The following is a 57,671-nucleotide window of genomic DNA, read 5'->3' as shown; positions in this document are numbered from 1 at the left end:
CAGAATTAAGGTTGACCCCGGTGCAAAATTCACTGGTTTAGCTTTGCTATCAAATTCTAATATAATTTGGTGTGCTGAACTTGAACATAGAGGCTTTCAAATATCTGAATCATTAATTAAACGTAGACAAGTTAGACGTTTTCGTAGAAACCGTAAAACCAGATATCGTCAACCTCGGTTTCTCAATAGAACTAGACCGAATGGTTGGTTGGCACCTAGCTTAATTAGTAGAGTTCAAAACATTAAATCTTGGGTTGATAAGTTAATCAAACTTGTTCCAGTTTCAGCAATATCAATGGAATTAGTTAAGTTTGATACCCAGAAGATAGTTAATCCAGAAATACAAGGAACTGAATATCAAAAAGGTGAGTTATTTAGTTATGAGGTTAGAGAATATCTACTTGAAAAGTTTAATCGCACTTGTGTTTATTGTGGGACTAAAGAAGCTGTATTTAATTTAGACCATTTCCACCCTAAGTCTCGTGGAGGTAGTGACAAAGTATCTAATTTAGTTCTTAGTTGTGTTCAATGCAATCAAAATAAAAGAGCTAGATTACCGACTGAATTCCTGTCAGACAGACCTAAATTACTAGCATTAATAAATAAGCAAAGAAAGTTACCTTTAGCTGATGCTGCTGCTGTTAATGCTACTAGGTGGAAACTGAAATTAGTCTTAGAATCTACTGGATTAGAAATAGAGACTGGCTCTGGTGGTTTAACTAAATACAACAGGAAACGTAATGGTATTAGTAAATCTCATTGGACTGATGCTGCTTGTGTTGGTACTTCTACCCCAGATAGTTTAAATATTAGTAACTATCAGCCATTAATAATCAAAGCTATGGGTAGAGGTAATAGACAAATGGTTAAGCCAGATAAATATGGTTTTCCTAAAACAAAGCCTAAACTAAGACAGAAATCATTCTATGGTTTTCAAACTGGAGATATTGTCAAAGCTGTTGTTACTAAAGGTAAAAAGATTGGCACTTATGTTGGTCGAGTTGCTGTTAGAAAGACTGGCAATTTTAATATCAAAACTCAAACTGAAACCGTGCAAGAAATTAGTTATAAGTATTGTAAAATCATCCATAAATCAGATGGATACATTTATAGTTTTGGTGAATTAGTTAAACAGGAAAGTACTAACTTTGTCAAGAAGGTAGTTAAAGTTTTAGATACTCCAATTCAACTTAATTTGTTTGATACTTCTGAGTTAACTACTGTTGGTGTTAGCGTTGCAAAGCAAAGTACAAGCAAAAGTCAAAAGGAAAAAGAAAAAGTTTAATGGTACTGATAGAGAACAAATTTAATTGTTCTAATTTATTGGAGGAAAGTAATTTATTTGCTGGTTGCTTTCCCCTAGCACTAAATCATAGATTATAGTGTAGGTCTCCAGCAACTATTTTAGATGAAAATCCGGACTATTTTGACATTGGGAGCGATCGCTCTCGTTTTAACAGCTGTTAGTATTGGGGTTGGACGCCTATCATATTCATGGCTTCCACCTCAAGCAGCAGCAGAATCAATATTAATTGATGACTTATTTAGTTTTCTTGTCACCCTCGGTACATTTATCTTTCTGGGGGTAACTGGAACTCTAATGTATTCAGTTCTTTTCCAACGCGCTGCCAAATATGACTACAGCGACGGACCCCACATTGAAGGCAACATCACCCTAGAAGTTGTCTGGACAGCAATACCAATTTTTCTAGTATTTTGGATTGCTGCTTATAGCTACAATGTTTATAAAGAAATGGGAATTCAGGGACCGATGGAATTAGTACATCTGCATACACCATTAGAAATGGAATCAGCCATTGCAGACCCACTAAAACCCGTAACTGAACCTGTAGAAGAAATTGAAGTTATTGCCAAACAATGGTCTTGGGTATTTAGATACCCAGAAAATGGTGTTACTAGCACCGAACTACATCTACCAGCAGATCGGCGAGTACGGGTAGCATTAAATTCAGAGGATGTAATTCATGGATTTTATATTCCAGCATTCCGACTGAAGCAAGACATTATTCCCAACCATTCAATAAATTTTGAATTTACTCCCATTCGCGTCGGCAAATATAGTCTAACTGACTCCCAATATAGCGGTACTTATTTTGCCACAATGCAAGCAGATGTAGTAGTGGAATCTGCTAAAGATTATCAAAGTTGGTTAGCCACAGCAGCAAATACTGAACTTTCGACCGCAGCAAATCAGGCAACCACTGAATATATTGAAAAATCAACAGCACCAGTGGAAGCAGGTTGGCCTACTGTTAAACCCGCTGCACCTCCTGTTGTTAACTATCATAGTTAAGAAGTCAAAAGTTAAAAGTCAAAAGTCAAAAATTAGACTCGAGCGGCTAAAAACTTTTATAAGACAATAGTTTCAGGCAATTATTTAACATTTACAGGAGCGAGACTATTTGCAGAGATCGAGGAAAAAAATTATTCCATGAAAGAAATAACCATCGACAGCATCAGTAGTAAGGTAGGTTGGGTTGACGTTTACGGAAACCCAAAATCATATAGATGTTATGTTGTCTGACAGCTACCTTTAACCCAACTTATACTTAAGCAAGCAAACCTAAAATTATGTACTTGTTTTGTTGGGTTGCGCGACCCTTAACCAAACCTACTGGACCGACACACCTTAAATTGTGCATTAGGGAGTAGGGGAGTGGGGGAGTGGGGAGTAGGGAGTAGAAGAGATAAAGACAACTAGAAATAAAAATCTATTGCACAGTTTTAGCTGTGTCAGTCTACTACTAGCGCGTCAAGCTGAAAATGATGTATTAAATTTTTTAGTATAATTCTTGCTATGACTAAAGTTTGGAGAATTTTCCTAAAACACTATTTCAAGCTTGACGCGCCACTACAGAAATTTAAATCTAGATACTCAAGGAAAAAAATATTCTATGAAAGAAATAACAATCGACGGCATCGGTGATGTCACGGAAAACCAGAACACGAACAACCGCCTAACTGGCGACGATATTTCAGCTTTAGTACCGACCACAAAGTTATCGGTATCCAATATCTAGTCACCTCTTTCCTCTTTTTTCTAGTAGGTGGAATATTCGCCATGGTAATTCGCGGCGAACTGATGACACCAGAATCAGACCTCGTAGACCGCACCATTTATAACGGAATGTTCACCATGCATGGCACGATCATGCTGTTTCTGTGGACATTTCCATCTTTAGTTGGTCTGGCAAACTATCTCGTACCCATAATGATCGGGGCGCGAGACATGGCATTTCCCCGTCTGAATGCAGCAGCATTTTGGATGGTGCCAGTAGTTGGTGTCCTGATGATAGCCAGTTTCTTTGTTCCCGGTGGTCCTGCACAGTCAGGTTGGTGGTCATATCCTCCCGTGAGTATACAAAATCCCACGGGTAATTTAATCAACGGTCAGGTACTATGGATTCTTGCCGTAGCTATTTCCGGTGTTTCCTCCATTATGGGTGCGGTTAATTTTGTCACAACTATTGTGAGAATGCGGGCGCCTGGTATGACATTTTTCCGGATGCCAGCTTTTGTTTGGACAGTATTTGCTGCTCAGATTATTCAATTGTTCGGACTGCCAGCACTGACAGCAGGTGCAGTGATGTTACTATTTGATATCACAATGGGAACTGGATTTTTTAATCCTGCTAATGGAGGTAACCCGGTTCTCTTCCAGCACTTTTTCTGGTTTTACTCCCACCCCGCAGTTTATGTGATTATTCTGCCTGTTTTTGGTATTTTTTCCGAAATCTTTCCAGTTTACAGTCGCAAACCACTATTCGGTTACAAAGTGGTAGTCATTTCATCAATGCTCATTGCTGCGGTAAGTGGTCTGGTTTGGGTACACCATATGTATGCGAGTGGTACTCCTCCCTGGATGCGACTGATTTTTATGCTTTCAACTATGTGTGTTTCTGTACCTACTGGAATTAAAGTATTTGCTTGGGTAGCAACTATTTGGGGAGGAAAAATTCGACTGAATACTCCGATGTTGTTTGCTTTGGGTGGGTTGGTAATGTTTGTGTTTGCTGGTATTACTGGCATTATGCTCTCTGCTGTTCCGGTAGATATTCACGTTAATAATACTTATTTTGTCGTGGGTCACTTCCACTATGTTCTCTACGGTACGGTAACAATGGGAATGTATGCTGCCATTTACCATTGGTTCCCTAAAATGACTGGGAAAATGTATTATGAAGGTTTGGGTCAGTTGCATTTTTGGCTTTCATTCATCGGCACTAACCTCAACTTTTTACCTATGCACCCATTGGGTTTACAGGGAATGTTGCGTCGAGTTTCATCCTACGCTCCTGAGTATGAATTCTGGAATATTGTCGCCAGTCTTGGGGCGTTTTTATTAGGAATGTCTACTTTGCCGTTTATTTTAAATATGGTGAGTTCCTGGATACAAGGTAAGGAAGCACCTGCTAACCCTTGGCGAGCGATCGGTTTAGAATGGATGATTTCTTCTCCACCAGATGTTGAGAACTTTGAAGAAATTCCGATAGTTATTGCTGAACCTTATGGTTATGGTAAGTCGGAACCTTTGACTTCTAATGACCCCAACGGACATCATGCAGTTATCAGTTAACAGTTAACAGTTATCAGTTATTGCAGTAGTCGTAGGTTGGGTTAAGCGAAAGCGCAACCCAACAAAAATATCTGTCTGTAATATAGCAGTAGTCAGGGCGGTTAGGAGATTCTCGCTCCTCTCAAATTTAGTCCAGTAGGTTGGGTTAAGCGACAGCGCAACCCAACAAAACTCGACCCAACCGACACTACACCTAATATCATGTCCGTTTGAATACTTATTATTAAGATAGTAGGGGAGCGGGGAGTAGGGGAGTAGGGGAGTAGGGGAGCGGGGAGTAGGGGAGTAGGGGAGTAGGGAACCCACCCTAACCCCTCCCAGGAGGGGAAAATAGAAAGATTTACTGTTTAAGCAAGAGGGTAAGTTTTTTCATCACTAATTATCCGGACATGATATAACTGTTGGGTTTATCCTACGGATAAGCTCCGCTAACGTTCCTCAACCCAACCTACGGCAACTACGACAGAGAATAATGAGGATAAAACCAGTAAATTAAAAGGAGAATTAAAACATGGATAGTTCGATCGCATCAGAACAACTACAGGAACCTTTGCATTCAGAAGTTGCCGAACATACCCACGACGAAGAAGGTAATAGTATGTTCGGGTTTATCGTTTTCCTACTTTCGGAAAGCGTAATTTTCTTGAGTTTCTTTGTCGGATATATTGTCTACAAAACAAGTGCCACTGACTGGTTGCCACCTGGTATTTCTGGTTTGGAAGTTAGAGAACCTGCTATTAATACAGTAGTTTTGGTTTCGAGTAGTTTCGTTATCTATTTTGCCGAAAAAGCTTTAGAAAAGGATAACTTGACTTGGTTTCGCATATTTCTGTTTGCCACAATGGCAATGGGAACTTACTTTGTAGTGGGTCAAGGTATTGAATGGAATAGTCTAGAATTTGGTTTCACAACGGGAGTATTCGGTGGAACTTTCTATCTATTGACAGGTTTTCACGGTCTGCACGTTATGACGGGTATTTTGTTACAGGGTATTATGTTGGGTCGCTCTTTCATTCCTGGTAACTATGATAACGGTCACTTTGGCATCAATGCTACTTCTTTATTTTGGCATTTCGTTGACGTGATTTGGATTATTTTGTTTATCCTGATTTATATTTGGCAGTGAAATAATTATAGCAGGGAACAGGGAACAGGGAACAGGGAACAGTGGTAATTTCTGTCTCAGGTTCATCGTCAATGTAAGTTAAACACCAACTCGTTCCTTGCTGTAGCAGTCAGGAGTCAACCCACCCCTAACCCCTCCCAACCCACCCCTAACCCCTCCCAACCCACCCCTAACCCCTCCGAGGAGGGGAGGGGAACTCAGGAGTCAGAATAAATTTTTTGTGTAGCGGTCTATCCAAAGAATTTCAAATATTCAGAGTGTGAGCATCTCATTCACTCACATAACTTTAATTAGGAGTTAGGAGTCAGAATAAATTTTTTGTGTAGCGCTCTATCCAAAGAATTAGATATCTCCTCCAAAAGAGGTAATAGGGAACAGGGAACCCACCCCTAACCTCTCCCAGGAGGGGAATAATTGATAATTTATGGATAAGACTTGATTTTATTTTTTATTTTTGGAGATGTCTATTTCAAATATTCAAATAACTTTCAAGAAAACAGAATCTTGACAACAAGAAACTCTATCTTATCCACCACTAAGTAGCGTTATAAAATCTTACTTTTGACTTTTGACTTTTGATTTCTTCAATACATCTCAAAAAAATTATTAAAGGAAGAATAAAATGATTATTGATGACCAACATTATGATGTAATTATTGTCGGTACAGGTGCAGGAGGAGGAACATTAGCCTCTAAACTTGCTAGTACCGGAAAAAAAATACTCATCTTAGAAAGGGGTGATTTTATGCCCCTAGAAATTCAAAATAGGGCTCATGTTGATATCTTCAAAAAAGAACTTTATCGTGCCCCCGAAAATTGGTATGACAACGCAGGCGAACCCTTTTCTCCTCAGACAAATTATGCCGTAGGTGGCAATACCAAAATCTATGGCGCTGCTCTAATTAGGATGCGAGAAAAAGACTTTGAAACAGTAAAACATCAAGAAGGAATTTCTCCAGAATGGTGTCTCAAATACAAAGACTTTGAACCATATTATACTGAAGCAGAAAAACTTTATAAAGTTCACGGTCAAGTTAGCAAAGACCCAACGGAACCTACCCACAGTGCAGAATATCCTTATCCCGCAGTTGACCACGACCCAGAAATTAAAAAAGTTGTAGAAGCGATCGCCGGACAAGGTTTACATCCAGAAACTTTACCATTAACTCTCACCCGTGAAGAGGAAGACCCCACTGGAGACTCGGAAGTATTCGGTATTGCACCACTGCTCGACTCTCCTAACATTACTATTAAAGCTAATGCAAAAGTAGTCTGTTTACTCACCAACTCATCCGGTAACACAGTTAAAGCAGTAGAAGTAGAAATTGGCAAACAATCATTTCTATTTTTTGGGGATATTGTCGTACTTTCTTGTGGAGCGGTAAATTCAGCAGCATTACTATTACGTTCTGCTAATGAAAAGCATCCCGATGGTTTAGCAAACAGTTCCGGACAAGTGGGACGCAACCTGATGAAACATCTGATGACTGCCGTAGTGCAACCTAGTCCTAAACCAAACTCTGGGAATTTTCTCAGAAGTGTGAGTGTGAATGATTTTTATTGGGGAGATGAGAATTTTTCCTATCCCATGGGTCACATAGAAAATACAGGTGGTTTGCTGCAAGATATTACTTTTGCTGAGTCTCCACCAATTTTATCTGTGTTAGCAAAAGCGATGCCTGGGTTTGGGTTGAAGCAGTTAGCATTGCGTTCCATTGGTTGGTGGGTGCATTCGGAAATAGTACCAGACCCGAAGAACCGAGTTGAAGTCAAAGGGGATAAGTTGTTTTTCCATTACACTCCCAATAACTGGGAAGCACACGATCGCCTAGTACATCGTTGGATGGATGTATTGAAGTTGGTAGACAAAGAGGTTGGAAATTCTGTCTTGAAGCGTGGCAGTATTTATCCCCGTGGGGAAGTTCCCATTGAAGTTGTAGCAAACCAATGTGGTACTTGTCGGTTTGGGGAAGACCCAAAAACATCGGTTTTGGATATTAACTGTCGTACCCACGATGTGGATAATTTATATGTTGTGGATAGTAGTTTTTTCCCATCAAGTTCGGCAGTGACTCCTGCATTGACTATTATTGCTAATGCTCTGCGGGTAGGGGAACATTTAAAAGAGAGATTACAGTAATAATATAGTGCTACGCACAAGTCAAAAGTCAAAATTAATCTCTGAGTTAGTCAGGACTTACGCAAATTGACTTTTAAACCATCATCTGTAGGGGCGAATGGTATTCGCCCTCTCTATATGTAGAGTCTCTGCGTAAGTCCTGAGAAATACTGAAATTATTTTTACTTTTCTCCAATATTTCCTCTTTTTCTCCCATATTTCCTCCTGACTCCTGACTTCCCCTCCCCTCCACCGGAGTGGGTTGACTCCTGACTCCTCACAACATTTATTTATAAGTATTCAACCAAACATAATATTATCCATCATTATTCATCTGTTCAAATAACTGTTGAACTGACAAAATAGGCAGACTTGCACCAACAAAATCATCAGCATTGCGAGTAATAATAGCATCAACATTCTTAGCATAAGCACAAGCTAATTGCACTGCATCTTCAAAGTCTCTCAAATTAGAAGCAAAAGCAGTTTCTAAAATATTACGATCAACGTTGCAAATTTTCATTAATGCTAATGTCATAGAAACAGCTTCTCTTGCTCGTTCAAGACTTTTAGTTTGTTTTCTGACAATGTAGAAAATGTTAGTTAAAGTTGTTGCTGTGACATATCCTTCTATTTGATGAGATTGAATAGCTGTTAATAAAGTCCTCGCATCCTGAACAAATGCTTCCCGTTCTAGCAAAGAGTCTAAAATAATATTTGTGTCTATTAAAACTCTCATTTTAGGTATTTCTCCACTAAACGTTCTTCAAGCATAGCTTCAACTTCCTCATCATTTGGAGGTGGACTGTCTGTTTTTGCTATCCCAATCATCCTGTCTACAAAATCAGGAGGTAAATCTGGCCGAGGGCGAAGTTCCTCATTCAAAGAATCTGTAATGGCCTTGAGTAATAAAAGTTGATCGCTCACTGATAAATTCAGAGCTTTTTTTCTTAATTCTTCTAGTTCTGACATAATTTTTATTCCTTCAAATTGCTTTTATCTAAATATTATATTATGTATTTTACTCAAGATTTTAAATATTTCTCCACTAAACGTTCTTCAAGCATTGCTTCAACTTCCGCATCATTTATCTTTCAAAACTTTTAAATTGAATTAGCAAGGCTAACTATTGTCCAATAGATAAATCAAACATTAATCAACGTGAAAATCAGCGTTTGCTTTCGTGGAACAGATGTGAGAAGGCTACTTCAAAAATCAATGCTCACTTTTAAATTGAATCAGCAAGGCTAACTATTGTCCAATAGATAAATCAAACATTAATCAACGTGAAAATCAGCGATCGCTCTGGCGCAACAGATGTGAGAAGGCTACTTCAAAAATCAATGCTCACTTTTAAATTGAATCAGCAAGGCTAACTATTGTCCAATAAATAAATCAAACATTAATCAACGTGAAAATCAGCGTTTGCTTTCGTGGAACAGATGTGAGAAGGCTACTTCAAAAATCAATCCTCAAACCTTTATCTTTCAAAACTTTTAAATTGAATTAGCAAGGCTAACTATTGTCCAATAGATAAATCAAACATTAATCAACGTGAAAATTAGCGATCGCTCTGGCGCAACAGATGTGAGAAGGCTACTTCAAAAATCAATCCTCAAACCTTTATCTTTCAAAACTTTTAAATTGAATCAGCAAGGCTAACTATTGTCCAATAGATAAATCAAACATTAATCAACGTGAAAATCAGCGATCGCTCTGGCGCAACAGATGTGAGAAGGCTACTTCAAAAATCAATCCTCAAACCTTTATCTTTCAAAACTTTTAAATTGAATCAGCAAGGCTAACTATTGTCCAATAGATAAATCAAACATTAATCAACGTGAAAATCAGCGATCGCTCTGGCGCAACAGATGTGAGAAGGCTACTTCAAAAATCAATCCTCAAACCTTTATCTTTCAAAACTTTTAAATTGAATCAGCAAGGCTAACTATTGTCCAATAGATAAATCAAACATTAATCAACGTGAAAATCAGCGATCGCTCTGGCACAACAGATGTGAGAAGGCTACTTCAAAAATCAATGCTCAAACCTTTATCTATAAATATTTTTAGATTGAATTAGCAATTCCTAACTATTGTCCAATAGCTAAATCAAACATCAATAAGCGTGAAAATCAGTTTAGTAGTTCAGTAGTAGACTGACACATCTAAAATGGTGCACCGGGTAGGGGCGGGTTCCGCGTTAAGTTAATGGTTTTACCCAGGACCTGGTGAACCCGCCCCCGCACCAATAATATCAAATCCGGTAGCATCCGTGTAATCAGAGGGTGGGGAGTGTGGGGAGGGTGGGGAGATGGGGAGGTAGGGAGATGGAGAGATGGGGTTAGGGGGAAATCAAGAAATATTTGGTAATTGTTGAAGATAGAACATTTTTTTATACCGAATTAAACGGATTTGATATAATCTAATGCTTAAGGTCTTCTTAGGAAAATTGTTCATGGTGGAAACTCCCTAATACGAGACTTTCGGGCAATGCAACAGATACATCTTGGTGTTGGGTTTCCTTTCGTAAACCCAACCTACAAGCTACTCTTCTTCCTGACTTGCTGCTTCCAACTGAGCAACCGCTGCGACAAATTCTGGGTTTTGTTGTAGCTCTTCTGGAACTCCTATTGCTTCATGTAAACCGATAGCATTTGACCATTTAGTATACTGGTCCCATGTGATATTACTGAGGTTGACACCACTGAGGTTGGCATCACTGAGGTTGACACCACTGAGGTCGGCATCAAATAGGTCAGCTTCACCGAGGTCAGCAACAAAGAGGTTAATCTCACTGAGGTTGGCACCGCTGAGATCAGCACTTCTGAGGTCAGTATCACTGAAATCAGCACCACTGAGATTGGCACCACTGAGGTCAGCAACAAAGAGGTCGGCACCACTAAGGTTGGCACTTCTGAGGTTGACACCACTGAGGTCGGCACCACTAAGGTTGGCACTTCTGAGGTCAGCACCACTGAGGTAGGTATTTCTGAGTTCGGCACCACTGAGGTTGGCATTTCTGAGGTTGACATGAATCAGGTCGGCATCACTGATGTTGGTACCACTGAGGTCTGCATTTCTGAGGTCGGCACGAATGAGGTTAGTAGCACTGAGGTCTGCATCACTGATGTTGGTACCACTGAGGTCTGCATTTCTGAGGTTGGCACCACTGAGGTCGGCACCACTAAGAAAACTACCTACTATTTCCCCAAAAGCACCATTCCCAAGACATTGACTATAATCAATAATTCGCAGTAATCTTCTTAGATCAAAATCCTCACTATCAGGTTGACCACAAGGATAAAAATGCAACTGCTCCCGCAACTCCTCCTGAGACTTCCCATAACGATGCAGCTCAAACAACAAAATCATCACATTCAACCCCGTATAAATATCCACCCGACGCTGCCCAGACTCAATACCCCACTGCTGCAACTGCCTCCCCTTCTTCTGAGGTAAAGTTTCCTCCGTCGCTTCAATAAACTTCCCATCACTCCAGTCTAGATAAAACCCATGTAACCGCTCAAACAACACCACCAACTCAACCTCACTCTTCACCAACAACGCCATCAAATATTCCACAACTTCCACAGTCAGACTGCCATAACCAAACAGATCGTAAACCCGCCATTCCAGATCTTCATCAGATACCACATAAGTCTTACGTCGCTTCCCAGTTTTCGTTTTCTCCGCCAAATCTTCCAGACTTTCCACCATCCGTTTTGCACAGAGAAACTCACCAAAACTCTTGTGGAAAAACTCCACCGAATTTTCCGCCTTTGCTGCCGACTTCAAATAAAACGCAGCCAAAGCATTTTTCAATCCATCCTCTCGTTTATCTTGCCTAGCTTTTTCAATTAACGCCTGTAACTCCTTATATCCCTGTTTCACCAATCGGTCTTCAATCATTTTTATTGCAGCATATTCTCCACCAGACTGCACCACACACAACCCCGCTTCTGCCAACAAAATTTCTAAATCTTCTGGGTCTAACTTCGTAATTTCCGGATTAATATTTTTACCCTCTTCTACTCGCTGCTTCTCCAACACCCATTCCAATGCTTGCTCATAGACCGAGACTTTTGCCCCACCAACATCAGCATTAGCAAACATCTCTACTTTTAACTGCTTATCCCGGTGCATTGCAGCAAGCAAATACAATAAAAGTGGTTCCCGTGCCAACTCCTTAACCTGCTCCGGACATTCTTGACTCTGTAAAAATTCCCGAAACTTTTCTGTTTCCTCTTCCGCAACAATAGTCTGCCACTTCTCAAACCACCGTTGCTGAACCTCGTTATCCATCGGCAAAATACTCACCCGCTCCAAATTAGGAGGCATCAACCTTTCAATTCCATAAAGTGCCAAAGGTCTACCCGTAATCAAAACCCGATGACTGCGCTCCTTATTTTCTGCCGCCCGTTTCTGAAACTGTGCCACCTGGTCTAAAAATACTTTCAGCTCATTACTAGCACCTCGTTCCAACAACAATTCATCAAACCCATCCAGCAAAAACAGAAACCGAGTATTGTGGTTTGTCAACCAACCAATATCGCTAGTAACAAAATCCCAACCCACAGCATCAGCTAAAGTTTCATCAATATTTGCTGCAAAATTTCTGACATCCCGTAACCGAATTAAAATCGGCGTATATATAGGATGTAATTCCTGACGTACCCAGTCGGCAAACATTCGGCAAAATACACTTTTTCCTCTTCCCGGTCCTGCTTGAATAAATAACACCTGTTTGTCTTTTTTTTCATCCAGCAAAATTGTTTTTGCCCACTCCTCAATATTCTGGGGTGTTGCTCTTTCTTTAATTTCCCCATTAGAGTTAACAGGTTTAACTTTTAGTGGCACATAAATCTGCCGAAAAGTGAATTTTTCATCAAATACTTCTTCGTCTGGTTTAGTAGCAATATTCTTCTCTAAATATTTATCGATACTGCCATAAACTTCCAAATCTTGCTGCCAACCACCCCCATAAATTCCCGCTAATTTCTTAGCATTGTCTTTCACCTCCACCACTGCTTCTTTCATATAACGGTGGGTATTGCGAGAAATTCTTTCAGTAACTATTTTGGCTTGATTTTGAGTTAAACCAGATTCTTTCAAGCGTTTGACCAAAATTTCATTAAAATTTTTCCTCAAAGGTGAATCATAGAAACAAATTAAAGTATTCCTAGCATCTTGTTCATTAAAATCTATTTCTTTATCCACTTTTTTTATTTGTTTTTGTACCTCCTTCGATGCCTCAGTTTCTGTCAGCTTTTCTGATATTTCAGGATGGTCTATTAAAAATCTTCTTAAACTTTCTAAATAAGCCACCTGAGCCACCAATTGTACTTCATCTTCTAAACTTGGCTCTTGACGAGTTTTTTCAATAATAAAAGTAATAATTCCAGTTGCAATAGGCAAAAAAGGTAAACCCGCCCCAGCAACTTTTACCAGGGGAGAATTTAACACATCCAAAAGTGAATCAATATTTTCAATAAAAGGTTTTAATTCTTTAGCATCCTTATTTTCTTGTAGAGCTTTTGCTATTTCCAAAACAGCCTTACCAGACTCAACTCCACCTTTAACAGTTTCAGATAAATTCAATTCTATTTCTGTGTTGAGAACTCGCCAAATATTCCGCCAGAGTTTACTTGCCATAGTTAATATTTCTTCCTTTAATTGTTGCCCAATATATTTGTATATCTACAGTTAAATTTCTGTAAATTCCCGATATCATTTCAGTTATCAGTTATCAGTACATAAAAGTCCAGTAATAGACTGCTTTAGAGGATGTTTGAAAAGTTGTTTAATACTGAATTTTGCCCCCTAACCCCCCAATTCTGGGGGGAACAAGAATCCATTAGCTGGTAAAAGTTCCCCTTTATTAATCCCCCTCCCGTCCCCCGCAGGATCGGGGGAAGCCAGAGGATGCTGTGCTTTTTGTTGAAAGGGGGATTTAGGCGGCTTTGATGTAGCAAATGAGACTTCTCAGACAACCTCTTATCTTAAATGTTGCACATAGATGTAGGTTTGGTTGAGGGACGATCTTCGCAGCTTATCCCCTGGATCAACCCAACCACAATCTTCCCCTCCTGGGAGTGGTTAGGGGTGGGTTCCCTACTCCCCTATTCCCCACAAGGGTTTCAAGACTTATGGTTCAAGAATGCGCGAATTTAGAATGCGCGAATTACCTCTCCTTGAAAACAAGAGGATTGACGAACAGGAAAATTTTTATTTATTATCCCCTTAAAAGGGGAGGCTTTAAACCACAATATTTCGGTAAAGTACAGCTTTCACTCGGAGAGTAGGGGGGAATTCCTTCTGCCTTTCTTCTTTCAAAGTATAAGTATTCAACCAAACATGATATATAGCAGTCGAAGCAAAGGTTAGGACAGATCGAGAAGCTCTAAAACTCAGACAACATAATACTTTTCCTTCTTCTTTCTTCCTTCTTCCTTCTTCCTTCTGCTATAACATAATTATCTTTGTCCCATCAGGAGTTAGATTATGTCCAAAATTAGAGAAGAAATGCCCGTATTAGTGCGCCATGAAGGAGATTGGAAAGGAACATATACAATATTAGATAATGAGGGAAATATTATCGATCGCCATAGTTCTCATTTAACTTGTCAATTTCCAGATAATGGAGAATATCCCTATTTTCAAACTAATCGTTATGAGTGGGAAGATGGTAAAAAAGAAGAGTATAAATTTCCTGGAATATATCGAGATAAAAAGATTTGGTTTGATACAGAAAGGTTGGATGGTTATGCTTGGGAAGTAGATGATTCAACAATTATTTTGTGGATTACATATAAAGGAATGCCAGATTTCTATATCTATGAAATGATTAATATTAGTCCCGATAATAATCATCGCGCTAGAACTTGGCATTGGTTTAATAATCATCAAATAGTTAAGCGGACAATAATTAAAGAAGAAAGAGTCATAAATTAGGAGTCAGGAGTCAGGAGTCAGGAGTCAGGAGGGAAGATGAGGAGATGGGGAGATGGGGAGTGTGGGGAGTGTGGGGAGTGTTGTCAGAAATTAAAAAATATATATCTTCACACGTTAGCGAACAGGACAATCAAATAGTTTAAATAATACACCAAAAATGCAAGCAGTTCGCAAGCATTGACGAAAATGGAGCAGCGTCGTTTTATGGGAAAAATTATTGTAGTTCCTTAAGAGTCATAAAATTAAAAATCTAACTAGGAGTTTTACCGATGAATTCTATTGACGTGACTAGACAAACCAATACAAAAACTAGAATGACTAATCTATATGAAACAGATTTTGTTCAATGGACAGAAGAACAAGCAAAAGTTTTGAGCAAACGTAATCAAAAAGCACTTGATTGGGAGAATTTAAAGGAGGAGATAGATAATTTAGGAAAAGAGCAAATTAATGCAGTTCATAGCTTTTTAAAACAAATCATAATTTACAGGTTAAAGCTAGACTACACTAATGATATCCTATCGCGCAGAAATTGGATTGATGAAGTTGATGATTTCCAAGATGAAATTGAGAGAAGACTTACTAATACCCTATTAAATAAAATCAATATTCAACCTGAATATGAGCGAGCAAAACGTAAAGTTTTAAAAGTATATGATATTAGTTTACCCGAACTTTCTCCTTATACTTTTGCAGATTTGATGAAAAGATTGCCAGAAAATTGATTATTGCGGTTCACATCACAACGATAAATTATTCTGCTTTTAAAGTTTCACTAAACCGATGAATATTCCAAAATAAAGATAATTCTAACCCCCCATCAACATAAATATGTTGACCAGTAATAAATTGACTTTCTGGAGAACAAAGAAAGGCCACTAAAGGAGCAATATCTTCCGGTTCTCCCCATCTTCCCATAGGAGTTACTTGGGGAGGGATTTTATCAATATAAGGTACTTTATCGAGATAGCCATCCCATGCTTGAGTTTTGATATAACCAGGAGTAATAATATTAACAGTAATTCTCCGTGGAGCAACAGCGATCGCATAATGTTTGGCTAAAGTTTCCATTGCTGCTTTAGCTGGTGCGGCCATTCCATAAACTTTTCCTGGGTTATGAACACCTGTTGCAGAAATGACAACGACTCTACCTTGACCATCAACCATATAAGTTAGAGCTTTTTCAATACAGCGAATAAATGCTTTAGGATAAATTTCTTGAGCTGCTTCATACTGTTCAAAAGTAAAATTTCCTGGGAGTGTTGCGGTAATAGCATAACCAGCGACATGAACAAAAGCTATGAGTTGACTATTGAAGTTTTCTTCGACTACCTGAAATAAAGCATCAACAGTTTCAGATTTTTTGATGTCTCCTGCTACAGTAATAACCCTAATATTTGATTTTTCTAACTCTTTTTTTACTGCAAAAGCAGCATCATGGTTAGAATGATATCCCAGGATGAGATTAAAACCATCTTCAGCTAATTTACGAGAAATAGCCAACCCTATTCCACGAGTTCCACCAGTTATTAAAGCAACTTTCATAGGTTTAATATAGTTAATTTTTAAGTTCAGAGATTAATAGTTAGATTAGTTTATTAAATTATGTAAACTTGTATGGTCAACCGCCGTTGACTTCAGCAATATTTCTTGCAATTTCACACAATTATAGATTAGATTATAGTTTACTTAAAAAATACCAATTTCAACAAGGGACTAAAGTATGATGGGCGAAAACCAAGAAAATATCAATAGTGAATTTGAAGTAGCATCAATTAAAGAAGACTGGGGGGGAGATGGCAGAGGAAGGATGAATTTATCTGGAAGAAGTACAGCAATTTCTTCAGACTTTATCCCTCGTCAATACCAGTATTTTGACTCTAATACTGTACCAGAACTTTTAGATTGGCGTATCGAGGGAATGCCAGATACTGTCCCTTTTGCAGCAAGAAGATTATTATCTTGGCATAATTGTGGTGCATCTACATCAAGGGTGAGTTTACCCCCTCAATTTACAGCTCCCGCAGGAATATTTACAGCCGATCTAGAGATTTTTATTCTGAGTGGAGTAATTCAAATAGGAGAATGGCAATTAGATAAACATGGTTACTCTTTTATTCCTGCTGGGGTTAGAGTTGGTAATTGGAAGGTTTTAGGAGATGAACCTGTAGAAATTCTGTGGATGGAAAATGGAACAGTTCCCTTTAAATATGAAGCCTCAGAAACAGATAAACCTGATGCTAGAATGAATGAATTTATTCCGGCATTAGATAGCAAACTTTTACCTTGGGGAACAACACAAACTATCCAGTTTGAAGTCGCTAAAAAGAAATTTTTGAGAAAAAGCAATAATGGTGGAGGTGTTTGGTTACTTGCTATTTTACCTCATTATGATGGAAAGTATTCTATGATTCAATGTTATAACGAAGAAGGGTATTGTTTGAGTGGCTATTGTGATATAGGGAATGATCGATTGGTTAAACATTGGTTTGCTTATGTTCCTAGCTTTTCAACTTCTTTACGTCATATTACTGATGATGGAGGTTTATTCTTTATCCGAATTGATAGGGATATCTCAAAATCTGGAACTGTTTTATCCTATGTAGATCGTTTATAATGTGATAAACAAGGCATTCTCTAATACTCTAATTGTCGAGAAAATTTTTAGCTAAATTATCTCTTTGTTGCTTAGTTTTCTTATCGAACAAAAGGAGGAAGTAGTCAAGTTATAATTCTCACTTTAACTGCAATTTTAGCGAGTCTTAAAACTAGAAAAACTTCGACAAGTAAGATGATAATTATTGTTAATTTCCTGGTAATCTTTCCATTAAATCTTCAAAACTATAAGGACACTTATCAGGAAGGTCTAACTTATATTCACTTAATACTAATCTTTTAGCTCTTTCGTACTCTTTATCTATATCTATCTTATTTAACAGAGCTTTAGTTAGTCTTCTCTCAATTTCATCTTGAAAGTTGTTAATTTCAGTTTGCCAGTGTTTTCGAGGATAAATATGAGAGGAATATTCTAGTTTAAGCTTGTATTCAATTAATCTTTTAATAAAACTACTGACATCATGAATTTGTTCTTTTCCCAAATCTTCTATTTCCTCTTTGAAATTATTCCAATCAAGAGCTTTTAGATCGCGATCGTTTAATGCTTGAGCTTGTTTAATAGTCCACTCCACAAAGTCGGTTTCATAGAGATTCGTCATTTTGGCTATCTCATGGTTTTGTGTCGTCTTGTCAATATAACTCATAAGTTAAATTCCTAATAGATGGATTTTTCCTTTGATTAGTGCAGGATGGCAGAAATAACTAACCAGTTACAAAATCCTAAAAGCCTTACTAATCAATATTTTTGACTTTTGACTTTTGACTTTTGACTTCCGCGTAGCGGCACTAGCTGTCAGCTAAAAATTCAAGGGAACATTTATCCACTATATTTGAATAAACATTTAGTGCGTGTTAATTGATGTTTTAACTTCTCATTATACACCTTGAAAAGCTGATAACTGACTGCTGAGTGCTACTTCAATTATTATCTAAAAAATCAACAACAACTGTCGATATTTCTTCAGCTATTTGATTAATCATCCACAGGTTTCCTCCTTCAATTTCAACCATTTTACTATGGGAAATTGCTTCAGATAACCAACCTTGATTTTCTGCCTTTACAAAGCCATATTTGTCTAAAGGTTCTAAAGCTTTAGTACCATTACAAACTAAGGTAGGACATTTAATAAGTTTAAACCTTTCTGGAGCAGAAAGACAATATTTACCCAGGGCAACCCCAGGATAGATACTTCCTCCAAAAGCTTTTAAATCATCAATAACACAACGATGATTTAATTCTCCTTTTCCCACATAATTAATCCTCGCCAACCATCTTTCCATCAGATGAGAACCGTCTTCTTTTATGGTAAATCCTTGACTATATCTTTGAGTAATTTTTTCCGCTTCTTCTGCGTCAAAACCATGAGTATTACAAAGGATTAATTTATTCAAGCGATCGCTATAAGATACGGCTACTTCTCCAGCAATATAACCCCCTGTTAAATTGCCCAAAATACTACATTTTTTAATCCCTAATTCATCTAACAATAAAATGACAGTTTTAGCATAGTCTGAAATAGAATATTCTCTAGGAGGTTTATCGGAATCTCCCAACCCCATTAAGTCCATAGCAATAACACAATATTTAGGGGCTAAAATTGCCATTAATTCTTTAAATTCGTCGCTACTTCGAGGAGTCATGGGAAGCAAAATTAGAGGTTCTCCTTCTCCTCCAATGCGGTAAAAAATTTGTCCGTCTTCTGTATCTAAAAAGGCTTTTTTTATTGTTTTTTTCATTTTCCTTGAGTTATGTATATGAAATCAATTTCTGTATTTTATATTAGACTACCTTTAGCATTATTTTTCATGTTTTTCGGTATAGCAGAAGAAAGAAGGAAGAAGTAAGAAGGAAGAAGGAAGAAGGAAGAAGGAAGAAGGAAGAAGGAAAAATATTACGTTGTCTAAACTTTAAGCTTTTGAGCTGTCCTAACCTTTCCTTCGACTACTATAAATATTAGAAGGAAGAAGGAAGAGGGAAGAGGGAAAAATATTACGTTGTCTGAACTTTAAGCTTTTGAGCTGTCCTAACCTTTCCTTCGACTACTATAAATATTAGAAGGAAGAAGGAAGAAGGAAGAAGGAAGAGGGAAGAGGGAAGAGGGAAGAATATTACGTTGTCTGAACTTTAAGCTTTTGAGCTGTCCTAACCTTTCCTTCGACTACTATAAATATTAGAAGGAAGAAGGAAGAAGAAAGAAGGAAGAAGGAAGAGGGAAGAGGGAAGAAGGAAAAATATTACGTTGTCTGAACTTTAAGCTTTTGAGCTGTCCTAACCTTTCCTTCGACTACTATAAATATTAGAAGGAAGAAGGAAGAAGGAAGAAGGAAGAAGGAAGAAGGAAGAGGGAAGAAGGAAGAGGGAAGAGGGAAGAGGGAAGAAGGAAAAATATTACGTTGTCTGAACTTTAAGCTTTTGAGCTGTCCTAACCTTTCCTTCGACTGCTATAAATATTAGAAGGAAGAAGGAAGAAGGAAGAAGGAAGAAGGAAGAGGGAAGAAGGAAGAGGGAAGAGGGAAGAGGGAAGAAGGAAAAATATTACGTTGTCTGAACTTTAAGCTTTTGAGCTGTCCTAACCTTTCCTTCGACTACTATAAATATTAGAAGGAAGAAGGAAGAAGGAAGAAGGAAGAAGGAAGAGGGAAGAAGGAAAAATATTACGTTGTCTGAACTTTAAGCTTTTGAGCTGTCCTAACCTTTCCTTCGACTGCTATAAATATTAGAAGGAAGAAGGAAGAAGGAAGAAGGAAGAAGGAAGAGGGAAGAAGGAAGAGGGAAGAGGGAAGAGGGAAGAAGGAAAAATATTACGTTGTCTGAACTTTAAGCTTTTGAGCTGTCCTAACCTTTCCTTCGACTACTATAAATATTAGAGGGAAGAAGGAAGAAGGAAGAAGGAAAAATATTACGTTGTCTGAACTTTAAGCTTTTGAGCTGTCCTAACCTTTCCTTCGACTGCTATAAATATTAATAGACATCTCCAAAAATCCTTACATAAAATCAATTATTATCAATAAATTATCAATTATATCAAATCTGCTCGGGTTCAGTATAAAAAAATGTTCCAACCGATGCGCCATTGCCAAATCTTTTTCGGTCTCCCCACATTCCCCTCCTGGGAGGGGTTAGGGGTGGGTTCCTCCCCATCACCCCATCACCCCATCTCCCCATCACCCCATCTCCTAGAGAAATCTAATTAATTGACATAAACTGATAATCTTGCGCAGAAATCACTCGCCAAGTTTCATCACCCATAACTTCCAAAACTTGGTGGTGATATTGTAACAAAGTTGGTCGATGTCCGACACTAACATAAGTAGTCGATAAACTTTGCAAATGTTGGTAAAGACTTTGTTCGTTTTGCACATCCAGAGCGCTCGTTGCTTCGTCTAAAATTGCATAACGGGGTTGAGTCAGCAACAAACGAGCAAAAGCTACCCGCTGTTGTTCTCCCATTGACAACACCCGGTCCCAATCTTCAACAGTATCTAAACCACCAAATATTTCTGCTAATTTTGGCAAATTAACTTGGTTAAGCACTCGATAAATTATTTCATCAGAGATATTTAAGTCAGTGCGTGGATATAACACTTGATCTCGTAAGGAACCTAAAATCATATAAGGATGTTGTGGTAAAAAAAGAATCTCTTCTAGTTTAGGTCGGTAAATTGTCCCAGTGCCAGAATTCCATAAACCAGCGATCGCTCGTAAAATAGAACTCTTTCCACTACCACTCACCCCCACAATTAAAAGTCCTTCTCCCGGTTTTAATTCTATAGATACATTTTTAACTAAAGTTCTTTGATAGTTAGGAGTTTGCAAAGTAAGATGCTGTAAGCTTAAACGTGACTCTTCAACAGTCTCAATTGTTTGACCACCCTCCACTGGTGATGCATTTGGTTCTTCTAGAACTTTAACAAAACTCTCTAAACGCTCAATCCCTGCAATAAAACTGGTGAGAAATTCAAACATCCTAACAATGATATTCAAGGACCTAAAGACCCTTCCAAAAGCTCCATTAGCTTCTTGTATTGCTCCCACTTCCAACCCTGGTTCCCCTGCCAAAATTCTCGGACCAATAACTAAAGCAGGTAACATCCAGGTAATATAATTATATATGTTTTGAAAAATATCTAAGTTTCTCTCCCAAGTAATTACTTTATTATAAATACTTAAAGCAGGAGCAAATATCTGCTTAATGTAACTAAATTCTCTATTACCTCCATTATAAAAAGCAATTGACTCAGCATTCTCTCGAATTCTCACTAAACCAAATCGAAAATTTGCCTCTCGTTTCAGTTGTTCTTTTTTAATTGGAATCAAAATTTTACCAAAACCTATAGTTGTAATTAGCATACCTCCTACAGAATATATGACTAAAATCAGAACCAATAATTTTGATTTTTCCCAAAGTAGAATTCCAAATGCAAACAAATTAAAAATTGCTAAGGTAAACTGCCTAAATAGAGTTACAGAACGATGACAAAATGATGCAATATCTTCTGCAATTCGCTGATCGGGGTTATCAATTTCTCGATAGAGGGTATTGATTTTATAGAAACAATCATTTTGGAAATACTTATCTAAATAAAATTTAGTTAACCACCCTCGGGAATACAGACGAATTTTATCTTCCACATACTGCCAAGTAGCAACATTAACAGCTAACACAACAGAAGCACCAATATAGAAAAATGCAGATTTCCAGAATCTCTCAGAGTCCGTATCAACTAAAGCAGAAATTAATTCTCCTTGTTGTTTGAGTTGATTAACTCCTATAGTTGAATCTAAACTGAGAAGACAAAGCAGCAATACAAATAAACCAATTGCTCGCCATTTCTCTGGAGATTCCCACCAATATAGTTTACCAATTGCCCAAAATCTTTGGAAAATACTGAAATTAAGTTTTAGATTTTTCATTTTGTCTATTTACAAGGTAAGACATTTAATAATTTTAAACCTTTCTTGAAAAGAATGCTATTCTTATAGCAAAAGGAAGAATCTAGCGTTGTCTGAGTTTTCAGCTTTCCTTCCTACTATTGCAAAATTTTATATCAAGTCTCATTAAATAACTGTAATAAACAATCTTTACCCAACCTGGTAAGGATGTTGCATGTAACGTCCCTACATTGGGGTTAATTAATGTTACTTGATATTAGGTGTGTCGCAACAGAGCGATCGCTAAACTTGCTTCCATAATACTGACAAAATCTATAGCGCTATCCTAATATGCGGATACAATTAAATTTGCTTGTATTTAATCCAATTAGAGAGGAGATTGTCATATGGAAATAGAGGAATATAGAATAGAAAAGTAATTAAGTCAATTGTCGAAAAACATTTTGAGTCCGATCCTGATAACCGGGAAGTGGAAACTCAAATAGTTTTCGACCTCAAGCGCGATCGCTATCTGATGTTTCATGTCGGATGGTGTGGAGAAAAACGAGTTTTTGGATGTGTTCGTTGAGATTAGGTCAGGGAAAATTTGGATTCAACGAGATGGAACAGAAGTCGGGATAGTTAATGAGTTAATTGAAGTTGGAGTTTCTAAGTCTGATATAGTGCTAGGATACAGGTCGCCTTATATGCGTAAGTTTACAAAATTGGGGGTGGGGTAGGTATGAAGCTAACCTAAGAGCGATCGCCTGTTAAATTAACTTACTATACTAGAGTTGTTGTCAATCTATTAGGACTTACGCAGATACGCTATATATAGCGCTTAAAACTATTGTTCAATAGAATTTACACTCTATAAATAGTGCCTTTGCGTAAGTCCTGTCTATATAAAAATTGGAGAATTATGTTAATTGAGAAAATAATACAAGAACTGCAAAATATCCCAGAGGAGAAACTATCAGAAATTTATGAGTTGATTCACGACTTCCGTTTACGGTTAAACCCAGAAAACCGTCAAACTCGGACTCCTGGACTCCTCATATCAAATCCGTTTAATTCGGTATAAAAAAATTTTCCATCTTCAACCATTATCAAATATTTCCCCACACTCCCCACACTCCCCACACTCCCCACCCTCCCCACACTATGAATCTAATTACACCGATGCTACCGGATTTGATATCACTGGAAAACTGGGGGACGCATTCTTTGAACCGCTACCTGAAGAGGAACTCCAAAAGTGGGAATGAGTTACTTGTTTAATTCTAGCTTGAATCTTCCCCAGTATTGATTACCAACTTCTGAAAGTAGTGATGGGAGGCGATCGCTACACTTTCCTCAATCATAATACTAACGAAATCTACAGTTATCTCTAAATAAGATATAAATTTATTCCATTAATTGTTGTACTTCTTTTAATGGTAAGTCTACTGCTTCGGCAATTTGTTGTGCTGTTAAACCGAGTTTGATTAATTTAGAGACAGTATTTAATTTATTTGTATACAAGACATTTTCAATGGTGGGTTGGCAAGAGGTTGTCTTTTCATCATCTGATTTAGTATTAACAAAATCCCTATTTTCTAATTCTGTTGTTTCGCGATTATTGCAAAGATTAAGATTACCAATTTGTACGGGATTACCAATAATCTGATGTTGAGAATTTGCAAATCCTAAACGTTCGACTGTAGCGCAAAAATTTGACTTCTTTAGCTTTTCCCCAAAAACCTCTGATAAAAGTTGCCAGAGTTGGTATCCTTCATCTTTTGCATGACCCTTAGTACATCCGTACATTTGCGCAATTTCCGTGTATTTCTGACCATTTAGAACTCCCTTCAAAATTGCCATTTGTAGACTATCCAAATGTTTGCCAGTTTGCTGAAAGACCAACTTATCAATTGAATTTAAAACTGTTTGCCAGTCCATTTTTTTACAATTAATTTATTTGAATAATTTATCCGCTATTATCCTTCATTATCCGTCTTTTCCAAAATTTTCAATAAAATCTCCTTCTTTATCCGTCCTTTTTCGAGTGGTCGATATTAATATAGCTTGATTAAAATGAGAATATCTTGAGCAATTAGTGAATCTGAACAATAAAGGATAACTAAAGTTAGGATGTATTTTATTTAGACAAAAAGACATTTCTTACAAATCTTAGAGAATCAAAATGAGTAAATTAAATATAACTAATAATACTATTACTTTGGACAATAAAGTTTATCAAGTCAGAAATATTACTAGCGTAGGAAAGTATCGAATTAAACCAAAGTATTTTTTCAAGCTAAAATTCATCATTGTTGGCGTTGTCCTCAGTTTGTTGGGAATTGAATGGATGAAGAATAATCCAGATGTGTCGTTGTTCACATGGAGCATAATTATTCTTACTGCATTGGGAATTATAGAGCGATTTACTAAGGCTAAAAGATATGGCATCACCATAGAAACAAACGCTGGAAGCACAAAGTTACTAACATCAAAGGATGAAAGTCTCATCAACAGAATTATTAACACAATCACTGAAATTATGAATAACCAGGATAAACCTGCTAATTATACCTTCAATGTTTCTGATGGAGACATAATAAATCAAAGCGGTTCCTTTGAAAATGGGGTTCAAGTTGGGTAGTTAAAACATACTATTTACTTAGATTATATGGAGAGTAAAAAATATGAATAATCAAGACAAACAAACTAATTATAACCATGCTAAAGGAGACATTATTAACCAATCAGGAAATTTCCAGACTGGAGTTGATAAAAGAAAAATAACCAAAATTAATAATTCTCAAGACCTAGCACAAGCAGCTAAAGATATTAAAGACCTACTAAATCAACTTTCAGCAGATTATCCTAACGATAGTTATACAGATTTGAGTGCTAAAGCTGTAGATGAAGTTGATAAAAACCCTCAGTTAAAAGAGCGAATTATCCGAGGAGTAAAAGCAGGAAGTTTTGCAGCTTTAAAAAAGACGATCGATCATCCCGTTGCGCAATTCTTTATCGAAGGTGTAAAAGAAGTATTGAAAAAGCATTGAATCCTTCAATAAATTGTTGAAATAGTTCTTGTAGGTTTGGTTGAGGCCAGGTTAGCCTAGATTATCTGCAGGATAAACCCAACACAAACAATTTTGCCCCAAACCATGCCTCTAAATCTATTTTTATTTATCAGCAATAAGTGCTATAATTCAACTAGAATTTGCTGTATATTTAAGAAGTTAACTTTATGTTAGTAAAAGGAATTAAAAAAGGAAAAAATATTGAGTTATTAGAGGAAATAAATTTACCAGATAACCAAGAAATTTTAATAGAAATTAAAGAGGTTAATGATTTTTGGTCAGCCTATCAAAAATTTAGGGCAAAAATAGAACAAGAAGGAATTACTTTTGATGATAATACTTTTGATAACTTACGAGAATATTAATAACTCTCAGAGCAAATTAATATCATGTCCGGTTGAATAGTTATAATTAAAGCTTAAAGATATAAGTACCATTAATTTAGTCTACCTCCCAAGGATTAATAATAGCAATACCGCAGTCTTCAAAATCAGAAATATTCCTAGTGATAAGAGTAGCTTGGTGAGCGTAACAAATACTGGCAATCTGAGCATCAGCTTGGGATATTAGCTTACCCATTCGTCTTCTTTCGGTGGCAATTCTAGCAAAAGCAACTGCTGCTATTTCATCAAAATGTAAAATCCGTCCACCGAAATCTTCAGCAAACATAAATTGAGCTGCTTGAGTGAGTTCGGTTTGACGTTTTCCAGAAGGTAATAAAGCAATCCCATAGAGAATTTCAGCTTGAGTAATAGTTGTTGTAAAAAGATTAATTACTGGTCGTGCTGCAACCCATTGAAGAACTGCAGACGAACCTTTAGGTTTCATCAGTTAAGATATTACATTTGTATCAAGATATAATCATGTTAATCCTCAAAATTGGGAGGTTTTCGTAGGGTATCTCTGACTATAGTCGGGATTTCAAAATCTCCAAAATTAGAAAAACGTTGCTTAATTTTTGCAGCAATATTTAAAGGGTACGTTTCGTTTTCTGTTAATACTGCACGGAGAATTTCTTTAGCTTCTGCTTCCAGAGAGCGTCCACTAGATTCTGCTCGCTTTTGTAGTCTAACTATGAGGTCATCATCAAAGTTTTCAATTTTAATACTGCTCATCTTTTTGGCTTTTTATTCCATTCAATAATCATTAATTATCACAATTATACATAATGATACTTACAATCTACAATAATAATTTCTTTGTCACGAACTTGATAAACTAAACGATGTTTGTGATTAATACCAATTTAATAAATGTTTGTTACAAATGGTAGAAGTAAGAAAAAAGGAAGAGGGGATAATTTTTTAAAAAATGGAAAAACGATATAAATAACTATCTAAAATGAACTAGACTAGCTATTTTTAAGCAGATCCGATCAAAGTCTACCTTTTTGTAGCATTCTTTTTTCAAATTGGTATAATACATCTTGACCAAAAACCACTTAATATCATATTTAAAAGGTTTGGGTTTACCCAATTATTCAAACGGCGATCGCTCTATATCTTTAAATTAGGGTTTGCTGAAAAAGTCTTTTTTAAGGAGTAGGGGACCCACCCCTAACCCCTCCCAGGAGGGGAAAAGGGGAGTAGGGGAGAATTTTTTTGCCCAACTATGCGCTAAAAATGCGCTCCATGCATGAGCATGAAGAGCTGAAAACCATGTACTTTTTCAATACCTCAAAAGGCTAAAACCTTTATCTGGTAATTATTTGATATTTAATCAGCAAACCCTAATTAGTTCGACAATTTTACTATAAATTTTGTTGTCTAATTTTGCCCACTCAGTAAAATCTGCAAAAGCAGAGGATTCAAAAACAATTCTTCTGCTCATTGCAAATCTTCTAAATTAATTTCGACTAAATTTTGACGCTCTTTTACATTTTTAATAGCTTTTAATAGTCTATTTTTGTTGCTTTCTGACTTTAAAATATAATCTGTCTCATCAAATTATGAAACAACTATTTCAATTTCTTTTTCTCCAAATTTAGCTTGAATTTATTCTAGAAAATGATGGTCTATTTCACTGGCTTTTAAACGATAAACTGTTGACATGATTTCTACCTATTGTTAGTTATAATAATTACAGCATTTTCCTAAGTTATGAGGTGAGGTATAGAGATTAACAAGGGTGGGATGGCGAGGAAACCTCACCATATCCAATTAACCAAGAGAAAAGAGAATATTCCTTATGTCAAACCTCTTGTTTCTACTAGAGTTACTGTTACTGTAGCTCCTCCCTAGAAGGCTAACTGATAACTGATAACTGAAGCGGGGGCGGGTTTACTTAGTCGTGGGTGACACCATTAACCTAACGCGGAACCCGCCCCTACTACTGAAATAACCCACCCTGCTGGACCGACACATCTAATTTTATGCATTAGCACCATTTTAGGCGTGTCAGTCCACTACAACTTTTTAAGAAACCTTAAATCGCATCTGAATCAATCGCCAAATTTCTCCAATCCACAATACAATAGAAGTACCACCAACAATTACTAACCAATCTCTTAAAGATAAAGGAACCGTCCTAAATACAGCTCCACCAAATTGCACCATCAAAATTTGTCCTACAAAAATAAATGCTGCTATTGCCACAAAACTGACGTTTTTACTAATATTAGAAAATGCAGATTCTTTTAAACCAAAACATTTGGCGTTAAACATATTCCAAAACTGCAACATCACAAATGTGGTGAAAAATAGAGATAATTCATAAGGAGTTACTACTCTATCTTTCTGGATATAAAGTAAGAAAGCAACGAAAAATACCAGGAATACTGTAGCTACTGAAAAAATACTCACCATCATTGGTTTGGAAATAATGAAATCTTGAGAATTTCTAGGTGCATTTTCCATCACTTTTTGATTGGGTGGTTCCGTTGCTAAAGCTAAAGCAGCAAAAGTATCCATAATTAAATTCACCCACAATAGTTGAATTACCGTAAACGGCAAATTAATCCCAATAAACGGACCCAACAAAGCTATCCCACAAGCAGCAACATTTATTGTTAACTGGAAGAGGATAAACTTCTGAATATTTTGGTAAAGCGATCGCCCCCACATCACAGCATTTTCAATACTGGCAAAAGAGTCATTCAAAATAATGATATCGCTTGCTTCTTTCGCAACAGAAGTACCGCTACCCATCGATAAACCTACCTGCGCTTGATTCAAAGCAGGTGCATCATTTGTACCATCACCCGTAACTGCCACAACTTCCCCGCTAGTTTGTAATAACTGTACAATACGTTGCTTATCCTGGGGACGCGCTCTAGCAATCACTTTAACTTTTTTCAGCACCTCCAAAACTGCTTCATCATCCAAGGAACGTAGTTTACCACCAGTAATACAATAATCATTAGGATCGTCCTGACTAATAATACCGATTTCGCGAGCTATTTCAACAGCAGTCAGACGACTATCCCCAGTAATCATCTTGACTTTGACACCAGCTTTTTGACAGATTTTAACTGCATTTGGTACATCTTCTCGCACTGGGTCAGCGATCGCTACAAAACCCAACCAAATCAAATCGTGATATTGTTCGAGTTCTTTTCCTTGTTGATAGTCTTGAGGGTCTCGAATGTAGGCAAATCCCAAAGTCCGTCTACCAATAGTTTCATACTGATTTAACTCTGCTGCAATAGATACTCTTGTAGAATCTGCAAAAGGTTTAACACCCTCCGCAGTCAGAATTTGATGACAACTGGCGAGCAGTAATTCTGGCGCACCTTTAATATGGAGTATTTTTTCCCCTGTTATGGAGGAATTTCCCATAGTTGCCATGTACTTTCTGTCTGCTGAAAAAGTTAACTGACTGACAATATCAAAATCATCTCGTTTATCAATGTAGTCAATATTATTTTCCTCCAACCACAACAGCAAAGCTCCTTCTGTATGGTCTCCTAGAGGAATAGATTCTTCACCTTTTTTGTATTCCAGGTTAGCTGTACTGTTGCTACAAATTGCTTCTACTATAACGTTGTCAGCATTGATAGTCTTGTCGTCTAAGCTAGGAAAATTTACATCACTGACCTGCATTTTGTTTTCAGTCAAAGTACCTGTTTTATCAGAACAAATGACCGTTGTAGCACCAATGGTTTCACAAGCATGCATCCTGCGGACCAGATTATTTTGTTGAGTCATTTTCTGCATACTGTAAGCTAGACTGAGAGTAACGCTCAATGCTAGTCCTTCGGGTACTGCCACAACTATAACTGCAACTGCAATCATAAAGTAGGTGAGGAATTTAACAGCAACATCTGCTGATATCCAGTCGGTGGGAGAAGTGGGAACCAATTCTAAATAGTAACCTACCCCGATACCGATGCCAGATATTGCCAGAGCGAACAAAATATTTTTTACCCATGCTATCCCGCTATCATTTTCCAGCCACTCTGGTAATTCGATTTCTTTGCCTATTGATTCCAATCCATCTACGATTATTGGCAACCATACTCTAGTCAGAGCAACAGTTAAGCTAACGGTCAGGATACTGATAATGTACCACTGTCCGGAGGTGAGGTCGAGTTCTCCTGTAAGGATACCCCGTGCTACTAAAGCGATATCAATTAACACTGCTACAACTAAACCGAGAATCCCAATGAGATTACTAAGACGTTCGAGTTGTAGATTTAGAGGTGTTTCTACATCTGTAATATCTAGAACGCATCTAGCAGTTTTGCCAATTTCTGTCTCATCCCCAACCGCTGTGATTTCGATGACTCCATGACCATCATTGACTACAGTATCTCGCAATACTTTGTTTGGTGGATAAGCGCAACCAGTATTACCATTAGAGGATAATTTGACATCTGCTATTTTGGGAACAGGTATTGCTTCTCCCGTTAAACTAGCTTCATTAACTTCCAGAGAAACTGCTTCTAATACTTGACCATCTGCTGCTATTTCGTCTCCTGTTTCTATCAGTACAATATCGCCTACTACTAAGTCTTTTTTCGGAACTGTTGTAACTTTATTATCTCTAATTACTGCGATAGGAATTTCATCATTTACTTGATTGAGAATATCGAATTCTTTACCAGCTTTATATTCATTTAAAAAAGCAACAGAGGTAGCGAGAATTATGGCAGCAATAATGCCTAAACCTTCTACATAATTACCTTCAAAAATTCCAACAGTAATGGCAATAACCGCAGCAATTATTAGAATTCTAATTACTGGGTCATCGAACTTTTCTAACCATAATTTCCACCAAGGCGATCGCTTGGGTGGCGTTAATAAGTTAGACCCGTATTTTTGCCTATTTGCCTCTACTTCAGCCTGTGTGAGTCCTCTATAGCGACTTTGTTTTTGCCGTGGTTCTTGAGTGGTTTTCATTAATTAATCTCCTTGCCAAAGTTAACTTTGGTGAGTCTCGTTATAATTTTAGTATTTTATTGTTTTATGTCTTAACTTTATTAATATATCTTAAATGCGTAATTTTGTCTAGAAATGTTTATAATTAGGACTTACGCACGGACGCTAAATCAATTCATTAATGGATAATTGATCATTACCTCTGGTTAAAACCGTTATGGAATTGAATATAAGGAAATATTATTTCTTTTTTCCCCTTAAAAGGGGAGGCTTTAAACCATAATTATTTAATTATTAATTATTAATTATTAATTCTTCGGTAAGGGCGAATGCCATTCGCCCCTACATATGACGTTTTTAAGGTGAATTTGCGTAAGTCCTGATAATTAGGAAAACAACTCGTTTTTTTGTCTGTTTTTGCAATCAAAATATTTGATTTGATCGTAAAATTATGCTATATTTTATTGTAAGCATTCAGCGGTCAGCCATCAGCTATAAGCTATTGCTTTTAGTTTAGGATAAAAGCAATATTTAATTGTCTTACTACAAAAGTTGCCTCCCTTACCCTTAAAGTCAATTGTTAATTTAAACACTGTCCTATACGAGAAAGTATTGTTGCTGATAGCTGACAGTTAATAGCTGTTTGCGTTTGCGTAGCATCCCGTAGGGAAGCATTCCGTAGGGAAGCATTCCGCAGGAAATGCTTACCATTTTATTTTCCCAAAAAACTGCTTATTTTGTTTGATAAAATGTTGATTGAACGCCTCAATAAAACAAATTGGAAAACACCACCAAAACTTATCTCTTTATTTTCAGGTTGTGGAGGAATGGATTTACCATTTCATTACGCAGGATTTAAGGTGATTTGGGCAATTGATTCTAATTTTTATGCCTGTCAAACTTTTAAGAAAAATATTGCTGATGTTATCGAACATAATCAAATTGAAAACATAGATATTGATGCAGTTCCAGAGGCAGATTTAATTACCGGAGGGTTTCCTTGTCAAGATTTTTCAATGATTTGGAAGCGTCCTGGTTTAGAGGGTACAAGAGGCAATTTATATACTTACTTCTTAGAATTTGTTAAACAGAAACAACCAAAGGCATTTATAGCAGAAAATGTCAAAGGTTTATTAAGTGCCAATAAACATCAAGCAATTCAACGGATAATCTCAGATTTTGAAAGTATATCTCCAGGTTATCTAGTTAAACCTAAACTATACAAATTTGCCGATTATGGAGTACCTCAATTTAGGGAAAGAGTAATTTTAGTAGGGATTAGAATGGATACAGGTTTTAATTTTATTCATCCTCAACCAGAATATGGTCTTGGTCGTAAATATCCTTATAAAACTGCTGGCGAAGCACTTAAAAATGTAGAAAAAGTTCCGGATAATAATGAACATCAAAAAATTCAACCTCGAACAATTGAAATATTGAAAAGGATAAAAGCAGGAGGTAATTTTAGAGATATTCCAAAAGATAGTCCCTACTATGTAAAAGGAATGATTAGTCATGTTTATCGACGCATTCATCCAGACAAACCTTCTGCAACAATTATTGCTGGTGGAGGTGGAGGAACATGGGGTTATCATTATCCTGAACCAAGGTCTTTAACAAATAGAGAAAGAGCAAGGTTGCAGACATTTCCAGATAGTTTTGTTTTTGAAGGTTCTTTTACTGAAATTAGGCGACAAATTGGTAATGCAGTACCTCCAGATGGAATAGTTTCTATTGTTGAATCTTTGATTCCATTATTTAAAGATGATTATCAGAAAATAGATTCATATAGTCTTAGTAAACATTTGCAGGGTATGTCAATCAAAGAAAGATTAAAATTAGCAGAATTAGAATTAGATGAGCAAGCAATACAGTTAAGTAAATAATTTTGATAATTTTTCCGAATTTTTTCGGAATTATTAAAGTAAGTTTTGTAGAAGAAAAGTTTGTAGGTAAATTCATTATTTTTCAAGCTCAATTTATGCCAATTCAATCTAGCAGCTAGACGCAAAAATTGAATATAATTGATATAGCATTTATCATAAAGATGAGATACATTTACGATCCCCCGCGCATCCCCCTTAAAAAGGGGGACTTTGAAACCTCCTCCCTTTTTAAGTTCCCCCCTTACTAAGGGGGGTTAGGGGGGATATAAAACTGTATCTCACCAATTTGAGAAACGCTATATATATTTTTTGGTAATAGAAGGGCTATATATGAATTTTCAATTTGTCAAACAATGGGCGACTATTGGTTGCTTGAGTTTAGCTGTAATTTCTGGTCTAACTCAGTACAGTCAGGCCCAACAAACTAGGCGTTTTGCTAGTTTCTACTGTGGTACTGATAATGGTAAAGCTGCTACTATCCCAGACCATCCTATCAGGGGGAAAATAACTCTAATTATTTGGGAAAGCGAGTATTTCATCAAAGCTGGATATGACCCCCAGAAACGTTGTCGTGAAGTTTCTGATAACTTTGAGAAGTTTCAACAGACAGGAGATTTGAGTAAAATTGTTCCTAGTCGTGCAAATAACCAACCTGTATTATGCGCTATTGGTAGTCTAAGTAACTATACTGGCAAATGTCCTATTTCTAATGTTTTAATGACTCTTATACCTGGTGATAATGCTCAAGGAATGGTTAATCAAATAGGCGAATTAAATCTAAAAGATTCTGTTGATCCTTTGAAACATTCGGCTAGTATTTTTGAAAAATATGGAGATATAAAGACTATTAATATTGATGCAATGTTGAGATATTCTCCACCTACTAAATAATTTGTTTGGTTTGAGTTTTGTCTAGCTAATGTAGGTTGGGTAGAATGAAGTGTTAGCGGAGCTTCCCGGAGGGAAACCCAACAAAGTAGCAAAATTTGTAAGTAGACTGACACAGCTAAAACTGTGCATTAGCTTTTAACTTGAAAATTCTTAATGCATGACTTTTGACTTTTGACTTTTGAATTGAATCTAATGCACCATTTAAAATGTCTCAGTCTACTAAGATAAATTATTTTTTAACAATAAACGTTATATTATCTTTGCGTAAGTCCTGACTTATTTAGAGTATTTTGATATCGCCATAAATAACTTACAACTAATTGTTTATAATTCAGACATTGAGGAAATTATCAAATGGCAATAGACTATAGTCAAATTATCCAAACTCTGATTAAAGAACAAGCTTCTTTGCATAAGTCTGGTGATGTTCGGGTAGAGACAATTTTCGATACTGAGCATCACCATTACCTCTTAGTACAAGTCGGTTGGGCTAAAAATCATTGGGTATACGGTGCTATTCTGCATCTAGATATTATTGAAGACAAAGTATATATTCAACAGAATAACACAGAGCAATCTGTAGCCGAACGTTTAGTTGAATTAGGAGTTTCCAAAGAAAATATAGTGATTGGTTTCCATTCTCCTTTCAAAAGACAATTTACAGATTATGCAGTTAACTAAATTTATCAGGACTTACGCAGAACCGCTATATCTAGTAGGGATAAACGGCAGTTTGCCCCTACAAGTAGCGTATAATTTAATATTTTGCGTAAATCCTTTTTATATTAGACATCTCCAATAATAAAAAATAAAATCAATTATCCCACAGAAATTCTCAATTATTCCCCTCCACCGGAGGGGTTAGGGGTGGGTTCCCTACTCCCTACTCCCTACTCCCTACTCCCTACTCCCTCTTTTCTGGAGAAATCTATTAGTAAATTTTTCATTCAAAATAATTAACCATCTTGAGTATATTTCTGACAATTTTATTATTGCCTGTAAAACAAGCGATCGCTCCCCAACCAAATTATCCTTTGACCAATCCAAAAGACCAATGACCACAAACCAACTTTTAGACAACCGATACCAAATTATTAAAAAACTGAATGAGACTAATTTAAGCATAACATTCCAGGGAGAAGACTCTAGAAGATTTAATCGTCTATGTCTTATCAAGCAACTCAAGACTTCCTACAACCCGCAATTACAACAAGAACTAGAACAAAGATTTCAACAAGAAGCAAAAATTTTAGAAAGATTAGGAAACCATCCACAAATTCCAGATTTATACAGCTATTTTCCTGAAAATAATCAACTTTATTTAGTTCAAGAATGGATAGCAGGATGTAACCTCCAACAAAAGTTTCAACAAGAAGGGAAACTGACAGAAACAGAACTCAAAGATATACTAATAAAATTATTGCCAGTCCTGGAATTTCTCAAAGAAAATCAAATAGTTCACCGGGATATTAAGCCCAGTAATATTATGGTCAATGGAGAAAATTTACCTATATTAATAGACTTCGGTATAGTCAAAGAAATTTACACTACAGTTAACCCAAACATAGCTTATACTGTCCTGGGTATTGGAACTCCAGGGTTTACTTCTCCTGAACAAAAAAAAGGTCAACCTACCCATGCTAGCGATATATATAGTTTAGGAGCAACAGCAATTTATCTTTTGACAGGAAAAATATCCAATGGTAAACTTTCCTGGCGCCAAGATGTACCGAATATTAGCCCTGAATTTGCCGATATTTTAGATAAATCTATAGAAGAAAATTTGAGCGATCGCTATCAGACTGCCACAGAAATGTTAACTGCTATAAAAAACATCAAAACTTCTTATTCTCCTAACACTAAACAGCAAATTCCCAGAACCCAACCATCTCTTGACCCAAATCAAAAAGTTTCTCCTGTAACTTTAACAAACTCAGGAAATAGTCAGTGGTTAAAAATTGGAATAGTTGCCATTATTGTCGGAACTATCAGCACAGCAACAATCATTTTTTACAACAATAGACAAGAGGCTAAAAGTTACTATAATCAGGGTGATGAGCATCATGATAGAGGAGAGTATGAGCAGGCGATCGCTGACTTGAACCAAGCCATTCGACTCAATCCCAAATTGACTAAAGCTTACAATCTAAGGGGTATTGTTTATGATCTACAGAGAGAATATGAACAGGCGATTGCTAACTATAGCAAAGCCATTCGACTCAATCCCAAATCTGCTCTTCTTTACAACAACCGGGGTTGGACTTACTATAATCAGAAAGAATATGAAAAGGCGATCGCTGATTATAACCAAGCCATTCGACTCAATCGCATATATCCTCTTGCTTACAGGAACCGGGGTCTTGTTTACTATAAGCAGGGAAAATATGAAAAGGCGATCGCTGACTATAACCAAGTCATTCAATTTAATCCAAAATATGCTGATGCCTACTATGAACGCGGTTTGACTCACAAGCTTAACAAGGATATTGAAAAAGCCATCTCAGACTTTGAAAAAGCTGCTGACTTATACAAAAAACAAGCAAATCAAAAGTCGTATCAAAAATCTCTAGATCGACTCAAAGAATTACGATAATATTAGTATTTGTAGCTTTGATCGAGTATAAATGTTGAACATTCCCAAAAGCTATCGCTTGTAAACCTATCCCATCGGTGGCATACTAAAACCTTTCAAAGTCTGTTTTTTTTCTTCCTCACTCAAACCTTTACCCTGCACTAAAACTCCAAAATTTCCCAACCCCATTGGATCTATTAATGAATGTAATACTTCCCTACGTCGCAAAACTTCCTGAATAGAAAATCCTTGATTATTTGATAATTCATTTAATCTATCTCCTAAACCTAACGCCATTAAAAATAAAGCCTGTTGAGTAAAACCTAGATTTTCCAATCCTGACAAAATTCCCTGTTTTTCCAAAGCAGTAAAATCCACATGAGCCGTAATATCTTGTCGCCCAATATTCCAATATAAGTCATTATTTCGATGATGTTGATAATAACATTGTAGAGTTCCTTGTCTGCGAGTGGGATTATAATAACGTGGTGCTTGATAACCATAATCAATAGTTAATAAATATCCCTTTTGTAGCTTAGACGAAACAGTGTTTATCCAATCTAAAGCCTGTAAATTCACCTCAGTTTGATAACCTTCTACGTCTGGAAATGCAAGTAAATCTATACCCACTAAATTAAAATATTCAGCAATTCTAGGAGTAGAAGTTTCACCACTTATTTCTACAAACTTTCCATCTGAGTCAGAGCTTACATAAACTTCTCGAAATTCCCGATTTTCTATAATAATTTTATGTACTGGAAAAGCATCCACTAATTCATTAGAAAATAAACACCCCATAATTGAACTATGAGAAATTTCATCCCAGTCACACCACCTAACTTTATATGAGTGTAACCTTTGTTTTTGTTCCTCTTTTAAAACTTCAGACTTTTCGATAATCAGATATTCTATTGTTTGGAAAAAATCTAAATACTTTTGTTTTAAATATCCTAAAACTTGCTCTGCTAAAATTCCCTGACCAGCACCCATTTCTACCAGAGTAAAATTATGAGGTCTTTGGAAAATATCCCACATTTGCACAAATTGTTCTGCCAATAATTCTCCAAAATCTGCACTCCAATGAGAAGATGTTAAAAAATCTCCCTGTTTACCAATATTCACAGGATGACTTGCATAATAACCATATTGGGGATGGTACAAAACTAAATCCATATATTCGGCAAAAGTAATCCGTTTTTTTAGAGATTCAGAAATGCTTTGATAGATAATTTTGCACAAATTTTCGTTATTATTGTTGATAGTTATTTCTGATTGGTTCATAATTTTTTGTAGTGCGGGCATCTTGCCCGCGACTGATGTACCTTAGTAATATAAAATACCCTTGGTGTACCTTAGTAATATAAAATACCCTTGGTATACCTTAGTAATATAAAATACCCTTGATGTACCTTACTAATATGAAATACCCTTAATGTACCTTACTAATATGAAATACGCTATATCATCTTTCCCTTCTTCCTTCTTCCTTCTTCCTTCTTCCTTCTAAAAAATTATTCCTGAGCCTTCTCCTCAATTAATTTTATCCTGGGGATAGGAATTAACATAGAAACTTGCTGCCGATATTCCTGATATAAATCTCCATAAATAGAAATCATATCTACTTCTTCTAATTTAATTCCCACTAACGTATAAATTGTTGTACCCAGGGCAAAAATCAAATGAGAAAATGTCATAGTTGGAGTTGCCCAAAAAACAATAACAAAACCCAACATAATCGGATGACGAACATATTTGTAAAACCCTGGTGTTCTAAATCCTAAATATTCATATTCCTGACCGCGCAAATATAAATATACTTGTCGCAACCCAAATAAATCAAAATGGTTAATCATAAAAGTGCTGATTAACACAACTAACCACCCCAAAGCAAAAATGCCATAAATAATATTAGAAACTATCGGATTTTGTATATTCCAAATTATTCCACCAAGAGAATGCCATTGCCAAAATAACAATAATAATGCCAGACTTGCCATCAATACATAAGTGCTACGTTCAATCGGATGTGGAATAATTTTAGTCCACCATTTCTTAAAACTTTTACGAGCCATCAGACTATGTTGAATACCGAACAAACCGAGTAATAAAATATCAATTAATATCCCGTTAATCAGAGAACCATCAAAATCGGAATCTAGTGTTTTTGGTACTATTAAGTTGCCGACAAAACCAATGCTGTACAGAATAGTTATCATTGATATTAGATAACAAAATATCCCATAAATAAAAGCAAGTATTCTACTCATTTTTCTATTACAAAACCTCCAGAAAAAGTTTATGTTGATAATTCTATGATTATATGAAATACTAAAATTTTTGCAACAAATACGCATGACTGTCTCAAGGAGTCAGGAGGACTGAGTCAGTAGGAGTAGCCTACATATCATTGAAACCAAAGCACCAGAAAAATTATCATTCTGTGAAGCGTTAAATATAAAGAACTGAAAACTTTTCACCCCATCAGCCAGAACAGGATTTAGTCACGGATACAGGGATGATTCTTCTGCATCTTGTGAAGCTCAAAAAAATCGGCAAGGATTTCTCCCTTGCATCGCCAAAAAAATCATGATAGTATTCTATTATTGGGTGGAACACGCCCATACGCATGACTTTTTATTCAACCCCAAAACAGCATATCGCCACTGAACATATATAGAAGAGATACTCACACAACCAAAGCACCAGAAAAATTATTATCCTGTGAAGCACTTAAATCGAGAAGTAGCGATCGCCAAATTTTTCACCCCATCAGCCAGAACAGGATTTAGTCGCGGATACACAAACGAATTATCTGCATCTTGTGAAGCTCAAAAAAAATCGACAAGGATTTCTCCCTTCCCTTCCCCAAAAAATTATGATAGTATTTTATCATTGGGTACAACACGCCCCTACGCATGACTTTTTATTCAACTAAAAAACAGCATATCGTCACTGAATATATATAGAACAGATACTAACACAACCAAAGCACCAGAAAAATCATCATTCTGCAAAGCACTTATCGAGAAGTAGCGATCGCCAAATTTTTCACCCCATCAGCCAGACAAGGATTAGGTAACAGATACACAGACGAATTATCTGCATTTTGTGAAGCTCAAAAAAATCGGCAAGGATTTCCCCCTTGCGTTCCCCAAAAAATCGTGATACTATTTTATTATTGGGTGTAACACGCCCCTAAGGATGACTTTTTATTCAACCCCAAAACAGCATATCGTCACTGAATATATAGAAGAGATACTCACACGAGCAAAGCAACAGAAAAAACATCATCCTGTGAAACACTTAAATCAAGAAGTAGCGATCGCCTAAATTTTCACCCCATCAACCAGACAAGGATTAGGTCACGGATACACAGACGAATTATCTGCATTTTGTGAAGCTCAAAAAAAATCGGCAAGGATTTTTCCCTTGCATCGCCAAAAAAATTATGATACTATTTTATTATTGGGTGCAATACGCCCCTACGCATGACTTTTTATTCAACCCCAAAACAGCATATCGCCACTGAATATATACTGAATATATATAGAAGAGATACTCAGAAAACATTATCCTGTGAAGCACTTAAATCAAGAAGTAGCGATCGCCAAACTTTTCACCCCATCAGCCAGACAAGGATTAGGTAACAGATATACAGATGATTCATTTGCATTTTATGAAGCACCAAAAAAATCGGCAAGGATTTTCCTCTTGCATCTCGAAAAAAATCATGATAGTATTTTATTATTGGGTGCAACACGCCCATACGCATGACTTTTTATTCAACCCCAAAACAGCATATCACCACTGAATATATATAGAAGAGACACTCAGACAAGCAAAACACCAGAAAAAACATCATCCTGTGAAGCACTTAAATCGAGAAGTAGCGATCGCCAAACTTTTCACCCCATCAGCCAGACAAGGATTAGGTAACAGATATACAGATGATTCATTTGCATTTTATGAAGCACCAAAAAAATCGGCAAGGATTTTCCTCTTGCATCTCGAAAAAAATCATGATAGTATTTTATTATTGGGTGCAACACGCCCATACGCATGACTTTTTATTCAACCCCAAAACAGCATATCACCACTGAATATATATAGAAGAGACACTCAGACAAGCAAAACACCAGAAAAGCCATCATCCTGTGAAGCACTTAAATCGAGAAGTAGCGATCGCCAAACTTTTTCACCCCATCAGCCAGACAAGGATTAGGTAACAGATATACAGATGATTCATTTGCATTTTATGAAGCACCAAAAATCGGCAAGGATTTTCCTCTTGCATCTCGAAAAAATCATGATAGTATTTTATTATTGGGTGCAACACGCCCATACGCATGACTTTTTATTCAACCCCAAAACAGCATATCACCACTGAATATATATAGAAGAGATACTCAGACAATCAAAACACCAGAAAAATTTTGGCGTTGCTCAAAAGTCATAGTAAGTAGCTGAAATTCAATAATTTATAATTTAGAATGCGCGAATTTAGAATTACCTCTCCTTGAAAAGAAAAGGATTTACGAACAGGAAAATTTTTATTTATTATCGCCGATCAAGGGAAGGTTTTAAACCAGAATATTTCGGTAAAATTGAAAAACTTATGTTTTGCGTTAATACTTAATCTAAAAATCATTACCACTCAGCAACCCTAAATATGTTTCATAAACCTGAGTCTTGAAACAAATAAAAATCACCTTTTCAATAGACTTACTTTCCAATAAAAATTGCATCACTTCAGTGTTAGAGTCGATGGAGGGTATTATCCCTCGCACCTCTCCTTCAGAACCGGACGTGCGACTTTCACCGCATCACGGCTCCTAGATAATCTTAGGCTTTTGGCATGGATGCCCATGTGGATATAATCGTGACATGACTCATGTACTGCTAAAAGATTATTAGGTTTCCAATTGTCGTGGTTGCCGTCGATATGGTGCAGTTCTACTTTTTGATTGTTTTCTAGGTAGTATCCGCAGTGCCCACATTTATAACCTTGCCGTTTTAACGCTTTTGCCGTGTGACCATCGTATAGGCTGGAATTTCTTTTACTCCAGTAGAGTAAGTCACCGTCATAAGGAGATTTTGTCCCTTTGACCATGACGAACTTGTTCTCGGAGTAGTTTACCGTTGGAAATGCTTGATTTATGAGTTTTTTGGCTTCATTTTTACCTTTGTTTTTGTCCTTTAAGAACTTTTTAAAGGTTGTATAGCTTAAGAGCCATAGACTAAACCTTGACCCGTCCATCTTGCAATAACGGTGGTAATTTCTCCAACCTCTAATAATAGGGTCTAGCTTTTTCGCTTTGGCGGTAGTGGCTAATGCAGAGTTGTTGACTATGGCTTTAACCTTCTTGCGGAGTTTTTCGTAGTTTTCCTCTGAGGGGGTGCATCGAAATTTCCCGTTTCCTTGCACTTTGAAGTGCCATCCCAAGAAGTCAAAGCCTGCCGTTGCCCGTGTTATTTTTGTCTTCTCTGTTGATATATTCATCCCACGTTTTGCTAGGAACTGCTGTACTTTTTCTAAAATCTTCTCAGCGTTATCTTTTGGCTTCAAGAAAAATATCATGTCATCCGCATATCTTACGGACGGGTGGATATCCTCTATACCGTTTAGTGCTATGTTGGCTAGTAGTGGTGATACTACACCACCTTGGGGTGTGCCTTGTTCAGGAAATTCTGGCGATACCCCTGCCTTTAAACATCTCCATAACCCCGTTTTTATTTGTTGGGGGGCAATGACCTTAGTCATAATCGCCTTGTGGCTAATTCTGTCGAAACATTTTTCAATGTCTAATTCGATTACCCGTTTACTTTTGCCTTTGGCTTGACTTTTGAGGTTATCGAAGACGTATTTTTGTGCGTCTTGTGCGCCTCTTCCGGGTCTGAAGCCGTAACTTCGGGCGTGGAATGTTGCCTCGTGGGCGGGTTCTAAGGCATATTTAACAAGACATTGCCATGCCCTATCTGCGATGGTTGGGATTTTTAATGTTCGGATTTTCCCATTTTTCTTAGGGATTTTAACTTCCCTTAATTCCTCATGTTCCCAATGGTTTGCTTCTTTTAGCTTTTGAGCTAGGTTAAGCCTTTGTTTGAAGTTTAAGGATTTTTGTCCATCGACCCCACAAGTTTTCTTCCCAGAATTAAGCTGAGAGACTTGTCTTACAGCCAGCGTCCTTGCAGCATGAGATTTCAGCACCAAACGTTGAAGACTTTTTACCTTGCGGGTGTCTCCATTCTGCATGGCTTTGTAGATTCGTTTTTGGAGGCGGAACAGGTTTTTCTGGAATTTCTTCCAGTTTTGGTTGCTCCAGGTTTCACTATGATTGTTCATGTGTCTAAACGTACTCTCTTACTAAATTTCACTACGCTGATTACCCTGCAAGCAATTTGCGCTTGCATCCTACCCGTTGGAGAGGTTTCCGTGCTTTCCCACCTACTCTCTTATTCGACCTTTCCTAGAGACTCTCTCAACGTTTTTCCTCGTTCCGAGTTACAGATTATTATGACGGTTTAGGGCTGTCCAATTCGCCTACACGATCCCCAGGGATGCGTTTAACGCTATAAAATTTGACGCGGGGATAATCGTGTGCGGTCAGGAGATTTTGGAGTGACTCCTTGCCGAGAATTAAGACGCTTTTTCAGGACATTCCGTAATGTACCCATGCCGTCTCCCCATTACCCCCAGTGTGCCTATCACCCTTAGCTCTGGTTGGGGCCTGATGCCAGCTTCACTCCGTTAGTGGAAAAGTTCTAGCTCGGTGTGGCCAGGTCGGGAGTCCGCTTTCCCTTAGCGGGCTGGATTCTCACCAGCATCCATAACTCAGTTATCTAACAGGCTCTTCTTTGGTGGCCTCACTTATTGCAGGCTCTTCCTCCGTGGCCTCGTTAGACCCTATTCATACCCCTCTAGTTTCTAGAGGCTCTTAATAGGAACGAGTCGCACTATAGCTCTTCTTGCCAGTCAGGAACCACCAGGAGGCAATCAGCCAGACCGAACTTGCTCCCCATACAGCCAATCCCAGAGATAGCAATATTTCACAGACGAAGAAGCTCAAGCCAATCAAGAGCCCCCATGGAACTAATTGATCTGCGGGGACTGGACCTATGGATGCCTCTTGTTGGTAAATTTTAGAGACTTTGACAAAATCTGACTGATTCTCCATATTCAGAAACTCCATAGCTATTTTTTCAAGAGAAAGTAAGAAATTTCTTGCTTTCTCTGTCAGACAAGAAAAGTTTTGAATTATAAGGCTACGCACCCAGTATGAGCTGTGTCATTACCTCAATCGCCAACACGAAGCCTACACCTATAGCCATCATGTTGCCAATTGGTTTCCAGTCCCCACCCTGCATAGCTTGTGATACCAAAAATATACCCCCTACCAATATCCCCAAAATCACGATCACCCGCAACACAGTAAAAATCAGGGTAACTGTTGCAGGATCGACAGTCGAACCCGAGCCTGTGAGAATCTCATTCACCTTTGCCTCAATAGCATCGAATAATAGGGCATGAGCGGGCATCCCTATGCTGGAAAATATCATACAACAAATCAAGACAAGTGCTGCTACATGATGGGCCTTAAATCTTACACCGATTAACTTACCTAGTGGCGGGAAATAATCAATCATCATTTTTACGCTATGTGCAATTAAGCACACAATTAAATACACAGTCATCATTGCTGGATTCTGAATACCGATAAAGGTAAGTCCGGCAATAACAAACGCAAGCAACCATAAGTCTCCTTTCTCAATAGGCATTCCTAATGCTTTACTTAGTTTTGATTCCAAAGTTTCTGGACGACGACGGTAGCTTATAGGATAGTCACCGCTGTTTTGCCCTTCATAACGTAGTTGCATAAACTTACTCCATTTTTCTTTTTCAAATTGAGACACACACGCTGAGTTTTTCTGCGGGATATATCAAGTAATCTCCGCATTCTAGATGCGCACGGGCTATAGCTATCAAATTATTTAGGTCTCACAAACCTCTTATTCCGCATACATACAATTAACGCTCCATTTCTGGCCTTTTTTCCCGATGTTGAGACTCCTGTGTCAGCAAATCATCCACATCTGAAGAAGGAATTTCACAAGTATCGCATCGCACGAAATTGTCAGCTTCAATGGAGGCACTAAAAATCTTACGGGGGTTCCCCCATTCATCGGTTTGCTTTAAATCAAATCCTTCTAATTGATACGATAGGTCTGACTGCTTTGAAATTTCAAAGACACGTTCAAACTCTCCATTAGTATCCGTCCAATGGATAGAGCCAATATCCGTCCTAAACTGTTCTGGGGCATGGCGTTGGAAGTAATCAATTAAATCCTTACTATCAACATTTCGGGTATACTCTGACTCTGTTTGAGGTAACTGAAGAATGCGATTTTGTTCTTCCGACGATAGAGAATTATCGGAAATCTGCCAACCTTCATCGGTTTGTTCAGCCCGAAACCGCACCTGTTTATAAGTGATGGTTCGTTCTTTTTCGTCTGAAGAAAATTGATATCCTTCAGCATCAACTGCCTGATTATCAAGCAATCGTGCCACATTGGCTTTATGTGCCTCAGATAACTCGCTATCGGCCTGCCAGTCCTGTAAATTTTCATCCCAACTTGCTACAGTAACGTTTTGAGTAATACTAATAGTATTCTCGTCAGAGTTGAAGTGGAGGACACCTAAGTTAGTTTCAATAGGCTCATCCTGATTCAAGTCATGTGCAGTGGCCCGTACACGAACAAACTGTCTTAATGACTCTGCTACAGCTTGAGGACTTTCCTGAAAGTTGGTTGGGACATCGGAGCTTGGGGTTTCAGTGTCAACTTTTACTTGAGCTAACCGTTCATCAAAATGACGTAAGGCTTCCTCGTCATGGAGCCAATCATCATCACTCTCAGATTGAGATCTTTCTACTGAAGGCCGAGAATTCTCCTCCAATTGCGTTTCTGTCTCTTGCTCTTGCTCCTGCTCCGAGCCCCAAACTTCTCTGCCAATTTCAACAACTTCTGCCAGGTGCGCCGTCACATCAAGAAACATTCCCGCATAGAACCTGCCATCTATATAGTCACTTTGCTCAAGATGATTTGCCTGTTGCTTCATCATCTGGATTAAATTTCCAGGAGCTACCTCTACATCTATATTTTCTAAACTAAACTGTTCCTCATTTTGAGACGTTTCATCCTGTTCGGAGTTCAATTCAGGTGAATAATCTTTGCCCAAAGAGGGTTCATCGACAGTAAATACATCCTTCATTGACGAAATAGGTGTACTTACTGACTCACTCCTTGGCTCCCGATCTTCAGATTCATCCACCTGTTTAACCTCCAAACGCTTCAATATAGAGGGTTTTGTGTATTTACGACCTAGTTGATATCCGGCAAAAGGGATACCTTCATATCGCATCCACCACCCCTGTGATGTAGGATGTACCTCTACTCCTAAAGATTCCATCGCAGCAGTCAAATCTTCAAAGGAACTTCCCGGTTCTAGGCTTTCATCAATAATATTCTGAAGCTTTTGCCGGATACTGCGCTTAGTTGGCTTGATAGTATTTGACTGCTCTTCAAGTTCTCCAATATCTGGAACAGCTTGCAAACCATACTTGCGCTCCACAGTCCGCAAGATTTTGGGAATCTTATAATAATCCCAGCTAGTATTAGCACACTTGCCATTATCATCCACCAAATTAATCAATAGATGAGCATGAGTGCGCGTTTTTTCCGAGCCTGGATAATTTACATCGTTATGCAAACCTACCAGCACCTGGTTCTTATCAAGATTTAGATCGTCAATAACTTGGCTACAAATTGCTGCCCATTCACCCCGGCTCAAATTATCTCCGGCTGAGGGAGACAAAGACAAGTGATATGCTGGACGCTTAACTCTGTTATTACGACTCGCCACCCATTGCATCGCCGCAGCTTTTTCTGCTACCGTCTTGCCTTCAAACACATTCTCAAGAAGTACTTCGGCTCCCGGCTTGCCAAATATATAGCTGGCGACACTATGAAATTTAGTGTTTCGTGTGACTTTACCAATCATGATGCTCATCCAACAAGCATTGAATATCTTGAACAACCTTAAGAGTTTGGGGGGAAAACTCTTCAGTAGAGATTAAATCTCGTACCAGATGAAGTAGAGTTTGCAATTCTACTTGCTGTTTCCTAAATTTCAACCTTTGCTCAATGAAATCTGTGAGGCAATTAGGAGTGAACAACTTTTCTCGAACTACCGAGCTAAGACTCTTTTCACTCCTTTCTGCCAATGCTTTTAGGACATTGTACTCGGAGAACGTTAACCGAACTCTCAAATGACAATCTCTTTTCATTAGTTAGATTAAATTTCATCCATGATTCAGGAGATACCTCACACAATCCTTGAGCTTGTTTTTAACTTAGTCGCTGATTTTAGAAATTGCAACCCCTAGAACAGGTCTCAAAAAAACTTGCAAGCAATGGCAAAAGTATTAGACGAACTAGGATATGGTCTTACCTTTTACACACAAGCGATATTTTTATACACACACGCGATATTTTTATACAAACTTATGCACATTATTTCTTTTTTTTCTTCCGAGCTTATTTTTTAGCTTACTTTTTCATACACACACACGATATTTTCATAAACACACGCGATATTTTCATACAAATTAATACACTCTATTTTTTTGTTAATTTTCATATACTTCTTAACTTTATGTAATAGTTAGTTTTTCTTTCCGATAGCAAATGCTATCGGAAAAACTCTGACAATTGCGTTATTCAACTTAGCAATATTAAAAAACATAAACACTATCCAATTCATTTTTTTTTGAGGTATCAAGGAGACTAAATCAACAAAGTTATTGGCGGAGGTACACAGTGGCTAAGGAGACACAAACAATCACCATCTGTATCGATCTTGGTAGTAGTCTCACCAAAGTTGTCTGGAGTTTGGATAATTCACCAGACATTAACTTTCTCACCATGGAACCCGAGATCATAGAGTGCGAACATGGGCACTTAGACACATACCGATCAAAACGTATCAACCTAAACAGTGCCAGCAAGGATGATGCGTGGGTAAATCTTAAAGACAATAAGCAAAGTAGTTTTGCTATTGGGTTCTTGGCTTCTGCCCTGCTAGCCGAGGCCAACCTAAAAGCTCTCAAATACGAATCAGCTTTGTACAAAATTCTTGCCGTCTTGGGGGTTATTGCCGAACAAACCAAATTCAGGCTAGCAATTAACCTGACCATCTTATTGCCATGGTCAGAGTGGAACGATCAATCTAAGCTGAAGGAGCAAATCAAGAAAGAAGCCAAATCATTTTTGTTTACAGGTAAGCCTATAAACTTGCGGGGTTTAAATTGTATGTGCATACCTGAAGGAGCAGGTATTACCCTGAATAGGTATACAGGAATACTTATTCAAAGCAGCAGATTCATTACCACGCTAGTATTCGGACACCGTAATACCAGTATCCTCACATACCAGAGAGGAATGATGATTGAAGCTGATACCACCAATTTAGGTTTTTTTCGCCTCATAGACCGGATTATCGAACTAACTTCCGGTCTTGACCGAAAACTATTAAATAAAATAGTTTACCAATTAGGAGATCCCGTAAATCCCGATAATCCCATCCTAAACCAGCTATGTATGTCACAAATACCCCAAAATCAGCAGAGAGAAAAAGATGAAATTATTGTTGCCATTCGCACAGCGCAGCAATACTATTGGGCGTTAATCAGTCAATGGCTGCAAAAACAAGTTCCAAAATCCTTAAGTGAAGTGGTCGTTGCAGGGGGAGCAGGAAAATACCTGTATCATAGATTGCAGGAACACTTTTCTACCATTTCAACCTACTGGGGGACTGATTGGCAAGACCTGATCGAAGCTTCTCCTCAATTCAAAAATTTAGATCTACATGAAGAATGCAGAGATATCCTAGCATTTCGATTAGTAGATGCCTATGCTGCCCACTCCTACCAACTAAAAAGCCTCCACGATTCTCAAAATCAAAAGTCTATACCAACTCCAGTCTAGAAAATTTTAACATTTTACATACTCACTCATTATGACTCATACCCAAGATCCCGTAGGTAGACTCAGACTCAATCGAGCAATCTACGCTGATAAAAAAGATCCCCTATATTATGCCTATATATTATGTTCAGATAGTTCGTATGTAGGTGATATAAACAGCGCAATTATAGAAGCTTTCCAGTTAATACATACCCCTCTTGGTTTATACAAATATGGCTCCATAGAAGAAGCTACACGTCTAGCCACACAATCTGTATCAATATATCACAAGGCCATATCAATTACCTCACAGAGACAGTTGGATTGATACCCCGTCAAACTAATCAATTTAATTCGTATTCTCTCTCTCCTGCACCTACAATTGAACCTCAAAATGTTACCTCAGACAACGATATCCCGCTGTCTGAGACCGAACAAATAGGAGTCCAATTATTCAACAGTTTCAATATTGATTAAGGAGAACAACGCATGACATATATCATCCTCGTAGGAGGAATTAAGGGTGGCGTGGGAAAAACCCTCGTGTGCCGTACCTGTATAGAATATCTTGAATCAACGGGTAAGTCTGTTATTGCCGTAGATTCAGACCGAGAAGTTCAAGATGTGTCCGAACTTTATGATTCTGAATCAATTGGATTTTCTGACGATTTGAGGCGGGCAATGGAACCGGATAAAATTTTAGAGATGGCCGAGACCAATCCCGACTACATAGTAGTTAATCTGCCCGGTAACACATATCAGCCACTTCTGGAATGGCTAATAACCACTGGAAGTATTCAAACTCGAAAAGCTCCTGAAGGCAGACCCCAATTTATCCAGTTTTTCATCACCGACGGTTGTTGGTCTTCCATTCAATTGCTTCAAAAATCTTTGAGCGAACATAATGATAACCTTCCTCATGTTTTGATTCGTAATTCGGGGCACTTAATGAGTTCTCCTGATTGGAATTACCTTAATAACGTGCCTGAGTATCGGGAATTGTTCGAGAAGCACTGTATATTAGTAGCTGATTTTCCTTTAGTGGCAACACCCGTACTATTTGAATTAGACCGCAAAAATCTAACATTTCGACAAGCTATAGACACTGCGAATAGTTTGTTAGCGCGACGAGCAAGATTTTTTGTCAATCAGTACAACTAAACCTTTGACCAGATTTTTGAACAGTTGCCGAATCTTGTTGAGGGTAAGTTAAAAGTCCCTAAAAAAAGTCAGAAGAAGGTTACTTTAGATGATTTGGCCAATCAACTCAAAAAAGATATCAGCTCTATTGAGTCAGCGATCACTAATACCAAAAATCTGAAAGAATTAGCAGCAAAATTAAATGTGTCTGAAGAGACACTTAACCTGTCCAACGAACAGTATCAGAAGCTTCGAGACAAAATCCCGGCTGAATCTGGATCTAAATCTAACTAATTTCCATACTAAGAGAAACAGCTTATGTCAACCCCGAGTCAGTGGATTGAGCAGAACCAGAAAGCCTTGAATCACCTTTTGGATGGCGAACCAGAAGAAGCAAAAGTATGGGTCCATAGTTTTCTTACTCAAAGTGGTTCTGCGCTTGAAGATCCGTTTTGCAGTCAGATTGCAGCAAACGCTTATTTAGCCTATGTAATACGCAACAAACCTGATGAAATCCGTTCTGCCTTTGAAATAGCTGAATCAAATATGTTTAAAAGGATTGGAACTGAATTTGATTCAAAAGAGAAAGTTACCAGCAAGCTTTATCCGCAGAGATAGAGGCACGAATGAGTTGGATGGCAGAACGGTTGGTTGCGGAGCGTTTTGATAGTCCTTCTGAAACAGAAGATAAAGAAGATAAGTCTGTACAGGGCCTCAAAATTGCAACTCATAAATTAGCGCATAGCGCGATCGTTGCTTCAAGTGGAATTATTGGCCTAGTGTTGGGTCTTTTCATCAGTTCTTTTCTGAGCAGTAAAAACCCCATTAATCCTACTACAGACAATCATCTTCTTAATTGGGCCAAATCAAAGCAGGGGGAATTCGCCCGGCAATTGATTGAATGGAATGGCGATCGCTTGGTGTCTCGAAAATGCGAAATCGAAGCGAAACGCGATCGTATCACTCTGGCCATTGATGGTATCCAAGCTACACGAGGAGTTTGTGCAATTTTTGTGAGAAGTCCCCGTGAAACGGAGCCTCAGAAAGTAGCTGAATAATTATGCAAAGAAAGTTGCGATGACTAGAAGACATTATACACATTGGCCTCTACTAGAGAGTCCGTTAACGGCGATCGCCGTCTCGCCCTCAGACCGACAATGCTTTTTTAAGCAGTTTGAGCAATGGGGTTTGGATATGGAATTGCCCCTATACCTATGGAATGCCGGATATAAATATGTCCAAGAATTTCGTTCAGGCAAGATTACCCCTACTCCTACTGCAGTTGAGGATAATATTCTTGGTACTATCTGTAACGCTAGTCGGGATGGGATTTTCTTGGTTGAAGGTATCGTCCAGAGCGTTGATCCTCTCATAGACCTGCAACTACGGAATGCCCACGATGCCCTAACACAGAGGGACAGCCTAACTTTTATAGTGCTGTTTGATGCACTTTTGGACATACCGATGAATTTGTATCCCTTAATTCCTCAGTTGGAGAAGCCTTTTCCTTCGTCCAAAGAACTTGAGGAGTTGGTAGCTCAATTCTGTCAGGAACATCCTTTCAAAAAAGAATCCGATCCTTTACCATTGCTTCAAGCTTGTACGGGACTGCCAGAAGGCGAGATTACCCTTGTTCTGAATCGGTTGGTAGGTGAAGCTAGTACCCTGGAAGAGTTTGCAGATTCGGTTTTGGAGTATGCTAAACAAAAATTAGCGGGTAAAGGTGTTAGGATTTTGCCTCCTCCTGACGTACCCAAGGCTGCTGGCTTGGATTTACTTGATAAAGATATAGATAAAATAGCATCACTATTCGATCCTCGTGCATCTTCTTGGAAATTACGCAATCCTAATGGTGGCTTGCTTTGGGGATTGCCGGGGACAGGAAAATCCCTTGTGGCAAAGATGATTGCCCAACGCATCAGAGCAAAGATGATAGCGGTAGACTTCAACCAACTTGTAGGCTCTACTGTATCAGAATCGTTACAGAATCTCAAGCACCTCCTAGATTTGGCAGATAATTCTGGCAATGTAGTCTTATTTTTTGATGAATTTGAGAAAAACTTTGTGGGGTGGGAGTCTGGCGGTAGTGGCGGGGCGATGGCCAAGATGACTGGGGAATTATTGTCTTGGCTGCAAGACCATACTACTCCCGTGTTTATGCTGGCAACAATCAACAGATTAGGATTGCTCCCGGCAGAATTAGTCCGGCGCTTCAAATATGTGTGGTTTTTGGGCAATCCCCATAATGGAGCGTTGTATGAAATTTTTCAAATACATCTAGGCAAATATTGTCCCAATTTGCGTTTTACTGATTCACAATGGCGAATTTTACTTGATGAGTACCGAGGTTGTTCTCCGGATGAGATTGGTAAGGCCGTTGAAAGAACTCTAGAAACAAACTTTCACCACCAAGTACAAAGTGCAAAGGAACAAGGAAAAGCCTTCAATCCTCGAAAATATTTACCCCAAATTTCCTTAGAAGATTTGCTGACTGAACGGCAGAATTTCACGCCTGCTTCAGCTAATAAAGCCATCAGCGATCAACTTTATGCCATTAAGCAAGATGCCGATTTTGCTCGCCCGACTTCAGGGAGAGATACATCTCGTTTTGCTCGAATTAATCGAGGAATGTTCGAGCAGTCTGGAGCGAAAAACCAGGGGACAGGTACGACAAAGCTCAACCGTCAACCTAAATCACTCGAAGTAATTTAATGAATCTAAAAATAGCAACCATATTTACTGGATTTACTGGGCTAATCCTACTACTAACCACTACAACTGCTTCTAGCAATCCCAATACTATCACAGTGCAGCAGGTGGGGGAGCAGCAAGTAGCTATGCCGGACATAGAGAACTGGACATTCAATTCTATGCCTAATATAGAGGGTATGGATGCTCCATCCCAACTACTCAAATTAGGCTCCTTATCCTCCCTGGGAGCTTCCGAATTTACTTTAGAACAAACATCTGCTTTTTTAGGGGTGGATGTCAATCAATTAACTCTGAACCAATTACCACTGATGGGAGAACAAACCCTGGGCAATTTAGTTTTGGGTGATGGCATTTCATCAGCCGGGGTTCCCTATTTAGATCAGTACAAAATCAAGCAAATAAAACCCCTTGCTACTTTTTTTAAGAACAATCCTCAATTTGAAGATATCCAACTTTCACAAAATTTAGGTCAATTTGTGGCCAACAATCCCATTGCTGCCAATATACAATTGAACGAATTGGGGAACCTCAAAATAGGCAGCATCCCAAACCTGGGAAATACTCCCCTTAAGAATTTTGTTGATTGGGAGAATTTTAGTTTAGACAGCATTCCCGGAATCTCGGATATTCCACTCTCTCAGTTTCCCAATCCTTTGAATTTGAGCAGTATTAGCATCATTGCTAGAATTGACACTGTGAGAGGTCCCGCTGAAGCCAATTGGGGGCGGACTGTTACAGGTAGTTCGGAGGTAGGTTTTGAGTTCCCGTGCAATAAAACCTCGGAAAATACAGAGTCCTGTTCCCACATAGAACTTGACGATCCAGAAAACCTGGGTGCGACTGTCTCGTCTCCATTTGAGGGAAAAGCTTGGATTAACGGCCAGCAGCAGTGGGTTGATGGTGGTTCTGGATTACTTAAAATGGCAGTTCTGTCACCCGTCGCTAAACCTGGATTAGAACCTACCGGACGATTTCCATTTGGAGGTTTTGCAAAGATGGTATTATGGGAGGTTGATGAGACAAACGACTCGGCACAATTTGTCTTGTTTTTGCGTTACTGTAACACTGGAGGTTGCACGCCATACAATATTGGCCCTATACCTTTCATGGAGTATAAGAGAGATGCCATGATTCCTATTGGTAGCTTGCGCAGTAATCCTCCAAGTAATCGGCTGCCTATACGGACACAACAACGGTTGGCACAGCAGCAGGTGAGAAGGCAGCAACCAAGTATATCAATGCGAGGCAATATCATTACTGGGGAGGAAGTGGCAGGTGGAATTTCTCCATCTATTTTGGCAGAAGGAATTATCAAGATTCTAAGCGTGGGTTATAGCAATAGTCAATCTGATTTTCCCCCAATCACTTGTTTGGGCGATCGCTGTGGAAAATCTCTTGGCAAATACCATCTACACTCTACTCACCAAAAAGTAATAGAAAGTATTACTCTGCATGATGGGGGTGAAAAATTTCTCTTGAATTTAATAAAATCCAACCATCCTACACCCACAGCTCTAAACAAATTTTTTCCCCCATCCAAACAAGATGAGGTGATGCGACTAATTATTGGTGAAGCTGCTCTATTAGCTCGCAGCGAAATCGATCCTACTACCGACAAGTATTTTTGTGGCGATCGCTTGATTGAAAGAACTGCTCAAATTTTTGCTGGTGGGTTGTTCACCCCCATTGACTCTAGGGTAGCAAATGCTGACAATAGCCTAACTATACTGAAATTGGGCCAGAAAGTAAGGACTTATTACAACTCTCATGGTGGCACTGTAGTTAGCTGTGCCACTAACTAATTTGTTGAAAAATCATGACACCCTCACAATCAAAAAAATATATTTACCTTATAGTCCCTTTTATTAAAGGATTTGCTCTATTTCTCATCCTGAGTGGATTATTCGGAATTATTGGGTGTGGCTCCCATGCTCAAGCTATTAGTGGTTGGAAACCTGCTACTACAGTCGTTTCTGAAGATACAGCAAAGCAAATTATTGCTGATAATTCGTCCGAAAAGGCTAACGAGAACACTTATAAGCAATTAGAAGCAATTCGTCTGACTAATAAACTTACTTTATTTAAGATAAATTCACCATCTTTTTGTGGATATTTTGGATGTCTACATCTTGCCTATCTAGAAGAAACTCCGGGAGAGTATAGACCTATTTTGAGGCGATATATCAATCCGCTTCTTCCTAAAAATACTACTCAAATCCAATTACTGAAAGAGCCACCTAATGGTGTTATTGCTAAAAGTTCCCTACCTTGCTTGCGATTTTTCCAAACACATCCCACAAACAATACCCTGCAACAAATTACCGAATGTTTCGACGGACAAGTTTACAAGATTGTGGAAACCAGAAATAGTGTTATTGGTAATTAATAATTAATAATTAATAATTGTTGATTAAATATTTAATAATTATTGATTTCAAAAATCAGGTAAAAAGCCTCCCTTTTCGATTGAGATTAATAAGTAATAATTGAGTCGCGGATTCATGGGGGGGGTAATATAGAATCCGGTTGAATAGTTATTGTATAGTTGGGAGTAGGGGAGTAGGGGAGTGGGGGAGATTAAATATTTAAGTAATTATAGAATTATCAACATATACTATATAACCGAATTCTATATAATACCAATAAAAAGTAATGCTATACTTAGCTGATACTTCAGTTGTTCAATAATTAAAACCAACAAATAAATCATTGCCTAATTAGATTTTTTTCATCTAATATTTCTGTTTGTTTCTGCTTTACTCACTCATTTACTTGTTTAAAAAAGTGTAAAAAAATCATAAGATAGTATAACTTATGATTTATTGTTGGCATCATCATTTAATTCTAGATTTTTGTAATTAATTTATTTATTTCCATACAGCGAAATATAAATTTCCTAAACCTTGAAAATCCTTGTTTTATTAATACATAAAATAGCACAGTTAAGAATGAAACTACCCTGCATTGTTGGTTAATTATTTATTGATCAGAGGTGGTTATTAATTGTTAATTATTAATTGTTAATTATTCAGGAGGAAAATCCTAAATTGAAAATCTTAGCACAAACTACTCAACCACCACCATCTAACAATATTGCAGGCGATATAGGCAGCGCCTTTGGCAATGTCTTTGGGGGAGAAAATCTACCTCTAATTCTGACTATGGGAGGGATACTTTTAGTAATGCAACTTCTCGGTGGCGACAAGAAACAAAAGCTCACCACCGCACATTGGGCAGGAAGAGGAGAAAAAGCTTCTGCTATTGGTAAATTATGTTCCGAAATTAAAAAGCGAAAAGTTTCTGAAATTGGCCTCTACTGTGGGGACTGGAAACTCAGGAAACGGAGTTCTATCGGCACTTTCTTTTCTGGCAATCCTCCTACTATTCCCGTGTGTACAATCAATCGAGGTGTAATGGTTGTCGGAGGTGCAGGGTGTGGTAAAACTTTTGGAGTTCTAAATCCTTTGGCCTCAGCAGCGATCGCTCAAAATCTTGGTTTTCTTCTCTATGACTATAAGGGAGAACAAAAGTGGGTTGTAGCGACTGAAGCATTGCAGAATGGTTACAAAAATGTGAGGGTTTTTGCCCCAGGAAAACCATATAGTTGTTGTATCAATCCTATCAAGGATTTCATTCGTAGTGCTACTGATAATTTTGGAGCTAAACAATTAGCAGAGGTTTTATATCAAAATGGCTCCAAAGATAATTCGGGCGGAGACCCATTTTTTGAACCCGCCAGTCAGCAACTGTTGCAGGCGTTAATTCAACTGGCGCGGGCGACGGACTACCCTGATTTAGCTATGTGCTATGCTTTAATCCAGCTTTCTGATTTAGAAAAAAGACTATTAGAAGCAACTCGCAAACGGGAAAAATATTCTCCTTTCCTTTGGTATCAATTCAATCAAATAGCTTCTTTAGCTAAGGAGGATGCAGGAAAAACTACTGGAGGTATTATTGCTGGAGCGTACAACTTATTACAGCCTTTGGTACAACCTCAATTAATGGCCTGTACTATTGGTGATTCAAGTATTCAGACCTACATCGATGACGGTATGATGCTTGTGGTTGAGAATGACATTGCCCGTCAAGATGCTCTAGCTCCCGTACTGGCAGGAACTATTCACATGATTGTTTTGCAAAACTTTGCAAAGCAGCGCCAGAGTGGCTTAGTTTTGATGTTTGATGAGTTGCCTACCATAAAAGTCAATGTAGCGCAATATGCAGCAGAGTTTAGGTCTAAGGGGTGTGGTACTATTATTGGTTTCCAGAATAATAAACAGCTAGAACAAAGGTATGGAAAGGAAGGAGCCACAATCATACAGGCGAACATGGCGACCAAGTTTTTCTTTAATCCCGGCCATGTGGAGACGGCAGAGGAGATTTCCAAATACTTGGGAGAGTCGGAAATCACCTACTCTACTCAAAATGTTTCTCATAATTTTGGTACTGGTGCTGCGGGGGGGTCACGTTCTAAAAATCAGTCTATTCAGATCGTGCCGTTGATGAGTAAGGAAGTTCTGCTCAAGTTTAAGCGTAGCTGTGTTTTTATTAATCCGGCCGTCGGAAGCTCTCAAGAGGGCAGCGTTCCCTGGCATATCAAACCCGAAATCAAGTTGCCACTAAAGCAGGTAAAACGCTTTCAGGGAAACGAAAAGATGTGGCAGGAGAAAATAGAACCTCGCTTAATTGCCTCTGAGTTCAAACGATTAGAAATTAGCAGTTATGATGAGTTGGATGAGCGCATGGCTGAAGAAATGAATAAGCGTATTGCTCTAGCAGAAGAACTTCTCCCTTTACCCGAAGATCCAAGATCTTCCGCAACAATTAGTTCGCGTCGCAGTAACCCTTTACCTATAGATATTTAAGTAAATTATGAGTGAAATAAGCATCGAAATACCTAATACTGTTCGGCGTGCTGTGGGATTTGAATTGACAGCCACAGCACTAGAAACCCTTGGGGATGACTGGGCTGTTTTTGCCCAACAATATCGCGGGTTTTCTGAGCAAATTAAAGAGCAAAGTCTTTCTGAGGGTATGTCTGAGGAATTATGGGAGGAAACTAGGCAAGCTTTGCTTGATGAGCGTGAGAATTCATCCTCAAATTGGCTACAGATTGATTTTTTTCCTTCAGTTTCGGGTGATAAGAATTCTACTGCTAGTAGTAGTGATGCTGCTAGTGGAGTCACTGTTAATACTATTGATACAGAAACACATCATAAACCTATAACAGCAAATCCGGCTATAAACAATGCCACTGATAAATTTAAGGAGAAAGAAGAACCTAAAGAAGAACCTGAAGAATCTGGCATTTCGGATACTGAGGAACTGATAGACGACGATCCTTTACAACAAGACTTAGTCCAACGAGCAGTTCCTATCCTTTTTGCTGCTCTGAACCGTTATGGAGTTGTCTCCAATATGGGTCTGGACATCCGGCTCGAAGGCGAACGCAATTCTGTTACTTGGTCTATCCTCGATCGCAAATTAACTGTAGAGGGAGAGGAGAATATGGAGATTTTGTTTGATTCACACAAACAAGTAGAATCCTTCAATTCGAGTTTGAGTAAAGAGTATGTGGAGCATCTGGAAAATCAAGTCGCTCCACAATTAGAAGCACCAGAACCCACTAAAGCTGTTAGTAAGAACATTAGTCGTTGATAAGAGGAGATATTTTATGATTGATATAAATTTAGATGATATTGATTTTAGTTTTCAGGAAAAGCTGATAGATGAAGTATCAATTGTTGCGAATAATATACTGAACATTCATGGT

Annotated in this window: 50 protein-coding genes and 1 pseudogene (1 of these 51 running past the window's edge); 31 read left to right on the top strand and 20 right to left on the bottom strand. The window is 37.9% G+C overall.

Features of this window, described 5'->3' with window-relative positions:
• Together iscB and SAGCYANO_RS35635 are read left to right on the top strand one after the other, a co-directional pair.
• Positions 1 to 1,285 carry the 3' portion of an RNA-guided endonuclease IscB gene (iscB, locus tag SAGCYANO_RS35640; RefSeq protein ID WP_202224361.1) on the top strand. It extends 167 nt beyond the left edge of the window, so the window shows 1,285 of its 1,452 coding nt (coding positions 168-1,452); its start codon lies off the left edge, out of view; it ends in the stop codon at positions 1,283 to 1,285.
• A 123-nt stretch (positions 1,286 to 1,408) separates the two neighbouring features.
• A complete protein-coding gene (locus SAGCYANO_RS35635; protein WP_202224360.1) occupies positions 1,409 to 2,314 on the top strand; it encodes a cytochrome c oxidase subunit II in 906 nt (301 codons plus the stop codon).
• Between the two features lie 635 nt (positions 2,315 to 2,949).
• Here SAGCYANO_RS35635 and SAGCYANO_RS48485 read toward each other — a convergent pair.
• Complete coding sequence (locus SAGCYANO_RS48485) at positions 2,950 to 3,084, bottom strand: hypothetical protein (RefSeq protein WP_255502841.1); 135 nt, start codon at positions 3,082 to 3,084, stop codon at positions 2,950 to 2,952.
• On the opposite strand from SAGCYANO_RS48485, the gene SAGCYANO_RS35625 reads away from it, so the two are divergent.
• From SAGCYANO_RS35625 to SAGCYANO_RS35615, 3 genes are all read left to right on the top strand, one after another.
• Positions 3,023 to 4,597, top strand: coding sequence for a cbb3-type cytochrome c oxidase subunit I (locus SAGCYANO_RS35625; RefSeq protein ID WP_202224370.1), 1,575 nt, complete (start codon positions 3,023 to 3,025; stop codon positions 4,595 to 4,597). The two genes, SAGCYANO_RS48485 and SAGCYANO_RS35625, sit on opposite strands and share 62 nt — an antisense overlap.
• Positions 4,598 to 5,108: 511 nt before the next feature.
• Positions 5,109 to 5,723: a heme-copper oxidase subunit III gene (locus tag SAGCYANO_RS35620; protein WP_202224358.1), complete on the top strand. Its 615-nt coding sequence runs from the start codon at positions 5,109 to 5,111 to the stop codon at positions 5,721 to 5,723.
• Positions 5,724 to 6,345: 622 nt separating this feature from the next.
• On the top strand, positions 6,346 to 7,863 hold the full coding sequence (locus SAGCYANO_RS35615) for a GMC oxidoreductase (protein ID WP_202224357.1): 1,518 nt from the start codon (positions 6,346 to 6,348) through the stop codon (positions 7,861 to 7,863).
• A 295-nt stretch (positions 7,864 to 8,158) separates the two neighbouring features.
• On the opposite strand, the gene SAGCYANO_RS35610 is transcribed toward SAGCYANO_RS35615, so the two are convergent.
• From SAGCYANO_RS35610 to SAGCYANO_RS35600, 3 genes are all read right to left on the bottom strand, one after another.
• On the bottom strand, positions 8,159 to 8,581 hold the full coding sequence (locus SAGCYANO_RS35610; RefSeq protein WP_202224356.1) for a putative toxin-antitoxin system toxin component, PIN family: 423 nt from the start codon (positions 8,579 to 8,581) through the stop codon (positions 8,159 to 8,161).
• On the bottom strand, positions 8,578 to 8,814 hold the full coding sequence (locus SAGCYANO_RS35605) for a hypothetical protein (RefSeq protein WP_202224355.1): 237 nt from the start codon (positions 8,812 to 8,814) through the stop codon (positions 8,578 to 8,580). The genes SAGCYANO_RS35610 and SAGCYANO_RS35605 overlap by 4 nt, the downstream gene beginning before the upstream one ends.
• A 1,574-nt stretch (positions 8,815 to 10,388) precedes the next feature.
• A complete protein-coding gene (locus SAGCYANO_RS35600) occupies positions 10,389 to 13,496 on the bottom strand; it encodes a pentapeptide repeat-containing protein (protein WP_202224354.1) in 3,108 nt (1,035 codons plus the stop codon).
• 849 nt (positions 13,497 to 14,345) lie between these two features.
• On the opposite strand from SAGCYANO_RS35600, the gene SAGCYANO_RS35595 reads away from it, so the two are divergent.
• Both SAGCYANO_RS35595 and SAGCYANO_RS35590 read left to right on the top strand, forming a co-directional pair.
• Complete coding sequence (locus SAGCYANO_RS35595; RefSeq protein ID WP_202224353.1) at positions 14,346 to 14,795, top strand: DUF3598 family protein; 450 nt, start codon at positions 14,346 to 14,348, stop codon at positions 14,793 to 14,795.
• 269 nt (positions 14,796 to 15,064) lie between these two features.
• Positions 15,065 to 15,520, top strand: coding sequence for a DUF29 domain-containing protein (locus SAGCYANO_RS35590; RefSeq protein WP_237397008.1), 456 nt, complete (start codon positions 15,065 to 15,067; stop codon positions 15,518 to 15,520).
• A 28-nt stretch (positions 15,521 to 15,548) separates the two neighbouring features.
• On the opposite strand, the gene SAGCYANO_RS35585 is transcribed toward SAGCYANO_RS35590, so the two are convergent.
• Complete coding sequence (locus tag SAGCYANO_RS35585) at positions 15,549 to 16,340, bottom strand: SDR family NAD(P)-dependent oxidoreductase (protein WP_202224351.1); 792 nt, start codon at positions 16,338 to 16,340, stop codon at positions 15,549 to 15,551.
• A gap of 178 nt (positions 16,341 to 16,518) precedes the next feature.
• On the opposite strand from SAGCYANO_RS35585, the gene SAGCYANO_RS35580 reads away from it, so the two are divergent.
• Positions 16,519 to 17,412, top strand: a complete 894-nt coding sequence (locus SAGCYANO_RS35580; protein WP_237397007.1) for a DUF4437 domain-containing protein — start codon at positions 16,519 to 16,521, stop codon at positions 17,410 to 17,412.
• A 187-nt stretch (positions 17,413 to 17,599) separates the two neighbouring features.
• Here the strand turns inward: SAGCYANO_RS35580 and SAGCYANO_RS35575 are convergent, their stop codons facing one another.
• From SAGCYANO_RS35575 to SAGCYANO_RS35560, 4 genes are all read right to left on the bottom strand, one after another.
• Positions 17,600 to 18,055 (bottom strand): DUF29 domain-containing protein, encoded by a 456-nt coding sequence (locus SAGCYANO_RS35575; protein WP_202224350.1) that lies wholly within the window; start codon positions 18,053 to 18,055, stop codon positions 17,600 to 17,602.
• A gap of 274 nt (positions 18,056 to 18,329) precedes the next feature.
• Positions 18,330 to 19,148, bottom strand: a complete 819-nt coding sequence (locus SAGCYANO_RS35570; protein WP_202224349.1) for an alpha/beta fold hydrolase — start codon at positions 19,146 to 19,148, stop codon at positions 18,330 to 18,332.
• Between the two features lie 1,288 nt (positions 19,149 to 20,436).
• Positions 20,437 to 20,577, bottom strand: coding sequence for a hypothetical protein (locus SAGCYANO_RS35565; RefSeq protein ID WP_202224348.1), 141 nt, complete (start codon positions 20,575 to 20,577; stop codon positions 20,437 to 20,439).
• A 21-nt stretch (positions 20,578 to 20,598) separates the two neighbouring features.
• Positions 20,599 to 22,326 carry an ABC transporter ATP-binding protein/permease gene (locus SAGCYANO_RS35560; RefSeq protein ID WP_202224347.1) on the bottom strand — a complete coding sequence of 576 codons (1,728 nt, stop codon included), beginning with the start codon at positions 22,324 to 22,326 and terminating at the stop codon, positions 20,599 to 20,601.
• A gap of 448 nt (positions 22,327 to 22,774) precedes the next feature.
• Between SAGCYANO_RS35560 and SAGCYANO_RS35555 the strand changes: the two are divergent.
• Positions 22,775 to 23,024 (top strand): annotated as a pseudogene (locus SAGCYANO_RS35555) (XisI protein).
• Between the two features lie 182 nt (positions 23,025 to 23,206).
• Positions 23,207 to 23,368 (top strand): hypothetical protein, encoded by a 162-nt coding sequence (locus tag SAGCYANO_RS35550; protein WP_202224373.1) that lies wholly within the window; start codon positions 23,207 to 23,209, stop codon positions 23,366 to 23,368.
• Between the two features lie 323 nt (positions 23,369 to 23,691).
• Here the strand turns inward: SAGCYANO_RS35550 and SAGCYANO_RS35545 are convergent, their stop codons facing one another.
• Complete coding sequence (locus SAGCYANO_RS35545) at positions 23,692 to 24,225, bottom strand: hypothetical protein (protein WP_202224346.1); 534 nt, start codon at positions 24,223 to 24,225, stop codon at positions 23,692 to 23,694.
• A 244-nt stretch (positions 24,226 to 24,469) separates the two neighbouring features.
• Here SAGCYANO_RS35545 and SAGCYANO_RS35540 point away from each other — a divergent pair, with 244 nt between their 5' ends.
• The 3 genes from SAGCYANO_RS35540 (at position 24,470) to SAGCYANO_RS35530 (ending at position 25,723) form a co-directional block, all read left to right on the top strand.
• On the top strand, positions 24,470 to 24,928 hold the full coding sequence (locus SAGCYANO_RS35540) for a DUF6232 family protein (protein WP_202224345.1): 459 nt from the start codon (positions 24,470 to 24,472) through the stop codon (positions 24,926 to 24,928).
• 43 nt (positions 24,929 to 24,971) lie between these two features.
• Entirely contained in the window at positions 24,972 to 25,337 is a 366-nt protein-coding gene (locus tag SAGCYANO_RS35535) for a hypothetical protein (protein ID WP_202224344.1), read from the top strand.
• A gap of 188 nt (positions 25,338 to 25,525) precedes the next feature.
• Positions 25,526 to 25,723: a hypothetical protein gene (locus tag SAGCYANO_RS35530; RefSeq protein WP_202224343.1), complete on the top strand. Its 198-nt coding sequence runs from the start codon at positions 25,526 to 25,528 to the stop codon at positions 25,721 to 25,723.
• A gap of 76 nt (positions 25,724 to 25,799) precedes the next feature.
• Here the strand turns inward: SAGCYANO_RS35530 and SAGCYANO_RS35525 are convergent, their stop codons facing one another.
• From SAGCYANO_RS35525 to SAGCYANO_RS35510, 4 genes are all read right to left on the bottom strand, one after another.
• Positions 25,800 to 26,186, bottom strand: a complete 387-nt coding sequence (locus SAGCYANO_RS35525; RefSeq protein ID WP_202224342.1) for a type II toxin-antitoxin system VapC family toxin — start codon at positions 26,184 to 26,186, stop codon at positions 25,800 to 25,802.
• A gap of 38 nt (positions 26,187 to 26,224) precedes the next feature.
• Positions 26,225 to 26,473: a plasmid stability protein gene (locus SAGCYANO_RS35520; protein WP_202224341.1), complete on the bottom strand. Its 249-nt coding sequence runs from the start codon at positions 26,471 to 26,473 to the stop codon at positions 26,225 to 26,227.
• 44 nt (positions 26,474 to 26,517) lie between these two features.
• Entirely contained in the window at positions 26,518 to 26,598 is an 81-nt protein-coding gene (locus tag SAGCYANO_RS50960; protein ID WP_375340051.1) for a type II toxin-antitoxin system YoeB family toxin, read from the bottom strand.
• A gap of 1,174 nt (positions 26,599 to 27,772) precedes the next feature.
• Positions 27,773 to 30,697 (bottom strand): calcium-translocating P-type ATPase, PMCA-type, encoded by a 2,925-nt coding sequence (locus tag SAGCYANO_RS35510; protein ID WP_202224340.1) that lies wholly within the window; start codon positions 30,695 to 30,697, stop codon positions 27,773 to 27,775.
• 728 nt (positions 30,698 to 31,425) lie between these two features.
• Here SAGCYANO_RS35510 and SAGCYANO_RS35505 point away from each other — a divergent pair.
• The 4 genes from SAGCYANO_RS35505 (at position 31,426) to SAGCYANO_RS35490 (ending at position 36,046) form a co-directional block, all read left to right on the top strand.
• Positions 31,426 to 32,562 carry a DNA cytosine methyltransferase gene (locus SAGCYANO_RS35505; RefSeq protein ID WP_202224339.1) on the top strand — a complete coding sequence of 379 codons (1,137 nt, stop codon included), beginning with the start codon at positions 31,426 to 31,428 and terminating at the stop codon, positions 32,560 to 32,562.
• 330 nt (positions 32,563 to 32,892) lie between these two features.
• Positions 32,893 to 33,453, top strand: coding sequence for a COP23 domain-containing protein (locus SAGCYANO_RS35500; protein WP_202224338.1), 561 nt, complete (start codon positions 32,893 to 32,895; stop codon positions 33,451 to 33,453).
• 354 nt (positions 33,454 to 33,807) lie between these two features.
• On the top strand, positions 33,808 to 34,134 hold the full coding sequence (locus SAGCYANO_RS35495; protein ID WP_202224337.1) for a XisI protein: 327 nt from the start codon (positions 33,808 to 33,810) through the stop codon (positions 34,132 to 34,134).
• A gap of 373 nt (positions 34,135 to 34,507) precedes the next feature.
• Positions 34,508 to 36,046 (top strand): serine/threonine-protein kinase, encoded by a 1,539-nt coding sequence (locus SAGCYANO_RS35490; protein ID WP_202224336.1) that lies wholly within the window; start codon positions 34,508 to 34,510, stop codon positions 36,044 to 36,046.
• Positions 36,047 to 36,112: 66 nt separating this feature from the next.
• On the opposite strand, the gene SAGCYANO_RS35485 is transcribed toward SAGCYANO_RS35490, so the two are convergent.
• Together SAGCYANO_RS35485 and mddA are read right to left on the bottom strand one after the other, a co-directional pair.
• A complete protein-coding gene (locus tag SAGCYANO_RS35485) occupies positions 36,113 to 37,306 on the bottom strand; it encodes a class I SAM-dependent methyltransferase (RefSeq protein ID WP_202224335.1) in 1,194 nt (397 codons plus the stop codon).
• A gap of 230 nt (positions 37,307 to 37,536) precedes the next feature.
• A complete protein-coding gene (gene mddA / locus SAGCYANO_RS35480) occupies positions 37,537 to 38,292 on the bottom strand; it encodes a methanethiol S-methyltransferase (RefSeq protein ID WP_202224334.1) in 756 nt (251 codons plus the stop codon).
• Between the two features lie 454 nt (positions 38,293 to 38,746).
• Between mddA and SAGCYANO_RS35475 the strand changes: the two genes are divergently transcribed.
• From SAGCYANO_RS35475 to SAGCYANO_RS35465, 4 genes are all read left to right on the top strand, one after another.
• Positions 38,747 to 38,944, top strand: a complete 198-nt coding sequence (locus SAGCYANO_RS35475; RefSeq protein WP_202224333.1) for a hypothetical protein — start codon at positions 38,747 to 38,749, stop codon at positions 38,942 to 38,944.
• A gap of 282 nt (positions 38,945 to 39,226) precedes the next feature.
• Complete coding sequence (locus SAGCYANO_RS48480) at positions 39,227 to 39,355, top strand: hypothetical protein (RefSeq protein ID WP_255502839.1); 129 nt, start codon at positions 39,227 to 39,229, stop codon at positions 39,353 to 39,355.
• Positions 39,356 to 39,601: 246 nt separating this feature from the next.
• The gene (locus tag SAGCYANO_RS35470; protein ID WP_202224332.1) at positions 39,602 to 39,799 is read left to right on the top strand and encodes a hypothetical protein; all 198 of its coding nucleotides are present in this window, start codon (positions 39,602 to 39,604) and stop codon (positions 39,797 to 39,799) included.
• 91 nt (positions 39,800 to 39,890) lie between these two features.
• Positions 39,891 to 40,088 carry a hypothetical protein gene (locus SAGCYANO_RS35465; protein ID WP_202224331.1) on the top strand — a complete coding sequence of 66 codons (198 nt, stop codon included), beginning with the start codon at positions 39,891 to 39,893 and terminating at the stop codon, positions 40,086 to 40,088.
• A gap of 711 nt (positions 40,089 to 40,799) precedes the next feature.
• Here SAGCYANO_RS35465 and SAGCYANO_RS35460 read toward each other — a convergent pair.
• From SAGCYANO_RS35460 to SAGCYANO_RS35445, 4 genes are all read right to left on the bottom strand, one after another.
• Positions 40,800 to 42,368: a reverse transcriptase domain-containing protein gene (locus SAGCYANO_RS35460; protein ID WP_202224239.1), complete on the bottom strand. Its 1,569-nt coding sequence runs from the start codon at positions 42,366 to 42,368 to the stop codon at positions 40,800 to 40,802.
• Positions 42,369 to 43,288: 920 nt separating this feature from the next.
• Positions 43,289 to 43,936, bottom strand: a complete 648-nt coding sequence (locus SAGCYANO_RS35455) for a hypothetical protein (protein WP_202224238.1) — start codon at positions 43,934 to 43,936, stop codon at positions 43,289 to 43,291.
• Between the two features lie 115 nt (positions 43,937 to 44,051).
• Positions 44,052 to 46,082 (bottom strand): relaxase/mobilization nuclease domain-containing protein, encoded by a 2,031-nt coding sequence (locus SAGCYANO_RS35450; protein ID WP_237396988.1) that lies wholly within the window; start codon positions 46,080 to 46,082, stop codon positions 44,052 to 44,054.
• Positions 46,072 to 46,368 (bottom strand): hypothetical protein, encoded by a 297-nt coding sequence (locus SAGCYANO_RS35445; RefSeq protein WP_237396987.1) that lies wholly within the window; start codon positions 46,366 to 46,368, stop codon positions 46,072 to 46,074. The genes SAGCYANO_RS35450 and SAGCYANO_RS35445 overlap by 11 nt, the downstream gene beginning before the upstream one ends.
• A gap of 532 nt (positions 46,369 to 46,900) precedes the next feature.
• Between SAGCYANO_RS35445 and SAGCYANO_RS35440 the strand changes: the two genes are divergently transcribed.
• The 10 genes from SAGCYANO_RS35440 to SAGCYANO_RS35395 all read left to right on the top strand — a co-directional run bounded on the left by SAGCYANO_RS35440 (position 46,901) and on the right by SAGCYANO_RS35395 (position 57,556).
• On the top strand, positions 46,901 to 48,067 hold the full coding sequence (locus SAGCYANO_RS35440; RefSeq protein ID WP_202224235.1) for a ParM/StbA family protein: 1,167 nt from the start codon (positions 46,901 to 46,903) through the stop codon (positions 48,065 to 48,067).
• A gap of 468 nt (positions 48,068 to 48,535) precedes the next feature.
• Complete coding sequence (locus tag SAGCYANO_RS35435) at positions 48,536 to 49,207, top strand: hypothetical protein (protein ID WP_202224234.1); 672 nt, start codon at positions 48,536 to 48,538, stop codon at positions 49,205 to 49,207.
• Between the two features lie 24 nt (positions 49,208 to 49,231).
• The gene (locus SAGCYANO_RS35430; RefSeq protein WP_202224233.1) at positions 49,232 to 49,480 is read left to right on the top strand and encodes a hypothetical protein; all 249 of its coding nucleotides are present in this window, start codon (positions 49,232 to 49,234) and stop codon (positions 49,478 to 49,480) included.
• A 24-nt stretch (positions 49,481 to 49,504) separates the two neighbouring features.
• Positions 49,505 to 49,804, top strand: coding sequence for a hypothetical protein (locus SAGCYANO_RS35425; RefSeq protein ID WP_202224281.1), 300 nt, complete (start codon positions 49,505 to 49,507; stop codon positions 49,802 to 49,804).
• Positions 49,805 to 49,812: 8 nt separating this feature from the next.
• On the top strand, positions 49,813 to 50,244 hold the full coding sequence (locus SAGCYANO_RS35420) for a DUF6753 family protein (protein WP_202224280.1): 432 nt from the start codon (positions 49,813 to 49,815) through the stop codon (positions 50,242 to 50,244).
• A gap of 19 nt (positions 50,245 to 50,263) precedes the next feature.
• Positions 50,264 to 51,898 (top strand): ATP-binding protein, encoded by a 1,635-nt coding sequence (locus SAGCYANO_RS35415; RefSeq protein ID WP_202224330.1) that lies wholly within the window; start codon positions 50,264 to 50,266, stop codon positions 51,896 to 51,898.
• Complete coding sequence (locus SAGCYANO_RS35410; RefSeq protein ID WP_202224230.1) at positions 51,898 to 53,700, top strand: hypothetical protein; 1,803 nt, start codon at positions 51,898 to 51,900, stop codon at positions 53,698 to 53,700. The genes SAGCYANO_RS35415 and SAGCYANO_RS35410 overlap by 1 nt, the downstream gene beginning before the upstream one ends.
• A gap of 14 nt (positions 53,701 to 53,714) precedes the next feature.
• Complete coding sequence (locus tag SAGCYANO_RS35405; RefSeq protein WP_202224329.1) at positions 53,715 to 54,284, top strand: hypothetical protein; 570 nt, start codon at positions 53,715 to 53,717, stop codon at positions 54,282 to 54,284.
• A 661-nt stretch (positions 54,285 to 54,945) separates the two neighbouring features.
• Positions 54,946 to 56,763 (top strand): type IV secretory system conjugative DNA transfer family protein, encoded by a 1,818-nt coding sequence (locus SAGCYANO_RS35400; RefSeq protein WP_202224228.1) that lies wholly within the window; start codon positions 54,946 to 54,948, stop codon positions 56,761 to 56,763.
• A 7-nt stretch (positions 56,764 to 56,770) separates the two neighbouring features.
• A complete protein-coding gene (locus tag SAGCYANO_RS35395) occupies positions 56,771 to 57,556 on the top strand; it encodes a hypothetical protein (RefSeq protein WP_202224277.1) in 786 nt (261 codons plus the stop codon).
• Positions 57,557 to 57,671 lie beyond the last annotated feature (115 nt).

Source organism: Okeania sp. KiyG1 (assembly GCF_014132355.1).
GTDB lineage: Bacteria > Cyanobacteriota > Cyanobacteriia > Cyanobacteriales > Microcoleaceae > Okeania.
Note: the sequence above shows the minus strand (reverse complement) of the source record. Positions and strands in the feature narration are given on the sequence as shown.

Excerpts from the sequence above, each read along its gene's own strand:
- SAGCYANO_RS35635 (WP_202224360.1), top strand. The coding sequence starts at position 1,409 with ATGAAAATCCGGACTATTTTGACATTGGGAGCGATCGCTCTCGTTTTA.
- SAGCYANO_RS48485 (WP_255502841.1), bottom strand. The coding sequence starts at position 3,084 with ATGGCGAATATTCCACCTACTAGAAAAAAGAGGAAAGAGGTGACTAGA.
- SAGCYANO_RS35620 (WP_202224358.1), top strand. The coding sequence starts at position 5,109 with ATGGATAGTTCGATCGCATCAGAACAACTACAGGAACCTTTGCATTCA.
- SAGCYANO_RS35615 (WP_202224357.1), top strand. The coding sequence starts at position 6,346 with ATGATTATTGATGACCAACATTATGATGTAATTATTGTCGGTACAGGT.
- SAGCYANO_RS35610 (WP_202224356.1), bottom strand. The coding sequence starts at position 8,581 with ATGAGAGTTTTAATAGACACAAATATTATTTTAGACTCTTTGCTAGAA.
- SAGCYANO_RS35605 (WP_202224355.1), bottom strand. The coding sequence starts at position 8,814 with ATGTCAGAACTAGAAGAATTAAGAAAAAAAGCTCTGAATTTATCAGTG.
- SAGCYANO_RS35600 (WP_202224354.1), bottom strand. The coding sequence starts at position 13,496 with ATGGCAAGTAAACTCTGGCGGAATATTTGGCGAGTTCTCAACACAGAA.
- SAGCYANO_RS35595 (WP_202224353.1), top strand. The coding sequence starts at position 14,346 with ATGTCCAAAATTAGAGAAGAAATGCCCGTATTAGTGCGCCATGAAGGA.
- SAGCYANO_RS35590 (WP_237397008.1), top strand. The coding sequence starts at position 15,065 with ATGAATTCTATTGACGTGACTAGACAAACCAATACAAAAACTAGAATG.
- SAGCYANO_RS35585 (WP_202224351.1), bottom strand. The coding sequence starts at position 16,340 with ATGAAAGTTGCTTTAATAACTGGTGGAACTCGTGGAATAGGGTTGGCT.
- SAGCYANO_RS35580 (WP_237397007.1), top strand. The coding sequence starts at position 16,519 with ATGATGGGCGAAAACCAAGAAAATATCAATAGTGAATTTGAAGTAGCA.
- SAGCYANO_RS35575 (WP_202224350.1), bottom strand. The coding sequence starts at position 18,055 with ATGAGTTATATTGACAAGACGACACAAAACCATGAGATAGCCAAAATG.
- SAGCYANO_RS35570 (WP_202224349.1), bottom strand. The coding sequence starts at position 19,148 with ATGAAAAAAACAATAAAAAAAGCCTTTTTAGATACAGAAGACGGACAA.
- SAGCYANO_RS35565 (WP_202224348.1), bottom strand. The coding sequence starts at position 20,577 with ATGGGGAGATGGGGTGATGGGGTGATGGGGAGGAACCCACCCCTAACC.
- SAGCYANO_RS35560 (WP_202224347.1), bottom strand. The coding sequence starts at position 22,326 with ATGAAAAATCTAAAACTTAATTTCAGTATTTTCCAAAGATTTTGGGCA.
- SAGCYANO_RS35550 (WP_202224373.1), top strand. The coding sequence starts at position 23,207 with ATGTTAATTGAGAAAATAATACAAGAACTGCAAAATATCCCAGAGGAG.
- SAGCYANO_RS35545 (WP_202224346.1), bottom strand. The coding sequence starts at position 24,225 with ATGGACTGGCAAACAGTTTTAAATTCAATTGATAAGTTGGTCTTTCAG.
- SAGCYANO_RS35540 (WP_202224345.1), top strand. The coding sequence starts at position 24,470 with ATGAGTAAATTAAATATAACTAATAATACTATTACTTTGGACAATAAA.
- SAGCYANO_RS35535 (WP_202224344.1), top strand. The coding sequence starts at position 24,972 with ATGAATAATCAAGACAAACAAACTAATTATAACCATGCTAAAGGAGAC.
- SAGCYANO_RS35530 (WP_202224343.1), top strand. The coding sequence starts at position 25,526 with ATGTTAGTAAAAGGAATTAAAAAAGGAAAAAATATTGAGTTATTAGAG.
- SAGCYANO_RS35525 (WP_202224342.1), bottom strand. The coding sequence starts at position 26,186 with ATGAAACCTAAAGGTTCGTCTGCAGTTCTTCAATGGGTTGCAGCACGA.
- SAGCYANO_RS35520 (WP_202224341.1), bottom strand. The coding sequence starts at position 26,473 with ATGAGCAGTATTAAAATTGAAAACTTTGATGATGACCTCATAGTTAGA.
- SAGCYANO_RS35510 (WP_202224340.1), bottom strand. The coding sequence starts at position 30,697 with ATGAAAACCACTCAAGAACCACGGCAAAAACAAAGTCGCTATAGAGGA.
- SAGCYANO_RS35505 (WP_202224339.1), top strand. The coding sequence starts at position 31,426 with ATGTTGATTGAACGCCTCAATAAAACAAATTGGAAAACACCACCAAAA.
- SAGCYANO_RS35500 (WP_202224338.1), top strand. The coding sequence starts at position 32,893 with ATGAATTTTCAATTTGTCAAACAATGGGCGACTATTGGTTGCTTGAGT.
- SAGCYANO_RS35495 (WP_202224337.1), top strand. The coding sequence starts at position 33,808 with ATGGCAATAGACTATAGTCAAATTATCCAAACTCTGATTAAAGAACAA.
- SAGCYANO_RS35490 (WP_202224336.1), top strand. The coding sequence starts at position 34,508 with ATGACCACAAACCAACTTTTAGACAACCGATACCAAATTATTAAAAAA.
- SAGCYANO_RS35485 (WP_202224335.1), bottom strand. The coding sequence starts at position 37,306 with ATGAACCAATCAGAAATAACTATCAACAATAATAACGAAAATTTGTGC.
- mddA (WP_202224334.1), bottom strand. The coding sequence starts at position 38,292 with ATGAGTAGAATACTTGCTTTTATTTATGGGATATTTTGTTATCTAATA.
- SAGCYANO_RS48480 (WP_255502839.1), top strand. The coding sequence starts at position 39,227 with ATGACTTTTTATTCAACCCCAAAACAGCATATCGTCACTGAATATATA.
- SAGCYANO_RS35460 (WP_202224239.1), bottom strand. The coding sequence starts at position 42,368 with ATGAACAATCATAGTGAAACCTGGAGCAACCAAAACTGGAAGAAATTC.
- SAGCYANO_RS35450 (WP_237396988.1), bottom strand. The coding sequence starts at position 46,082 with ATGATTGGTAAAGTCACACGAAACACTAAATTTCATAGTGTCGCCAGC.
- SAGCYANO_RS35445 (WP_237396987.1), bottom strand. The coding sequence starts at position 46,368 with ATGAAAAGAGATTGTCATTTGAGAGTTCGGTTAACGTTCTCCGAGTAC.
- SAGCYANO_RS35435 (WP_202224234.1), top strand. The coding sequence starts at position 48,536 with ATGACATATATCATCCTCGTAGGAGGAATTAAGGGTGGCGTGGGAAAA.
- SAGCYANO_RS35425 (WP_202224281.1), top strand. The coding sequence starts at position 49,505 with ATGTCAACCCCGAGTCAGTGGATTGAGCAGAACCAGAAAGCCTTGAAT.
- SAGCYANO_RS35420 (WP_202224280.1), top strand. The coding sequence starts at position 49,813 with ATGAGTTGGATGGCAGAACGGTTGGTTGCGGAGCGTTTTGATAGTCCT.
- SAGCYANO_RS35415 (WP_202224330.1), top strand. The coding sequence starts at position 50,264 with ATGACTAGAAGACATTATACACATTGGCCTCTACTAGAGAGTCCGTTA.
- SAGCYANO_RS35410 (WP_202224230.1), top strand. The coding sequence starts at position 51,898 with ATGAATCTAAAAATAGCAACCATATTTACTGGATTTACTGGGCTAATC.
- SAGCYANO_RS35405 (WP_202224329.1), top strand. The coding sequence starts at position 53,715 with ATGACACCCTCACAATCAAAAAAATATATTTACCTTATAGTCCCTTTT.
- SAGCYANO_RS35395 (WP_202224277.1), top strand. The coding sequence starts at position 56,771 with ATGAGTGAAATAAGCATCGAAATACCTAATACTGTTCGGCGTGCTGTG.